Origin of the sequence: Bradyrhizobium sp. NP1, from assembly GCF_030378205.1 — a bacterium.
In the GTDB taxonomy this organism is placed as follows: Bacteria; Pseudomonadota; Alphaproteobacteria; order Rhizobiales; family Xanthobacteraceae; genus Bradyrhizobium.
In genome coordinates, this window is record NZ_CP127385.1 from 1,336,258 (window position 1) to 1,391,189 (window position 54,932).

General features: G+C 65.9%; 56 protein-coding genes (2 of these 56 only partly in view). 33 read left to right on the forward strand and 23 right to left on the reverse strand.

What is annotated here, in order from left to right; all coding sequences use genetic code 11:
* From QOU61_RS06335 to QOU61_RS06345, 3 genes are all read left to right on the forward strand, one after another.
* On the forward strand, positions 1-813 hold the 3' portion of the coding sequence (locus QOU61_RS06335; RefSeq protein WP_289657260.1) for a class I adenylate-forming enzyme family protein. It extends 573 nt beyond the left edge of the window; only the last 813 of its 1,386 coding nucleotides appear in the window; the start codon falls outside the window, past its left edge; it ends in the stop codon at positions 811-813.
* Positions 806-1,540, forward strand: a complete 735-nt coding sequence (locus tag QOU61_RS06340) for an SDR family NAD(P)-dependent oxidoreductase (RefSeq protein WP_289657261.1) — start codon at positions 806-808, stop codon at positions 1,538-1,540. The genes QOU61_RS06335 and QOU61_RS06340 overlap by 8 nt, the downstream gene beginning before the upstream one ends.
* Positions 1,541-1,774: 234 nt before the next feature.
* On the forward strand, positions 1,775-2,491 hold the full coding sequence (locus QOU61_RS06345) for an MgtC/SapB family protein (RefSeq protein ID WP_289657262.1): 717 nt from the start codon (positions 1,775-1,777) through the stop codon (positions 2,489-2,491).
* 15 nt (positions 2,492-2,506) lie between these two features.
* On the opposite strand, the gene QOU61_RS06350 is transcribed toward QOU61_RS06345, so the two are convergent.
* From QOU61_RS06350 to QOU61_RS06365, 4 genes are all read right to left on the reverse strand, one after another.
* The gene (locus QOU61_RS06350; protein WP_502876891.1) at positions 2,507-3,313 is read right to left on the reverse strand and encodes an RMD1 family protein; all 807 of its coding nucleotides are present in this window, start codon (positions 3,311-3,313) and stop codon (positions 2,507-2,509) included.
* Between the two features lie 264 nt (positions 3,314-3,577).
* Positions 3,578-3,883, reverse strand: coding sequence for an alpha/beta fold hydrolase (locus QOU61_RS06355; RefSeq protein ID WP_289657264.1), 306 nt, complete (start codon positions 3,881-3,883; stop codon positions 3,578-3,580).
* Positions 3,880-4,305, reverse strand: coding sequence for an alpha/beta fold hydrolase (locus QOU61_RS06360; protein WP_289657265.1), 426 nt, complete (start codon positions 4,303-4,305; stop codon positions 3,880-3,882). The genes QOU61_RS06355 and QOU61_RS06360 overlap by 4 nt, the downstream gene beginning before the upstream one ends.
* A 93-nt stretch (positions 4,306-4,398) precedes the next feature.
* On the reverse strand, positions 4,399-4,785 hold the full coding sequence (locus QOU61_RS06365; RefSeq protein ID WP_289657266.1) for a carboxymuconolactone decarboxylase family protein: 387 nt from the start codon (positions 4,783-4,785) through the stop codon (positions 4,399-4,401).
* Between the two features lie 152 nt (positions 4,786-4,937).
* Between QOU61_RS06365 and QOU61_RS06370 the strand changes: the two genes are divergently transcribed.
* Together QOU61_RS06370 and QOU61_RS06375 are read left to right on the forward strand one after the other, a co-directional pair.
* A complete protein-coding gene (locus tag QOU61_RS06370; RefSeq protein WP_289657267.1) occupies positions 4,938-5,891 on the forward strand; it encodes a tripartite tricarboxylate transporter substrate binding protein in 954 nt (317 codons plus the stop codon).
* Positions 5,892-5,963: 72 nt separating this feature from the next.
* Positions 5,964-7,118, forward strand: coding sequence for a DUF3095 domain-containing protein (locus QOU61_RS06375; RefSeq protein WP_289657268.1), 1,155 nt, complete (start codon positions 5,964-5,966; stop codon positions 7,116-7,118).
* A 193-nt stretch (positions 7,119-7,311) separates the two neighbouring features.
* On the opposite strand, the gene QOU61_RS06380 is transcribed toward QOU61_RS06375, so the two are convergent.
* Both QOU61_RS06380 and QOU61_RS06385 read right to left on the reverse strand, forming a co-directional pair.
* Entirely contained in the window at positions 7,312-7,749 is a 438-nt protein-coding gene (locus QOU61_RS06380; protein ID WP_289657269.1) for a DUF2147 domain-containing protein, read from the reverse strand.
* Between the two features lie 90 nt (positions 7,750-7,839).
* Positions 7,840-8,367, reverse strand: coding sequence for a GNAT family N-acetyltransferase (locus QOU61_RS06385; RefSeq protein ID WP_289657270.1), 528 nt, complete (start codon positions 8,365-8,367; stop codon positions 7,840-7,842).
* Positions 8,368-8,527: 160 nt separating this feature from the next.
* Between QOU61_RS06385 and QOU61_RS06390 the strand changes: the two genes are divergently transcribed.
* From QOU61_RS06390 to QOU61_RS06440, 11 genes are all read left to right on the forward strand, one after another.
* A complete protein-coding gene (locus QOU61_RS06390) occupies positions 8,528-9,124 on the forward strand; it encodes a superoxide dismutase (protein ID WP_289657271.1) in 597 nt (198 codons plus the stop codon).
* Positions 9,125-9,362: 238 nt separating this feature from the next.
* Positions 9,363-9,953, forward strand: coding sequence for a permease (locus QOU61_RS06395; protein WP_289657272.1), 591 nt, complete (start codon positions 9,363-9,365; stop codon positions 9,951-9,953).
* On the forward strand, positions 9,950-10,450 hold the full coding sequence (locus QOU61_RS06400; protein ID WP_289657273.1) for a hypothetical protein: 501 nt from the start codon (positions 9,950-9,952) through the stop codon (positions 10,448-10,450). Before QOU61_RS06395 ends, QOU61_RS06400 begins: the two co-directional genes overlap by 4 nt.
* 48 nt (positions 10,451-10,498) lie before the next feature.
* Positions 10,499-10,741 carry a hypothetical protein gene (locus QOU61_RS06405; protein WP_289657274.1) on the forward strand — a complete coding sequence of 81 codons (243 nt, stop codon included), beginning with the start codon at positions 10,499-10,501 and terminating at the stop codon, positions 10,739-10,741.
* A gap of 4 nt (positions 10,742-10,745) precedes the next feature.
* Positions 10,746-11,504, forward strand: coding sequence for a metal ABC transporter ATP-binding protein (locus QOU61_RS06410; RefSeq protein ID WP_289657275.1), 759 nt, complete (start codon positions 10,746-10,748; stop codon positions 11,502-11,504).
* Positions 11,505-11,511: 7 nt separating this feature from the next.
* A complete protein-coding gene (locus tag QOU61_RS06415) occupies positions 11,512-12,381 on the forward strand; it encodes a metal ABC transporter permease (protein WP_289657276.1) in 870 nt (289 codons plus the stop codon).
* A gap of 137 nt (positions 12,382-12,518) precedes the next feature.
* Positions 12,519-13,391, forward strand: coding sequence for a metal ABC transporter substrate-binding protein (locus QOU61_RS06420; RefSeq protein WP_289657277.1), 873 nt, complete (start codon positions 12,519-12,521; stop codon positions 13,389-13,391).
* A 297-nt stretch (positions 13,392-13,688) separates the two neighbouring features.
* The gene (locus QOU61_RS06425) at positions 13,689-14,744 is read left to right on the forward strand and encodes a CobW family GTP-binding protein (protein ID WP_289657278.1); all 1,056 of its coding nucleotides are present in this window, start codon (positions 13,689-13,691) and stop codon (positions 14,742-14,744) included.
* On the forward strand, positions 14,744-15,763 hold the full coding sequence (locus QOU61_RS06430) for a WD40 repeat domain-containing protein (protein WP_289657279.1): 1,020 nt from the start codon (positions 14,744-14,746) through the stop codon (positions 15,761-15,763). Before QOU61_RS06425 ends, QOU61_RS06430 begins: the two co-directional genes overlap by 1 nt.
* Positions 15,764-15,837: 74 nt before the next feature.
* Positions 15,838-16,176 (forward strand): hypothetical protein, encoded by a 339-nt coding sequence (locus QOU61_RS06435; RefSeq protein WP_289661324.1) that lies wholly within the window; start codon positions 15,838-15,840, stop codon positions 16,174-16,176.
* A 155-nt stretch (positions 16,177-16,331) separates the two neighbouring features.
* Positions 16,332-17,072, forward strand: coding sequence for an acetoacetate decarboxylase (locus QOU61_RS06440; RefSeq protein ID WP_289657280.1), 741 nt, complete (start codon positions 16,332-16,334; stop codon positions 17,070-17,072).
* Positions 17,073-17,206: 134 nt separating this feature from the next.
* Here the strand turns inward: QOU61_RS06440 and QOU61_RS06445 are convergent, their stop codons facing one another.
* The 6 genes from QOU61_RS06445 to QOU61_RS06470 form a co-directional block, all read right to left on the reverse strand.
* Complete coding sequence (locus QOU61_RS06445) at positions 17,207-18,637, reverse strand: homospermidine synthase (RefSeq protein ID WP_289657281.1); 1,431 nt, start codon at positions 18,635-18,637, stop codon at positions 17,207-17,209.
* Between the two features lie 41 nt (positions 18,638-18,678).
* Entirely contained in the window at positions 18,679-19,068 is a 390-nt protein-coding gene (locus tag QOU61_RS06450; protein ID WP_289657282.1) for a RidA family protein, read from the reverse strand.
* A gap of 231 nt (positions 19,069-19,299) precedes the next feature.
* Entirely contained in the window at positions 19,300-19,467 is a 168-nt protein-coding gene (locus tag QOU61_RS06455) for a hypothetical protein (protein WP_289657283.1), read from the reverse strand.
* An 11-nt stretch (positions 19,468-19,478) separates the two neighbouring features.
* Positions 19,479-20,081: a GNAT family N-acetyltransferase gene (locus QOU61_RS06460; RefSeq protein WP_289657284.1), complete on the reverse strand. Its 603-nt coding sequence runs from the start codon at positions 20,079-20,081 to the stop codon at positions 19,479-19,481.
* A 131-nt stretch (positions 20,082-20,212) separates the two neighbouring features.
* Positions 20,213-21,355, reverse strand: a complete 1,143-nt coding sequence (locus QOU61_RS06465; RefSeq protein ID WP_289657285.1) for a type III PLP-dependent enzyme — start codon at positions 21,353-21,355, stop codon at positions 20,213-20,215.
* A gap of 662 nt (positions 21,356-22,017) precedes the next feature.
* Positions 22,018-22,278 carry a hypothetical protein gene (locus QOU61_RS06470; protein ID WP_289657286.1) on the reverse strand — a complete coding sequence of 87 codons (261 nt, stop codon included), beginning with the start codon at positions 22,276-22,278 and terminating at the stop codon, positions 22,018-22,020.
* Positions 22,279-22,410: 132 nt separating this feature from the next.
* On the opposite strand from QOU61_RS06470, the gene QOU61_RS06475 reads away from it, so the two are divergent.
* The 3 genes from QOU61_RS06475 to QOU61_RS06485 are packed head-to-tail and all read left to right on the forward strand — an operon-like array spanning position 22,411 to position 26,298.
* Entirely contained in the window at positions 22,411-24,501 is a 2,091-nt protein-coding gene (locus tag QOU61_RS06475) for a M3 family metallopeptidase (protein ID WP_289657287.1), read from the forward strand.
* Between the two features lies 1 nt (position 24,502).
* On the forward strand, positions 24,503-25,144 hold the full coding sequence (locus QOU61_RS06480) for a DUF1007 family protein (protein WP_289657288.1): 642 nt from the start codon (positions 24,503-24,505) through the stop codon (positions 25,142-25,144).
* Complete coding sequence (locus tag QOU61_RS06485) at positions 25,141-26,298, forward strand: nickel/cobalt transporter (RefSeq protein WP_502876892.1); 1,158 nt, start codon at positions 25,141-25,143, stop codon at positions 26,296-26,298. Before QOU61_RS06480 ends, QOU61_RS06485 begins: the two co-directional genes overlap by 4 nt.
* 181 nt (positions 26,299-26,479) lie before the next feature.
* Here the strand turns inward: QOU61_RS06485 and QOU61_RS06490 are convergent, their stop codons facing one another.
* Entirely contained in the window at positions 26,480-26,878 is a 399-nt protein-coding gene (locus QOU61_RS06490; RefSeq protein WP_289657289.1) for an MAPEG family protein, read from the reverse strand.
* Positions 26,879-26,963: 85 nt separating this feature from the next.
* Between QOU61_RS06490 and hemH the strand changes: the two genes are divergently transcribed.
* The 4 genes from hemH to QOU61_RS06510 all read left to right on the forward strand — a co-directional run bounded on the left by hemH (position 26,964) and on the right by QOU61_RS06510 (position 30,658).
* Positions 26,964-28,001: a ferrochelatase gene (hemH, locus tag QOU61_RS06495; RefSeq protein ID WP_289657290.1), complete on the forward strand. Its 1,038-nt coding sequence runs from the start codon at positions 26,964-26,966 to the stop codon at positions 27,999-28,001.
* An 11-nt stretch (positions 28,002-28,012) separates the two neighbouring features.
* Complete coding sequence (locus QOU61_RS06500; protein ID WP_289657291.1) at positions 28,013-29,005, forward strand: ABC transporter substrate-binding protein; 993 nt, start codon at positions 28,013-28,015, stop codon at positions 29,003-29,005.
* Positions 29,006-29,199: 194 nt separating this feature from the next.
* Positions 29,200-30,192, forward strand: coding sequence for an SPFH domain-containing protein (locus QOU61_RS06505; RefSeq protein ID WP_289657292.1), 993 nt, complete (start codon positions 29,200-29,202; stop codon positions 30,190-30,192).
* A gap of 19 nt (positions 30,193-30,211) precedes the next feature.
* Positions 30,212-30,658: an NfeD family protein gene (locus QOU61_RS06510; RefSeq protein ID WP_289657293.1), complete on the forward strand. Its 447-nt coding sequence runs from the start codon at positions 30,212-30,214 to the stop codon at positions 30,656-30,658.
* 77 nt (positions 30,659-30,735) lie between these two features.
* On the opposite strand, the gene QOU61_RS06515 is transcribed toward QOU61_RS06510, so the two are convergent.
* Complete coding sequence (locus QOU61_RS06515; RefSeq protein ID WP_289657294.1) at positions 30,736-31,071, reverse strand: winged helix-turn-helix transcriptional regulator; 336 nt, start codon at positions 31,069-31,071, stop codon at positions 30,736-30,738.
* 72 nt (positions 31,072-31,143) lie between these two features.
* Between QOU61_RS06515 and QOU61_RS06520 the strand changes: the two genes are divergently transcribed.
* Positions 31,144-31,683, forward strand: a complete 540-nt coding sequence (locus QOU61_RS06520; protein WP_289657295.1) for a carboxymuconolactone decarboxylase family protein — start codon at positions 31,144-31,146, stop codon at positions 31,681-31,683.
* A 136-nt stretch (positions 31,684-31,819) separates the two neighbouring features.
* On the opposite strand, the gene QOU61_RS06525 is transcribed toward QOU61_RS06520, so the two are convergent.
* A complete protein-coding gene (locus tag QOU61_RS06525) occupies positions 31,820-32,830 on the reverse strand; it encodes a KpsF/GutQ family sugar-phosphate isomerase (RefSeq protein WP_289657296.1) in 1,011 nt (336 codons plus the stop codon).
* A 194-nt stretch (positions 32,831-33,024) separates the two neighbouring features.
* On the opposite strand from QOU61_RS06525, the gene QOU61_RS06530 reads away from it, so the two are divergent.
* Positions 33,025-34,764, forward strand: coding sequence for an outer membrane beta-barrel protein (locus tag QOU61_RS06530; protein ID WP_289657297.1), 1,740 nt, complete (start codon positions 33,025-33,027; stop codon positions 34,762-34,764).
* A gap of 140 nt (positions 34,765-34,904) precedes the next feature.
* Here the strand turns inward: QOU61_RS06530 and QOU61_RS06535 are convergent, their stop codons facing one another.
* On the reverse strand, positions 34,905-36,353 hold the full coding sequence (locus QOU61_RS06535) for a glutamate synthase subunit beta (protein WP_289657298.1): 1,449 nt from the start codon (positions 36,351-36,353) through the stop codon (positions 34,905-34,907).
* A gap of 144 nt (positions 36,354-36,497) precedes the next feature.
* Positions 36,498-41,231 (reverse strand): glutamate synthase large subunit, encoded by a 4,734-nt coding sequence (gene gltB / locus QOU61_RS06540; RefSeq protein ID WP_289657299.1) that lies wholly within the window; start codon positions 41,229-41,231, stop codon positions 36,498-36,500.
* Positions 41,232-41,711: 480 nt separating this feature from the next.
* Between gltB and QOU61_RS06545 the strand changes: the two genes are divergently transcribed.
* Positions 41,712-42,485 carry a hypothetical protein gene (locus QOU61_RS06545; protein ID WP_289657300.1) on the forward strand — a complete coding sequence of 258 codons (774 nt, stop codon included), beginning with the start codon at positions 41,712-41,714 and terminating at the stop codon, positions 42,483-42,485.
* 169 nt (positions 42,486-42,654) lie between these two features.
* Here QOU61_RS06545 and QOU61_RS06550 read toward each other — a convergent pair whose 3' ends face one another.
* Complete coding sequence (locus tag QOU61_RS06550; RefSeq protein ID WP_289657301.1) at positions 42,655-43,131, reverse strand: Hsp20 family protein; 477 nt, start codon at positions 43,129-43,131, stop codon at positions 42,655-42,657.
* 218 nt (positions 43,132-43,349) lie between these two features.
* On the opposite strand from QOU61_RS06550, the gene QOU61_RS06555 reads away from it, so the two are divergent.
* Positions 43,350-44,297, forward strand: a complete 948-nt coding sequence (locus tag QOU61_RS06555) for an alpha/beta fold hydrolase (protein WP_289657302.1) — start codon at positions 43,350-43,352, stop codon at positions 44,295-44,297.
* Between the two features lie 4 nt (positions 44,298-44,301).
* Entirely contained in the window at positions 44,302-44,946 is a 645-nt protein-coding gene (locus QOU61_RS06560) for a LysE family translocator (RefSeq protein WP_289657303.1), read from the forward strand.
* A 35-nt stretch (positions 44,947-44,981) separates the two neighbouring features.
* Here the strand turns inward: QOU61_RS06560 and QOU61_RS06565 are convergent, their stop codons facing one another.
* On the reverse strand, positions 44,982-46,769 hold the full coding sequence (locus QOU61_RS06565) for an adenylate/guanylate cyclase domain-containing protein (RefSeq protein WP_289657304.1): 1,788 nt from the start codon (positions 46,767-46,769) through the stop codon (positions 44,982-44,984).
* 167 nt (positions 46,770-46,936) lie between these two features.
* The gene (locus QOU61_RS06570) at positions 46,937-47,692 is read right to left on the reverse strand and encodes a sulfite exporter TauE/SafE family protein (protein ID WP_289657305.1); all 756 of its coding nucleotides are present in this window, start codon (positions 47,690-47,692) and stop codon (positions 46,937-46,939) included.
* 96 nt (positions 47,693-47,788) lie between these two features.
* Here QOU61_RS06570 and QOU61_RS06575 point away from each other — a divergent pair, with 96 nt between their 5' ends.
* The 4 genes from QOU61_RS06575 (at position 47,789) to QOU61_RS06590 (ending at position 50,684) form a co-directional block, all read left to right on the forward strand.
* Positions 47,789-48,682 carry a LysR family transcriptional regulator gene (locus tag QOU61_RS06575; protein ID WP_289657306.1) on the forward strand — a complete coding sequence of 298 codons (894 nt, stop codon included), beginning with the start codon at positions 47,789-47,791 and terminating at the stop codon, positions 48,680-48,682.
* An 11-nt stretch (positions 48,683-48,693) separates the two neighbouring features.
* Entirely contained in the window at positions 48,694-49,341 is a 648-nt protein-coding gene (locus QOU61_RS06580) for a glutathione S-transferase family protein (protein WP_289657307.1), read from the forward strand.
* 231 nt (positions 49,342-49,572) lie between these two features.
* A complete protein-coding gene (locus QOU61_RS06585; protein ID WP_289657308.1) occupies positions 49,573-50,187 on the forward strand; it encodes a DedA family protein in 615 nt (204 codons plus the stop codon).
* Between the two features lie 107 nt (positions 50,188-50,294).
* Entirely contained in the window at positions 50,295-50,684 is a 390-nt protein-coding gene (locus QOU61_RS06590) for a tautomerase family protein (RefSeq protein WP_289657309.1), read from the forward strand.
* Positions 50,685-50,826: 142 nt separating this feature from the next.
* Here the strand turns inward: QOU61_RS06590 and QOU61_RS06595 are convergent, their stop codons facing one another.
* The 3 genes from QOU61_RS06595 to QOU61_RS06605 all read right to left on the reverse strand — a co-directional run bounded on the left by QOU61_RS06595 (position 50,827) and on the right by QOU61_RS06605 (position 54,281).
* Positions 50,827-51,795 carry a Bug family tripartite tricarboxylate transporter substrate binding protein gene (locus QOU61_RS06595; RefSeq protein ID WP_289657310.1) on the reverse strand — a complete coding sequence of 323 codons (969 nt, stop codon included), beginning with the start codon at positions 51,793-51,795 and terminating at the stop codon, positions 50,827-50,829.
* 136 nt (positions 51,796-51,931) lie between these two features.
* Positions 51,932-52,714: a histidinol-phosphatase gene (gene hisN, locus QOU61_RS06600; protein WP_289657311.1), complete on the reverse strand. Its 783-nt coding sequence runs from the start codon at positions 52,712-52,714 to the stop codon at positions 51,932-51,934.
* A gap of 673 nt (positions 52,715-53,387) precedes the next feature.
* Positions 53,388-54,281: an N-formylglutamate amidohydrolase gene (locus QOU61_RS06605; protein WP_289657312.1), complete on the reverse strand. Its 894-nt coding sequence runs from the start codon at positions 54,279-54,281 to the stop codon at positions 53,388-53,390.
* 402 nt (positions 54,282-54,683) lie between these two features.
* On the opposite strand from QOU61_RS06605, the gene cpdR reads away from it, so the two are divergent.
* Positions 54,684-54,932 carry the 5' portion of a cell cycle two-component system response regulator CpdR gene (cpdR, locus tag QOU61_RS06610; protein WP_289657313.1) on the forward strand. 111 nt of this gene lie beyond the right edge of the window, so the window shows 249 of its 360 coding nt (coding positions 1-249); the start codon lies at positions 54,684-54,686; its stop codon lies beyond the right edge, outside the window.

A 54,932-nucleotide genomic window follows, 5' to 3' on the forward strand; every position in this document is an offset into this window, starting at 1 on the left:
CGCGCGATCCTCAGTGGCGGCTCGATGGTGCTGTCGCAGCCGGGCGAGGCGCTCGCCGATCACGTCGCGCGCCTGAACGCGCGCGGTGTCACCCACATTTCCGGCACGCCGTCGCATTGGCGCAAGCTCCTGATGAGCGGCTCTGCGTCCGGCTTCTCGCCGCGCTATGTCCGCCTGTCCGGCGAGATCGCCGACCAGGCGGTGCTTGACGGCCTGCGACAGGCGTTTCCGGCAAGCTCGATCGGCCACGCCTATGCCTCGACCGAGGCCGGCGTCGGCTTTGCGGTCGATGACGGCCGCGAAGGTTTTCCCGCCGACATGATCGGCGAGAGCCGCGGTGGAGTCGCGATGAAGGTCGTGGACGGCTCGCTGCGCATCCGCTCCAGGCGGACCGCACATGCCTATATCGGCCGCAACGCCGCCGCGCTCACCGACGCCGACGGTTTCGTCGACACCGGCGACATGGTCGAGCAGCGCGGCGATCGTTACTATTTCGTCGGCCGCCGCGGCGGCATCATCAATATCGGCGGGCTGAAGGTCCATCCCGAGGAGATCGAGGCGGTCATCAACCGCCACCCCGACGTGCGGATGTCGCGCGCGCGCTCGCGCAAGAGCCCGATCACCGGTGCCGTCGTGGTCGCCGACGTCATCCTCGCGCAAGCAAGCGACGCCGCCCGCGCCAGGCAGATCAGCGACGACATCCTCGCCTCCTGCCGCGCTGCGCTCGCGCCGCACAAGGTGCCGGCCGTGATCCGATTCGTCGAATCGCTCGACGTGACGCCGGCCGGAAAACTGGCGCGATCCAATGCGTAACGTCGTCGTCACCGGCGGCAGCCGCGGCATCGGGCTTGCGATCGCGCAACGCCTCGCGCGTGCCGGCTACAACGTGATCGCGGTCGCGCGGCGCGAGAGCGAGGAGCTGCGCCAGGCGATTGCCGCGACAAAGGCGGAAGGGGCGGGCGGGCTGCATTTCCGCGCCTGCGATCTCGCCGACATCGACGGCATCCCGGCCTTCGCGAAAAGCCTGCGCGATGCCTTCGGGTCGATCTACGGTCTCGTCAACAATGCCGGCACCGGGCCCGAGGGCCTGCTCGCCACCATGCACAATTCCGAGATCGAGGCGGTGATCCGCCTCAACGTGCTGTCGCCGGTAGTGCTGACCAAATATGTCGTGCGCCACATGATGGCGGACGGCGAGGGGCGCATCATCAACATCTCCTCGATCATCGGCTCGACCGGCTATAACGGGCTTTCGGTTTATGGCGCGACCAAGGCCGCGGCCAACGGCTTCACCCGCTCGCTGGCGCGCGAGGTCGGCAAGCTCGGCATCACCGTGAACGCCATTGCGCCCGGCTTCATCGACACGGAACTGACACAAAGCCTGTCGGACGAGCAGAGGAAGCGCATCGCCGGCCGTAGCGCGCTGCGCCGCCTGCCGGAGGCAGATGACGTCGCCCGCATGGTCGAATTCCTGTTCGGCGAGGGCGGCCGCAACGTCACCGGCAGCGTGCTCACGGTGGACGCCGGCAACACGGCGTAATTCCGGCATCGATCGGTTGAGTCCGGCCGCGAAGTGTGAAATGCAGGGCGCGGCAGTGGAGTGGATTTGATATTCGCGACCCGGACAACCGCGGACTCGCAACGCGAATATCAAATCAAGACTCCACTCGAAGCTTATAATTCGTCAGTGCTCCCTTGATTCCAGCATTCGCAAACATACCCGCCGGGACGGGATGCGAATACTGGAATCGGACCACTGGTTCAGGGGCGTCCGATGCGCTTTCTACAGACCTTCCAGCTCCAGGACTTCCTCGACACGTTTCTCAGCCTGTTCACGGCGTTCGTGCTCGGCACCCTGATCGGTGTCGAGCGGCAGTACCGCCAGCGCAGCGCCGGCCTGCGGACCAACGTGCTGGTGGCGGTCGGCGCCGCCGCCTTCGTCGACCTCGCCTACCACCTGGCGAGCGCCGACGGCGCCGTGCGTGTCATCGCCTATGTCGTGTCCGGCATCGGCTTTCTCGGCGCCGGCGCGATCATGAAGGAGGGCACCAACGTCCGCGGCCTCAATACCGCGGCGACGCTGTGGGCGTCGGCGGCCGTCGGTGCCTGCGCGGGCGCCGACATGGTGGCGCAGTCGGCGCTGCTCACGCTGTTCGTGCTCGCCGGCAACACGCTGTTGCGGCCGCTGGTCAATGCCATCGACCGCATCCCGCTGAACGCGCATGTGTCCGAGGCGCATTACGAGGTGTCGGTGACGACCGATCCGGACCGGGCGGCCGACGTCCGCGACGTGCTGACCGAGCGGCTCGAGGCGGCGAGCTACCCGGTCCGTGAGACCAAGGTCGTCCACCGCTCCGACGACCATGTCGAGATCACAGCGACGCTGGTCAGCCAGGCCGCCGATCCGGCCGAACTCGACACCGTGATCGCGGAGCTCACCAAAGATCCCGGCGTCAGCCACGCCACCTGGAATGTCAGCGCGCTGGAGTGACGCTGGACGAGCGCGTCAATGCCCGCCGGACGCATAGATCTGGTAGGAAGTGACGATGATCTCGAAAGCGATCAGGATCACGACGATGATTTCGAGCCGCAGCGAGCGCTTGGTGTCGATGATGTCGGAGAGCGTGGTCGCGGTTTCCGCGACCACCTGCAGCTTGCGGGTCAGCGTCTCGAACCGTTCGCTGAGCTCGTATTCGTCCTCCAGCCGCGCATAGAGCCGCTCCAGATCGGGCCGGTCCCACAGCACGTCCGGCTTCTCGCTGACGGCAACGCGTCCGGAGACCCGGTGCTGCACCAACAGGGCATTGCCCATCAGCTTGAGCAGGCTGGAACGGTTGCGCGAGGTCTTGCCGAAATTCGCAAGCTCCCGCGCGAACGGCTCGATGGTGTCGAACACGTTGGCGACCTCGCGCTCGTCGCGGCCGAGCACGACGCTCTTGGCGAGCGCGTCGGCCACGATCAGCATCCGCTCCAGCGAGAATTCGCGCACCTGGATCGGCCCGCCGACCGGTATCGGCTCGTCGCCCTCCTTGGCGATCTGGATCTTGGCCCATTCCTCCTCGTAGGGTGAAATCTTGCCGTAGGTGCGAAGCTGCAGCTTTTCCAGAAACGCGGCCTCTTCCGCAGCCGACAGCCCGATCAGGACCGCGACGCCGTAGCGAAACACCACCGCCATTCCGTTCGATCCGACCTTCACCGCAAGCGGAGCATTCGACAGCACCTGGCCCTCGAAGCCGGCCGTGTTGATACGATCGCCGATCAGGAGCGCGTGGGCGGTCGTTTGCTGGGCGGCGGTTGGATTCGAGTTCACCATTCCTGCCTTTTGATCTGGTGGCGCGCAGTCGTTCCCAGTTCGTGCATTCGCGGCGACTAGTGCGGTGAATTTGAAGTTCCTGTCAGTTTCGCAGTTGGGCCGGGCACAGCAACTTCAAATTCAAAACCGCGCTAGAATCATAAGTTTGCTAGTGCTCCTCTGATTCCGAAGTTCGCAATCGAGTATGCCGCAGAATGATGCGAACTTCGGAATCGGAACACCGGGTCTCAACCCGGTTGAGCCGTGCGCTGTCCGGCTTCCCGTTCAGCCTTTGCTTTGCGCCGAACGGGAAATGAAGTCCTCCAGCCGGGTTGCAAAATAGACCGGCGTCTCCTGCATCGGATAGTGTCCGCAATTGCCGATCTTCTCGATTTCAGCATGGGGATAGAGCGGCGGGTAGACGTTGCGCACCAGATCCTCGCTGACGCCGTTGTCGAATTCACCATATAGCACGAGCATCGGCGCCTTGACCCTGGCGGCGTCGGCCGCAAAGTCGTCCTTGATGAAAGAGCGCATATAGCTCTTGAACGCGTCGCGGTCTGCCGTGTCGCGCGCCCGCCGCAGCATCATTCCAGCCACCTCCTGGAAACACGATTGCCGAGCGAGTCCCCCATCAGTGTCAATGCAACCTCGTCCTGCTCGCAGGCAGCGGCAAAGAATCCGAACACGGCATCGTCGAACGGCAGGGCGGACGCCGGAACCGGAGTGACCGCTACGACGGACCGCACACGCTGCGGCGCGTCCATCGCCACCTTCTGCGCCGCCTTGCCTCCCATCGAATGGCCGACAACGTGAAACTCCCGCCATCCGAGCCGGTCGGCCAGCGCAATGGCGTCCGCCGCTACTTCCGCGATGTCGTGCCGGCCGGCAATATCGCGCGAGTTGCCGTAGCCTCGGATATCAGGGAAGGCGTAGGTGTAGTTGACGGCATCGATACAATCGAAGATCGGTGTGAACACGCGATGGTCCCAGAACCATCCGTGGATGACCATGACTTTTGTCGGGCCATCGCCAATTGCTCGGTGCCAGATCATTTTTCCCCCTGATGTCTATCGCCGGCTCGGCAGCATCTTGATCGAGGCCGGCTATTTTTTGTCGAAGGCCGTGAACACCTCCCTGCAGGCCGCCACCCCGTTGATGGCCGCGGCGACGCCGACATAAGGCACGAGCTGCATCATGATTCCGACGAGCTCCTCCCGCGTGACGCCGCAGCGCAGCGCTCCGCCGATATGGGTCCGCAACTGTGGCGCAGCCGTTCCGAGCGTCGCCAGGGCGGCAACGGTGACGATCTGCCGCGTCCGCGAATCCAGCACCGGGTCCTGGTAGATTTCTCCGTAGATCGTTTCGAGCACATAGGTCGCGAGTTGCGGGGCCACGTCGCCGAGCGACCGTTCGACCTGGTCCGGCGTCTGCCCGAGGATTTCACCAATTTTCTGCGCGCCGCGGGCGCGCCGCTCCGGGTCTGATTGCATTGTGGCTTCCTTTCACCGGTCGCGTTAGAGTGAACGTGCAGCCGGCCTGCCTCCGCTGGGACTTTCCAAGCTGTAGGGCCGACGTCCGAGGGCGTCAACAAGCCCGGGATGAACCGCAGGCGAGGAGAAGCATGTTCGGTCGTTGCCTTCGAATGTCCACGCTTTGCATCGGCATCGTCATGGTTGCGGCGGCGGGCACGGCCTCCGCACAGATCTATCCCGCGCAGCCGGTCAAGATCGTGATCGGGTTCGGGCCCGGTTCGGCCGCCGATATCCTGGCCCGGCTTGTCGGCAAGCAGATGGAGGTCGGTCTTGGTCAGCCGGTCATTGTCGAAAACCGCCCGGGCAACAGCAGCATGATTGCGGCGGAAGCGGTGGCGCGGGCGCCCGCCGATGGCTACACGCTTTTCATGGCGACGATCGCCAACACGCTCAATCCCGCAGAGACGAAATCGAACTTCAACCTTGGGCGCGACCTGGCGCCGATCGCCCTGCTCGGCACCGTTCCGAATGTGCTGGTGGCGCATCCCTCGGTCCCGGCCAATAATTTGCGGGAGCTGATCGCGCTGGCGAAAAGCAAGCCCGATTCCCTGACCTTCGGCTCTTCCGGATATGCGACGGCAAGCTACATGGCGGCCGAGCTGTTCAACGCCAAGGCGGGCACCAAGATCGTGTCGGTCCCGTATCAGGGCGGAAGCAATCAGGCGCTGTCGGACCTGCTCTCGGGCCGCATCACGCTGATGTTCAATGTGGCCGCGACCCTGGCCCCGCATGTCGAGGCGGGCAAGCTGAAGGCGTTCGCTGTCGCGCAGTCAAAGCGCGCGCTGAGCATGCCGGACGTTCCGACGCTCGCCGAAGCGGGAATGGAAGGATTTGATGCGGGCATCTGGATCGGACTTCTCGCTCCATCCGGGACGCCGCCGGCGATCATCGAGAAGCTCTCGACGGCCGCGAACGATGCGTTGAACGCCGAAGGGGTGCGTGCGGCGCTGCGGCAACAGGGAACGGACCCGGTTGGCGGCACGCCGAAGGAATTCGCCGATTTCATCCGCGCCGATATCGAAAAATGGGTGGCGGTTCTCGCATTGCCGGCGGCCGGAAAATGACAGCCGGCGCGAACCTGAGTTGAAGCCGGCCATATCTCCTCGACCGTGCCCGATCCGGACCATTCCGAAACCATGATCCCATCCGACCGCTCTGAACCATTCTACGGCCGCATCCCGGTGTTCCGCGGCTTTGCCAGCCTGATGGACCCGGCGCTGTATTCGGCCCTTCCGGACGACTGGACCGTCGGCGTCGCCGATATCGTGGACTCGACCGGGGCGATCGCGGCGAAGCGCTACAAGGCGGTCAACATGGCCGGCGCGGCGGTGATCGCGTCCGTCACCAATGCGCTTGGGGGCCGCGAATTTCCCTTCGTGTTCGGCGGCGACGGCGCGAGCTTCGCGGTGGCGCCCTCAGATCTTTCCGCGGCGCGCGAGGCGCTGGCGGCAACCGCGCGCTGGGTCGCCGATGATCTCGATCTCGTCATGCGTGTGGCGCTGGTGCCGATCGCCGCGATCCGCGCGCAGCGGCTTGACGTGCGCGTCGCGCGCTTCGGCCCGTCCGCCAATTTGTCCTACGCGATGTTCTCCGGCGGCGGGCTGGGCTGGGCGGAGGCCGCGATGAAGCGCGGTGAATTCGCGGTCGAGCCGGCCGCCCCGGGCACGCAGCCGGATCTTTCCGGGCTGTCCTGCAGGTTCGAGGAAATGCCGGCGACGCGCGGCCTCATTCTCTCGGTTCTGGTGGTGCCGGCGCGCGGCGCCGATCCGGCCGACTTCCGCAAGGCGATCGAGGACGTCGTCACGCTCGTCGAGCGCAGCCCGGATGCGGGACGGCCGGTGCCTGCGGGCGGCCCGCCGCTGAAATGGCCGCCGCAGGGTATCGACTACGAGGCACGCGCGGCGCGCGGTGGATCGCTCTTCAGGCGTCGCGCCGTCGTGCTCGCCGTCACGCTGTGGGCCTATTTTGTGATGCGCTTCGGCATCACGGTCGGCCAGTTTGTGCCGAGGAATTACCTGCGGCAGCTGGTCGAGAATTCCGACTTTCGCAAATATGACGATGGCTTGCGCATGGTGCTGGACTGCACGGCAGAGCTCGAGCGCGCGCTGACGCAACGGCTCGAGGCCGCCGCATCGCGCGGCATCATCCGCTACGGCGTGCACCGACAGGACGCCGCGATGATGACCTGCTTCACGCCGTCGGTGATGCGCAGCGATCACGTGCATTTCATTGATGGCGCCCGCGGCGGCTATGCGTCCGCCGCGACCGCGCTGAAGGCGATGACGGCGTGATGCGGCCTGAAGCGCGATGGCTTTTCCGGGCGCTAGTGTGGCGGTTCAGAAGTCCGCACCATTGTCGCCGCGAGTTCGTCATGCGGACTTCTGAACCAAAGCCACACTAGATCAATAAGTTGCTAGTGTCCCTTCGATTCCGAAGTTCGCAAACGAGGGGCCGCGGAATGATGCGAACTTCGGAATCGGGACACTAGCGCTGGGCGCGGGTCCAGGTCTCGCCGCCGCAGAGTGCACCGACGCAGCCCTCGACCCGCAGCGTGTCAGGCCCGGTCACCGCAACATTGCTGGCATAGGTGTTGCCGTCATCGGCGTTATAGATCTGGCCTGACCAGCGGGCTGGACCGTTCGGTCGCATTTCGGAGAACAGCGGCAGCCCGATCATCGGCCGCCGGGCCAGAGCGGGATTCGGATTCTTGTCGTCAAGGGCGGGCTTTCCGGTGTTGGGATCGATCGGCTGCCGCAGCCACACCACGACGCCGCACAGGCCGCCGCCGCATTTGCTGACCTTCACCCGGGCGTCGCCCGCTTGCGTCAGCCAAATACCGTTCGCCTCGCCCGCTTCCTGCGCCTTCAGGGGCGCGACGAAAAGTGCCGCCGCGACGAGCGCAAAACCGAATCGAGAAATCATGAATCACCCCCAAAAGACGGCCGCTCTTAGCAAGAAATCAGCTTTGTGCAATGCCCACCTTGCAATGCCCACCTTGCGCAAGCCTGTCCCCTACCATGGCAAGCCATTGAGATCGATGACGCCCTTGAGCGGCAGGCGCCGCAATTCGTGGACATAGGGCGCAATGGCAACAAAACGCACGCGTCCCCCGGGTTGCTCGACATAAATTTCTCCGTCGAACGGTTTGAAGCCGCGCGCGACATAGAACGGCGCGTTGTGCGGCTCGCAGAACAGCAGCGCGAAATCGAGCGAGCGCTCGTCCTTGAGCGTCTGGATCGCCGCGCTCAGCGCCAGCGTCGCATAGCCGCGCCGCCGCGCATCCGCGCGCGTGGCGACGCCGCCAATGCCGCCGGCATGCATCTTGCGGCCATTCCAGGTGATGACACGCCGAAAAAGCCCGACATGGCAGACCACGCTGCCCTCCGCGTCGCGCACCAGCACGCGCAGGTCGGCATCGGCGAAGGTCACATCGCCCCAGGGAAGCTTCTTGAGGACATGCAGCGGCCACACCGCGTCGAACAGCGCCTCCGCCTCGGCCCAGCCTGCGTCCCCGTTGAGGACGTCGATTTCGATACTCATATGCTCTTCCGCTTAAGGATCGACACGCAATCGCCAAACCGTGATCGTCGCCGAAGCATCCCTTTCCCGGGGGCCAATAATGGGGTGTCTAAGGCCGATGGAACCTTCTATAAGGGGTCCCGTTAAGTCACGTCTTCCCACAAGTTGCGGACAAAATCCCATGACCTTTACGCTTCCCCCCCTGCCTTACGCCTATGACGCGCTTGCGCCCCATATGTCGAAGGAAACGCTGGAATACCATCACGACAAGCACCATCAGGCCTATGTGACCAATGGCAACAACGCGATCAAGGGGACCGAATTCGAAGGCAAGTCCCTCGAAGAGATCGTGAAGGGCTCGTTCAACAAGAACGCCGCCGTGTTCAACAATGCCGGCCAGCACTACAACCATCTCCATTTCTGGAAATGGATGAAGCCCAATGGCGGCGGCAGCAAGCTGCCCGGCCGGCTGGAGAAGAAGATCAACGAGGACCTCGGCGGCTTCGAGAAGTTCAAGACCGACTTCGCCGCCGCGGGCGTCGGCCAGTTCGGCTCCGGCTGGTGCTGGCTGTCGGTCAAGAACGGCAAGCTCGAAATCTCCAAGACGCCGAACGGCGAGAATCCGCTGGTGCACGGCGGCACCCCGATCCTCGGCTGCGACGTCTGGGAGCACTCCTACTACATCGACTATCGCAATCGCCGTCCGGACTACCTGAAGGCGTTCGTCGATAGTCTCGTGAACTGGGAATATGTCGACGAGCTGTTCGGCAAGGCCTGAGTTCGGCGCTTTCGTCATCGCGAGGCGCGCGAGCCTTCCGCCGCGATGACCACGGTCGTTCGAGAATGATGGGGCGGCAGCGATCGACGCTGCCGCCCTTTTCGCGCCGACGGGGCTGACCGGGCGGTCCGTGCATGGGCCTCCATGGCCATCGCATAGGGTTGGCCGCGCTTGTGTTTGCATCGCCCTTCTGCCGCGACTAAGCAGGTTGCGTGCCCCGCCACATCCGACCTGACCCTTGTCCGAACCATCGTTGACAGACCGCCCGGCCGCCGAAGAGGAGCCGCGTCCTGGCCACGCGCGCAAGCCCGTCGGCTGGTCGATGATCACCATCCTGGTGCTGGTCGTCGTCAGCGCGGCGCTGGTCTGGCGCCGCGACGGCATGGCGGGCGTGCTCGACATCCTCACCCATGATCTTGCGTTGTTCGGCGGCATCCTGCCGCGCGTGCTCGCCGGCTGCCTGCTCGGGGCCTTCATCGCGGAAATCCTGCCGCATGAGAAGGTGTCGCGGTCGCTCGGGCCGAGCTCCGGGCTGAAAGGGCTTCTGATCGGTACCGCGTTCGGGGCGATCCTGCCGGGCGGGCCGTTCACCGCCTATCCGGTGGCGAGCGCGCTGCTCGCGGTCGGCGCCGATTTCGGCGCCACCATCGCCATGGTCGTGAGCTGGACCCTGATCGGCTATGGCCGCGCGGTTGCCTGGGAATTGCCGATCATGGGCACCGACTTCACGCTGTGGCGGATCGTGATCTCGCTGCCGCTGCCGGTGCTCGCCGGCGCGCTGGGACGCTTCGTCTATGTCCGCCTCTATCCGAAGGGGGGCAGCGAATGAGCGCGGCGCTCCTGATCGACATCCTTTTGTGGGGTTCGGCCCTGGCGGTGGGCTTCATCGCCTACCGGCAGGGGCCTTCGGTGCTGAAGGCCTCGACGCGCGAAGGCGCGATGGATTTCATCAACATCGTGCCGCGGATCGCGCTCGGCGTGATCGGCTCCGGCTATATCGCGGCCGTGATCCCGCAGGAGATCATCACCGGCTGGCTCGGCCCGGACAGCGGCTGGCTTGGCGTGCTGACGGCGGTGCTGGCCGGCGCGGCCACGCCCGGCGGGCCGGTGGTCGGCTTTTCCATCGGCGCGGTGGCGCTGAAGGCCGGCGGCGGCCCGCCGCAGGTAATCGCCTATGTGGTGGCGTGGGCGCTGTTCGCCTTCCAGCGCGTGCTGCTCTGGGAAATCCCCTTCATGCCGGCGAAATTCGTCTGGTTTCGCGCCGCGGTCTCGCTGCCGTTTCCGTTTGTCGCGGCGGCGATCGCCATGGCGATCGGGAAGCCCTGATCAGCCCCTGAGGTAGACTTGGGTAATGTTATATTATAACGTTTCCTCATGGTTCCACCCGACGTCCAAGCCCATCCCGCCGAGCACCGGCATGGCCAGTCTCACGGGCATTCGCACGCCCATGGCCACCCCCATGCGCATGCCCATGGGCATTCGCATGGCCCGTCCTCGCCGCATCCCGCGCAGGCCGCGCCGTGGTCGATCCTGCGCATGGCCGCCGTCTCGCGGCTGGCCGCGGCCGGCGTCGTCGCCGCGGCGCTATGGGCCATCGTCTGGCTCGCGATGAGGTAACGCCGTGACCGCACAGCTTGCCTTCCGCGACGTCACGCTCGGCTATGACCGCCATCCGGCGGTGCATCACTTGAGCGGCGAGGTCGCAACCGGCGCACTGCTCGCGGTGGTCGGGCCCAACGGCGCCGGCAAATCGACGCTGTTTCGCGGCATCGTCGGCATCCTCAAGCCGCTCGCGGGCGCGATCGGGCTGGGCGGGCTCGACGCGCGCGACATCGCCTATCTGCCGCAGATCGCCGACATCGACCGCAGCTTCCCGATCTCGGTGTTCGATTTCGTCGGCACCGGCCTGTGGCGCGCCTGCGGCATTTTCGGCGGCATCGGCAAGGCGCAGCGCGCGAGGATCGCCGATGCGCTCGCCGCAGTCGGCCTCACCGGTTTCGAGAACCGCGCCATCGGCACGCTGTCGGGCGGGCAGATGCAGCGCATGCTGTTCGCGCGCGTGCTGTTGCAGGATGCGCGGCTGATCGTGCTGGACGAGCCTTTCAATGCCATCGACGCCAAAACCTCGGCCGACCTGCTGGCGCTGACCAGGCGCTGGCATGCGGAGGGCCGCACCGTGCTTGCGGCCTTGCATGATATGGACCTGGTGCGCGGCAATTTTCCGCAGACGCTGCTGCTGGCGCGCGAGCCGGTGGCCTGGGGCGCCACGCCAGAGGTTCTGACCGCGGAGAACCTCGCCGAGGCGCGTCGGATGTGCGAGGCGTTCGACGACGCTGCCGCTGCCTGTGTCGACGACCCTGCGCGCTCGCGCGCCGCCTGATGGTGCCATGATCTACGACACGCTGCTCGCGCCCTTCCTCGACTTCGAATTCATGCGCCGCGCGCTTGCCGCCGTGATCGCGCTGTCGCTCGGCGGCGCGCCGATCGGCGTGTTCCTGATGCTGCGGCGGATGAGCCTCGTCGGCGACGCCATGGCGCACGCGATCCTGCCGGGTGCCGCGATCGGCTTCCTGCTTTCCGGCCTCAATTTGTTCGCGATGACGACCGGCGGCCTGATCGCGGGCTTTGCGGTCGCGATCCTCTCGGGCCTCGTCTCGCGCAGTACGGGGCTGAAGGAGGATGCGTCGCTCGCGACCTTCTATCTCGCCTCGCTCGCGCTCGGCGTCACCATCGTTTCCGTGCGCGGCACCAATATCGACCTTCTGCACGTGCTGTTCGGCAATATCCTCGCGATGGACGACCAGACCCTGCTGGTGGTCGCCTTCAACGCCACGGTCACCGTGCTGGTGCTGGCCGTGATCTACCGGCCGCTGGTGGTCGAGAGCGTCGATCCCGTCTTCCTGCGCACGGTGAGCCGTGCCGGCGGACTTGCGCATCTGGTGTTCCTCGCGCTCGTCGTCATCAACCTCGTCAACGGCTTCCAGGCGCTCGGCACGCTGCTCGCGGTCGGACTGATGATCCTGCCGGCGGGGATTGCGCGGTTCTGGTCGCGCGACATCACGCCCATGATCTGCATCGCGGTCGCAAGCGCCATCGTTTCCGGCTATGCGGGACTCGTGCTGTCGTTCCAGACGCGGATTCCCTCCGGGCCGGCCGTGATCCTGGTCGCCGCTGCGCTCTACCTCGCCTCGGTGCTGTTCGGCAGCGCCGGAGGCCTGGTGCGGCAGGCATTTCCCGGCCGCCATCTCGAGGCGTGAGCATGATCCGGAAAAGTGTGCAGCGGCTTTCCCTCGCGACAAGCGCGGAACGGATTTGCGCGGAGATCATGCTCGATCAAAAATCCAGAGCGCGATGGCGATTCAACCTGATGCTACCGCGCTTCGGGAGCGCGGCGATGCGGCGGGTGCTTCGAGCCCTGGGCGTTGCGCTTCTGCTGGCGGCTTCCTCGGCGCAAGCCGGCGACCGTCTGCGCGTGGTCGCCAGTTTCTCGATTCTTGCCGACTTCGTGCGCGAGATCGGCGGCGACCGCGCCGAGGTGACGGCGCTGGTCGGCGCCAATGGCGACGTGCATGTCTATTCGCCGACGCCGGCGGATGCGAGGCAGGTCGCGGAAGCGAGGCTCGTCGTCGTCAACGGGCTCGGGCTCGAAGGCTGGCTGCCGCGGCTGGTGCAGTCCTCGGGTGGCAAGGCCGTCATCGTCACCGCAACGAACAGCATCGCCCCGCTCAGGCTCGGCTCCGCCGCCGATCCGCATGCCTGGCAGTCGGTCGCCAACGCCAGGATCTATGTGCGCAACATCCGCGATGCGCTCGTCGCCGCCGATCCCGCCAATGCCGACATGTTCCGGGCCAATGCCGAGCGTTATGGCGCAGCCCTCGATGCGCTGGAGACCGAAGTGCGCGCCGCGATCGCCGAGATCCCCGAGGGGAGGCGCAAGGTGATCTCGACCCACAACGCCTTCGGCTATTTCGCCGCCGCCTACGGCATCGCCTTCATTGCGCCTTCGGGCGTCTCCACCGAGAGCGAGCCCGGCGCGCGCGACGTCGCCGCCATCGTCAGCCAGATCAGGGCAGCCCGGATACCCGCGGTTTTTATCGAAAATGTCAGCGACCCCCGGCTGATCGAGCGGATCGCGGCCGAGACCGGGGCCAAGGTGGGCGGAACGCTGTTTTCAGACGCCCTGACCGGCGAAAACGGCCCATGCCCCACTTACATTGAGCTGGTCAGGCACAATATAAGGACCCTGACGCGCGCGCTGAAAGGCTAGCACCCGCTTTCCGAAGTTCGTAATACGAAGCCCCGCACTCTCGAACGAACTTCGGAAAGCAAAGGGTGCCAGCGAATCTATAATTCTAGTGCCGGCTTTCGATTTGAAGTTCCTGGTCGAAGTTGCCGCGATCGGTGCAGGAACTTCAAATCGGCGGCACTAGGGCGGGGGCCACCCCGCCCCTGGCGCGCCGGTGGCATGACCCTGCAAGCTGGACTGCTTCTTCGGCGGGGTCGTGCGTAGCTGGAAAATTTGGGGCGTCATGGCGGCCGCCGGACGCTCCGCTTCGGAGTTGTCATGACTGATTCCTCGCTCTCGCCATCCTCATCCAAAGTCCCCGTCACAGTGCTGACCGGCTATCTCGGCGCCGGAAAGACCACCCTTCTCAACCGCATCCTCTCGGAAAATCACGGCAAGAAATACGCCGTCATCGTCAACGAATTCGGCGAGATCGGCATCGACAACGACCTGATCATCGGCGCCGACGAGGAAGTGTTCGAGATGAACAACGGCTGCATCTGCTGCACCGTGCGCGGCGACCTCGTGCGTATCATGGAAGGGCTGATGAGGCGCCGCGGCAAGTTCGACGCCATCATCGTCGAGACCACCGGGCTCGCCGATCCGGCGCCGGTGGCGCAGACCTTCTTTGTCGACGAGGACGTGCAGAAGAACGCGCGGCTCGACGCCGTGGTGACGGTGGCGGACGCCAAATGGCTGTCCGACCGGCTCAAGGACGCGCCGGAAGCCAAGAACCAGATCGCGTTTGCCGACGTCATCGTGCTCAACAAGACCGACCTCGTCAGCAAGGCCGAGCTTTCCGAAGTCGAGGCGCGGATCCGCGGCATCAACCCCTATGCCAAGCTGCATCGCACCGAGCGCTGCAAGGTGGCGCTGGCAGACGTGCTCGAGCGCGGTGCCTTCGATCTCGACCGCATCCTGGAGATCGAGCCGGATTTCCTCGAGGCCGGCGAGGAGCATGATCACGACCATCACCATCACGATCACGACCATCACCATCACGATCATGGCCACGGGTTGAAGCACTACCACGACGAGGAGATGCAGTCGCTCTCGCTCAAGACCGACAAGCCGCTCGACCCCACGCGGTTCATGCCGTGGCTGCAGAACCTGGTCGCGAGCGAAGGCCAGAAGATTCTGCGCTCCAAGGGCATCCTCGCCTTCCACGACGATGACGACCGCTACGTCTTCCAGGGCGTGCACATGATGCTGGAAGGCGACCATCAGCGGAAATGGAAGGACGGCGAGAAGCGCGAAAGCCGGCTCGTCTTCATCGGCCGCGAATTGCCGGAGGAGGCGATCCGCGCCGGCTTCGAAAGCTGCATCGTCTCGTGATGAGCTCGTTCGATCCGGGCGCAGGCCAGGCGTCCATCGCATCGGTCACCGACCGCGTACAGCCGGTCGTGATCGGCGCACCGGTCACCGCGATCCACTATCTCGGCGAGCGCGCCGCCTTTGTCGGCGCCGAGGAGAGCGTGGCGCTGGTCGACCCCAAAGGCGAGATCAGCCGCGTCGCGGTCCATGGCGGCGGCATCCTGTGCGTGGCTGGTGACGGCGATCGCATCGTTTCCGGCGGCGATGACGGCAAGGTTGCCTCGCTCGATGCCAAGGGCGAGGTGACGGTGCTCGCGACCGATCCCAAGCGGCGCTGGATCGACAATGTCGCCGTCCATCCGGACGGCGCGGTCGCCTGGTCGGCGGGGAAAACCGCATTTGTGAAAAGAGCAAAGGGCGAGGAGAAATCGCTCGAGGTCCGCTCCACCGTCGGCGGGCTCGCCTTTGCGCCCAAGGGCCTGCGGCTCGCGGTCGCGCATTACAGCGGCGTGACGCTGTGGTTTCCGAACATGGCGGCGAAGCCGGAATTCCTTGAATGGGCCGGCTCGCACCTCGGCGTGGTGTTCAGCCCCGACAACCGTTTCCTGGTCACCACGATGCACGAGCCCTCGCTGCATGGCTGGCGGCTCGCCGACAACCGGCACATGCGCATGTCCGGCTATCCAGGCCGGGTGAGGTCGATGTCGTGGAGCGCGGGCGGCAAGTCGCTCGCGACCTCGGGTGCCGACACCGTGATCCTGTGGCCGTTCGCGAGCAAGGACGGGCCGATGGGCAAGGAGCCCGCGATGCTTGCGCCGCTGCAGGCGCGCGTGTCGGTGGTTGCCTGCCATCCGAAGCAGGAGGTGCTTGCGGCGGGCTACAGCGACGGCGCCATCCTGATGGTGCGGCTGGAGGACGGCGCCGAAATCCTGGTGCGCCGTAACGGCACCTCGCCGGTCGCGGCGCTGGCCTGGAACGCAAAGGGCACCATGCTCGCCTTTGCCGGCGAGGATGGCGAAGCAGGCCTGCTCGCGCTCTAGTGTCGTTGGTTCCGGCGGGAACCCGCAGACCCGCCGCTCGTTGACAGGGCGTGAGGAAAGCGGGGTTGAGCGCCATGGTTATCGACGACAGGGGACGGGCCTATCGCAGGGACATGCTGCTCGCCGCCGTGCTGGTGACGGCCGGGCTGGTGATAGCCGGGGTTTCGCTGCTCGAATTGAGCCTGGGCCCGCCGCGGCAGATGGCGCAGGCGACACAGCCGCTGCAACCCACGTCGCCTTCGCCGTCGCCGAGCGCCGCGCCCGCGGAATCGAAGCCGGGCGGTGAGCGCCCGACCACGCCGGCGCCGGAGCCCGCGCGTCCGAGCCCCGATGCGCAGAAGGCAGGAGCCCAGCCGGCGCTGCCGCCCGCGCCAGCGGAAAAGGTCGCCCCGCCGATCAACGACAAGAAGTGAGCCGCCGTGACTTCGCCACCGCGCGCCTTCGCGGCGGGAATGTGACAGGCCCCGCGCGCTGACGTCGTTTTGACCGTCGTGCCGGTTTTACGGCCTCGCCTGGGCGCGTCGTGAGTCCCATAATCGGCCCCAACCAATCAGCCACGGGGCATGCCATGAAGATCGACGACGTCAGGCGAACCGCCTATTCGATGCCGCTGACCAACCCCGCCTTTCCGATGGGGCCCTACCGCTTCTTCAACCGCGAATATTTCACCATCACCTACCGTACCGATCCGGAGGCCCTCGCGGCCGTGGTGCCGGAGCCGCTCGAGCTCGCCGGCTCGACGGTCAGCTATGAATTCATCCGCATGCCGGATTCCACCGGCTTCGGCGACTACACCGAGACCGGGCAGGTGATCCCGGTACGCTTCAAGGGTGAGGACGGCGTCTACGTGCATTCGATGTATCTCGACGACGAGGCGCCGATTGCCGGCGGCCGCGAGCTCTGGGGCTTTCCCAAGAAGCTGGCGCGGCCGAAGATGGAAGTCGAAAGCGACGTGCTGGTCGGCACGCTGCACTACGGCTCGCTGCTCTGCGCCTCCGGCACGATGGGCTACAAGCACCGCAAGGTCGATCACGACACGGTGCTGAAGGCGATGAAGGTGCCGAACTTCATCCTCAAGATCATTCCCCATGTCGACGGCAGCGCGCGGGTCTGCGAACTCGTGCGCTATCATCTCGAGGACATCACCCTGAAGGAAGCCTGGACCGGGCCCGCCGCGCTCGGGTTGTTTCCGCATGCGCTCGCCGACGTGGCGCGGCTGCCGGTGCGCGAGGTGGTCTCCGCGCTGCACTTCAAGGCCGACCTGACGCTCGGCCTCGGCAGCGTGGCCTTCGATTACCTGGCGAAGTAACGCGCGGCGGCCACTGGTCCATCAACGTCATGCCCCGCGAAAGCGGGGCATCCAGTACGCCGAGACAATCGTAAGACACTCGACGCCCGTGTTGACTGGATCGCCCGGTCGAGCCGGGCGATGACAGGTGGGCGTCACCGCACCAGCACGTTCCTGAACTGCCAGGGATCGGAGGTGTCGATGTCCTCCGGGAACAGGCCGGGCCGGTCGGTCAGCGGCGTCCAGTCGGTGTAGAAGCCCTTCACCGGGCCGAGATACGGCATCTGGATTTCGAGGCAGCGGCGGAAATCCAGCTCATCCGCCTCGACGATTCCCGCGCTCGGGTTCTCCAGCGCCCACACCATGCCGGCGAGCACGGCGGACGACACCTGCAGGCCGGTCGCGTTCTGGTAGGGCGCGATCTGCCGCGTCTCCTCGATCGATAGCTGCGAGCCGTACCAATAGGCGTTCCTGGCGTGGCCGTAGACGAGGACGCCGAGCTCGTCGATGCCGTCCTCGATCTCGTTCTCGTCCAGGATGTGCCAGGACGGCTGCATCTTGCCGGTGGCGCCGAACATCTCGTGCAGCGACAGCACCGCGTCGTTGGCCGGGTGATAGGCGTAGTGGCAGGTCGGCCGGTACACGACGTTGCCGCCGTCGCGCACGGTGAAATAGTCCGCGATCGAGATCGACTCGTTGTGGGTGACGAGGAAGCCGTATTGCGCGCCCGGCGTCGGGCACCAGGAGCGCACGCGGGTGTTGGCGCCCGGCTGCAGCAGATAGATCGCAGCGCCACAGCCCTCGGAATGGGTGCGGCCGTTGTCCGGCATCCATTTCTCGTGCGTGCCCCAGCCGAGCTCGGCCGGCTGCAGGCCTTCCGACACGAAGCCTTCCACCGACCAGGTGTTGACGAACTTGTTCATCGGCCTCGGCTTCTTGGAGCGCTGGGTGTCGCGCTCGGCGATGTGGATTCCCTTGACTCCGAGCTTCTGGGCAAGGCGCGCCCAGCCGTCGCGGCTCTTCGGCTCGTTGAACTTGAGATTGGTGTCGCGCGCGATGTCGAGCAGCGCCTGCTTGACGAACCAGGACACCATGCCGGGATTGGCGCCGCAGGTGGAGACCGCGGTCACCCCGCCCGGGCTCTTGTGCTTGGCCGCCAGCAGCGTCTCGCGCAGCGCGTAGTTGGAGCGCTTCTCGGGGCCGGCGCTCTTGTCGAAATAGAAGCCGAGCCAGGGCTCGACCACGGTGTCGATATAGAGCGCGCCGACCTCGCGGCACAGCGTCATGATGTCGACCGAGGAGGTGTCGACCGAGAGGTTGACGCAAAAGCCCTGGCCGTCGCCGGCGGTGAGCAGCGGCACCAGCAGTTCGCGGTAATTGTCGCGGGTGACGCCCTGCTTGATGAAGCGCACGCCATGCTTCTTCGCAAGCTCGCCGTCCTCATGCGGATCGATGATCACGAAGCGCGACTTGTCATAGTCGAAGTGCCGCTCGATCAGCGGCAGCGTGCCCTTGCCGATCGAGCCGAAGCCGATCATGACGATGGGGCCGGAAATCTTGGCGTGGACCTGCGAAGGCGGGGTCATGGCATACTCCGAAAGCGGTTGGGAAAACGAAACGCGGTGGATTAGTCGGTGCGACGCTTGGCGGTCACCTCGATCTCGACCTTCATCTCGGGCTTCAAAAGCGCCGAGACGACGAGCAGCGTCGCTGCCGGGCGAATGTCGCCGAGCACGTCGCCGCAGACGGCAAAGTGCGCGTCGGCGTCGGTGACGTCGGTGAGGTAGTAGGTCGCGCGCACGATGTCGGCCATCGCGAAGCCGGCCTCATCGAGGGCGGCCTCGATGGTCTTGAAGCAGTTCCGTGACTGGCTCGTGACATCTGAAGGCATGGTCATGGTCGCATAATCGTAGCCGGTGGTGCCGGCAACGAAGGCGAAATCGCCGTCGACGACGGCGCGACTGTAGCCGGCGGTCTTCTCGAAGGGAGAGCCGGTGGAGATGAGACGGCGGGACATCCAGCACCTCAGTCTAGTGGTCCGATTCTAACATTCGCTCCCACTTTGGGAGGCACGTTTGCGAATGTTAGAATCAAAGGACCACTAGCAAATTGTTGATGCCAGTGGAGCTTTGGATTTGACGTTCGCATAAGGGAATCTCGGCAAGCGTGTAGCGAACGTCAAATCCGCTCCACTGGTTTTATGCGGTTTACGGACATTTTCGCGGGACGCGCAACCCCCAAGCTCATGTCAGGGCAAGTGATGCGTCACGTCGCTGGCGGCGCGGCCGGGCGAACTCCAGCGCCGTGCGAAGATGTCGCGGATGATCATCACGGTCAGCATGACCATCAGGATCGTCGTGACGATGCTGCGAAAGCGCGGGGCCGCGGCACCGCGCGTGGGCGGTTTCTGCGTCATGATTGCGCCTCTTAAGCCGCGCGTCGAACGGCGCGGGGCGCCTTGCCGGCCCGGGCTGCCTCGATTTTGAGCAGGCTCGCGCCGGTCGGCACGATCAGGCCCGCGGCGCCGTCGAGCGCGCCCGCGGCGAGTTCAAGGCCGAGCAGCCGCGCCGACTCGAACGGCCCCGGCAGGGTGAGCGCGGCGGTCTTCTCCGCCGAGAAGCCGAAGCGGGCATAGTAGGGCGCATCGCCCAGAAGGATCACCGCGCGATGGCCATGCGCACAAGCCGCCGCGAGCGCATGGTCCATCAGCGCGGTCCCGGCCCCGAGCTTGCGGCAGCTATCGTCTACCGCAAGCGGGCCGAGCATGAGCGCCGGGATGCCCCCGGCGCTGACGTGCCACAACCGCACAGTGCCTGCCAGCCGACCGTGGCGCACGGCCGAGAAGGCGAGGCCTTCGGCGGGCGCGCGTCCGTCGCGCAGGCGCTGGCAGGTGCGCTGATGGCGGTTCTCGCCAAAGCAGGCATCCAGCAGCGCTTCGCGCGCGGCGACGTCGAAAGCCCGCTCCGCACGGATCGCGAACGGAGCGGCTTTCGGGTGGAGGGCAACGGGGCTTTTCCGAACAAGGGTCATGGCACGTCAGTCCCCGCTTGCCGCGGCGATCCGGCCGCGGAAGCGTTGTCGAATAGAAACAGAAATGTCAGGGGAGGGAGCCGGCGCGCCGGCTCCCGGTTACTTGCGCCTGATCACGCCGCTTGGCGAGATCAGATGTGGTAGGTCTTCAGCGGCGGGATGCCGTTGAAGGCCACCGACGAGTAGGTCGACGTATAGGCGCCGGTGCCCTCGATCAGCAGCTTGTCGCCGATCTCGAGCGTCACCGGCAGCGGGTACGGCACCTTCTCGTACAGCACGTCGGCGGAGTCGCAGGTCGGGCCCGCGAGCACGCACGGCGTCATCTCCGCCCCGTCATGCGGGGTGCGGATGGCGTAGCGGATCGACTCGTCCATGGTCTCGGCGAGACCGCCGAACTTGCCGATGTCGAGATACACCCAGCGCACCTCGTCCTCGTCGCTCTTCTTGGAGATCAGGACCACTTCGGTCTCGATGACTCCGGCATTGCCGACCATGCCGCGGCCCGGTTCGATGATGGTCTCCGGGATCTGGTTGCCGAAATGCTTGCGAAGCGCGCGGAAGATCGACCGGCCGTACTGCACGACCGGCGGAACGTCCTTGAGGTACTTGGTCGGGAATCCACCGCCCATGTTGACCATGGAGAGGTTGATCCCGCGCTCGGCGCAGTCGCGGAACACGGTCGAGGCCATCGCCAGCGCCCGATCCCACGCCTTCACCTTGCGCTGCTGCGAGCCGACATGGAACGAGATGCCGCAGGGTTCGAGCCCGACGCGCTTGGCGAGGTCGAGCACCTCGACCGCCATCTCCGGGTCGCAGCCGAACTTCCGCGACAGCGGCCATTCCGCGCCGGCGCAGTCGTACAGGATGCGGCAGAACACCCGCGCACCGGGGGCGGCGCGCGCGATCTTCTCGACCTCGGCGGCGCAGTCGACCGCGAACAGGCGAATGCCGAGCGCGAAGGCGCGCGCGATGTCACGCTCCTTCTTGATCGTGTTGCCATAGGAGATGCGGTCCGGCGTCGCGCCGGCGGCGAGCGCCATCTCGATCTCGGCGACCGTCGCGGTGTCGAAGCAGGAGCCGAGCGAGGCGAGCAGCGACAGCACTTCGGGCGCAGGATTGGCCTTCACCGCGTAGAACACGCGGCTGTCGGGCAAAGCCTTCGCGAAGGACTGATAATTCTCGCGCACGACGTCGAGATCGACGACGAGGCACGGCTCGGTGTCGCGGCCCTCCTGGCGGCGGGTGCGCAGGAATTCCTGGATGCGTTCGGTCATGGCACTCTCCCAAACGGCCCCAGCGACGGGGTCCCGTTAGCAAGTGATGCCGGTCATGAGTGCTTTGGCGTTGCCGCACGATGGAGACGCGACAAAGCCTCGAACTCAAACCGACTGTGCTGCCGTGGATTGGTTGGGAGTGTTTCCCGCCCGCTCACCTGGCAATGAAGGACAAGCCTTTTCAGTAGCCCGCGCCGGCGGTGGAATGCCGGTAGAGACCAAAAAAGCCCGATCCGTCGTTGCTTTAAGTCGCGTCCCCCGTGGAGAGCGGGGTGCGCCGGTTCGCCTCCGGCTGCCAGTCACGGTTGCAAGGAGCGGAGAGACCTTCAGCGGCATCTCTTGAGAGAGATGCTGGCCTCTTAAGTCGTCGACCTCGTGAGGTCTCGGTCCTAAGCGACCCTCGGTTCTTCATCCCCTTGGCGGCTGTCCGGCCTCTTGTCCGGATACCTACCGACTGACACACGACCACAGGCACGTGCGAAATTGGGCAAGAGTGCAAATAAGCTTTTTGACTCTGCTTCGCAACAATTTTTTTAGGCTGAGGACGAAATTGCCTAACGCGAGCTTGCGAAAGGCGCGCGAGCGGTTCTCGAAGATGAACAGGCGTTAAGAAAGCGTAAGCAAGTTATGCCTGCGGCACAGCGGCTTCTTGCACAGCGCCACTAGCTGCGTTTGGTGAACGGCTCGATGCGCTGCGCGGCGCGGATGAAGGTCACCATCACGAACACGCCGATCGCAAACAGCACCGCCTGCAGGATGTGGGCGCCGGTGTCGTCGAGCCCGAACAGAATCGCGAGCGCCCAGCCGCCGGCAAACGCCGCGCCGAACACCTCGGCGCCGATCAGGATGGCGGCGCTGATCACCGTGACGACGCTCGGCCAGACGATCTCGCGCGAGGTGGTGGGGGAGCTCTGTGCGTTCATGGCAAGGGGTCCTGTTTGAGGGCCGCAATCTCTCCGAAAAGGCCCGCGTCAGCAAGCGCAAAAGGCGCAAAAAAGCCCTATCGCGTGCTATGATTTAGCGCATCAAATTGGGACGAAATCGGGATTTTTGCGATGTCTGAAAACCTCGACGCCACGGCTCCGCCGGAGCCGCAGGCCAACCCGCTCCTGCTCGCGTGGGAGACGCCGCATCAGGCGCCGCCCTTCGCCGATATCAGGCCGGAGCACTTCATCCCGGCCTTCGAGCAGGCCTTCGCCGACCACGCCGCCGAGATCGCCGCGATCACCCATGACCCGTCGGCGCCGGACTTCGCCAACACCATCACGGCGCTGGAGCGCTCGGGCAAGCTGCTGAACAAGGTCTCGGCCGTGTTCTACGACCTGGTCTCCGCCCACTCCAACCCCGAGATCCTCGCCATCGACAAGGAGATCTCGTTGCGGATGGCGCGGCACTGGAACCCCATCCTGATGAACGCCGTGCTGTTTGGCCGCATCGCCATGCTCCATGACAACCGCGCCAGCCTGACGCTGACGGGCGAGCAGATGCGCCTGCTCCAGCGCACCTATACGCGCTTCCACCGCGCCGGCGCCGGCCTCTCGGACGAGGCCAAGAAGCGGATGGCCGAGATCAACGAGCGGCTGGCCCAGCTCGGCACCACCTTCAGCCACCATCTGCTCGGCGACGAGCAGGAATGGTATCTCGAGCTTGGCGAGGACGATCGCGCCGGGCTGTCCGACAGCTTCGTCGCCGCCGCCAGGGCTGCGGCAGAAGAGCGCGGCATGGCCGGCAAGGCGATCGTCACGCTGTCCCGCTCCTCGGTCGAGCCGTTCCTGCAGAGCTCGGCCCGGCGCGACCTGCGGGAGAAGGTGTTCAAGGCCTTCATCGCCCGCGGCAATAACGCCAACGCCAACGACAACAACGCCGTGATCGTCGAGATCCTGCAGCTCCGCGAGGAGAGCGCGAGGCTGCTGGGCTATCCGACCTATGCCGCCTACCGCCTGGAAGATTCCATGGCCAAGACGCCGGAGGCGGTGCGCGGCCTCCTGGAGCGGGTCTGGAAGCCGGCGCGGAAGCGCGCGCTCGCCGACCGCGACGCCCTGCAGGCGCTGATCGCGGAGGAGGGCGGCAATTTTGCGCTCAGCCCCTGGGACTGGCGCTACTACGCCGAGAAGCTGCGGCAGGCCAAGGCCAATTTCGACGATGCCGCCATCAAGCCCTACCTCTCGCTCGACCAGATGATCGCGGCCGCCTTCGACTGCGCCACCCGCCTGTTCGGCATCACCTTCGCCGAGCGCAAGGACATTCCGGTCTGGCATCCGGACGTCCGGGTCTGGGAGGTCAGGGACGCGGCCGGGCGCCACAAGGCGCTGTTCTATGGCGACTACTTCGCCAGGCCCTCGAAGCGCTCCGGCGCCTGGATGACCTCGCTGCGCGACCAGCAGACGCTCGACGGCGAGATCACGCCGCTCATCATCAATGTCTGCAATTTCGCGAAAGGCGCCGAGGGCCAGCCGTCGCTGCTGTCGCCGGACGAAGCCCGCACCCTGTTCCACGAGTTCGGCCACGGCCTGCACGGCATGCTGTCGAACGTCACCTATCCCTCGCTGTCGGGCACCAGCGTGTTCACCGATTTCGTCGAGCTGCCCTCGCAGCTCTATGAGCACTGGCAGGAGCGCCCCGAGGTGCTGCAGCGTTTCGCCCGGCACTACCAGACCGGGGAGCCGCTGCCGGAGGACTTGCTGCAGCGGTTCCTGGCCGCGCGAAAATTCAACCAGGGCTTTGCCACGGTGGAGTTCGTCGCCTCCGCGCTGGTCGACCTCGAATTCCACACCCAGCCGGCGGCCGCCAGCCACGACGTCGGCGCCTTCGAGAAGGCGGAGCTCGAGAAGATCGGCATGCCCGCCGAGATCGTGCTGCGGCACCGGCCGACCCAGTTCGGCCACATCTTCTCCGGCGACCACTACGCGGCGGGCTATTACAGCTACATGTGGTCGGAGGTGATGGACGCCGACGCCTTCGGCGCGTTCGAGGAGGCCGGCGACATCTTCGATCCCGCCACCGCCAAACGGCTGCACGACGACATCTATTCCACCGGCGGCTCGGTCGATCCGGAGGAGGCCTATGTCGCCTTCCGTGGCCGGGAGCCGGAGGCCGACGCGCTGCTGCGCCGCCGCGGCCTCGTCGACATGCCGGAGGCGGCTTAAGGTGCGCGCCGCGCTCTGCCGGCTGGTCGGCCTCGCGCTGCTTCTGTTGCTTGGCGCCGGCGCGGCGCAGGCGCATCCGCATGTCTGGATCACGGCGACCAGCGAGGTGCTCTACGCGCCCGACGGCTCGATCACGGGCGTGCGTCACGCCTGGACCTTCGACGACATGTTCGCGACCTATGCGCTGCAGGGCATCGAGGCCAAGACGAAGGGCGCCTATAGCCGCGAGGAGCTCAGCTCGCTCGCGCAGACCAATGTCGAGTCGCTGAAGGAATTCGCCTACTTCACCTTCTTCAAGGCGGACGGCAAGAAGCAGAAATTCCAGGAGCCGGTCGACTATTTCCTCGACTACGACAAGGGCCAGCTCACGCTGCACTTCACCCTGCCGCTGAAGGCGCCGGTGAAGCCGAAGCAGCTCGTGCTGGAAGTGTTCGATCCCTCCTTCTTCATCGACTTCAAGATGGCGGACAAGGACCCGGTCCGGCTCGCCGGCGCGCCGTCGGCCTGCCAGATGCAGCTGCAGCGTCCGAATGACGGCACCGCCAGCGCCCAGGCGATGAACGAGCAGACTTTCCTCGATGGCGGCGCCAACGCCAATTTCGGCGCCATGTTCGCCAACAAGATCACGGTGGATTGCCCATGATGTCACGCGCCATGCTTTCCACCCGCGCGCTGGCGGCGGTGCTTGCGCTGCTGGCCGTCATCGTGGCCTGCGACGCAGCGACGCATCTGCTGATGGCGCAGGCGCCGTTCGGCGCGCCGAAGGCGGCGCCGGAGCCCGCGGTCGGCGGCATCGTCGGCTGGCTGCTCGCCAAGCAGTCGGCGTTCTACCGGGAGATGTCCGCAACCATACGCGCCGCGAAGTCCGACGGCTCGGCGGTATGGACGCTGCTTCTGATCTCCTTTGCCTATGGCATCTTCCATGCCGCCGGACCCGGCCACGGCAAGGCGGTGATCTCCTCCTATCTGATTGCGAACCAGGAGAGCGCGCGGCGCGGGATGGTGCTGTCGCTAGCCTCCGCGCTGCTGCAGTCGCTGGTCGCGGTCGTCATCGTCGCTGTCGGCGCCTGGCTCCTGAACGTCACCGCGAAAACGATGTGCTCGGCTGAGAAGGCGATCGAGATCGCAAGCTATGCCCTGATCGCGGCGTTCGGCGCGCGGCTGGTGTGGAGCAAGGGCAGCGGCCTGATCCGCGCGCTGCGGGTCAAGCCGGTATTGCCGGCCCCGGCGATGCCGGCGCTCGCGGTCGCCGGGCATCATCACGACCACGAGCAGCATCATTTCGATCACGGCCATGATCACCACCACGATCATGACCACGGCCACGGCCACGGCCATCATCACCATGGCCATGATCATCACCACGATCACCATGGCCACGACCATGGCGGCGCCCATGTTCATGACGCCCATTGCGGCCATTCCCATGGGCCGATGCCGAGCGAGCTCGAGGGCCCCGGCGGCTGGCAGCGGGGACTGGGTGCGATCGTCGCAGGGGGGCTGCGGCCGTGCTCGGGCGCGATCCTGGTGCTGGTGTTTTCGCTGGCGCAGGGCCTGTTCTGGGCCGGCATCGCCGCGACCTTCCTGATGGGGCTGGGGACCGCGATCACGGTGGCGACCATCGCGGTGATGGCGGTGACCGCGAAGGATATCGCGCGGCGGCTGAGCGCGGCCGGCGAGGGCAATGGCGCGCTGTTCATGCGCGGCATCGAATTCGCCGCCGCCGGCCTCGTGCTGCTGTTCGGCGTCGGGCTCCTGCTCGGCTACATCGCGGCCGAGCGGACGACCTGTTTCTAGCTTGCCGGAACGCCTTCTAGTGGTCCGACGCCAACATTCGTATCCCCTTTGCAGCAGGCACGTTTGCGAATGTTGGCGTCAAAGGACCACTAGCAAATATAGGATTCTAGTGGAGTTTTGGATTTGACATTCGCTTGCGGGATTCGCGGCTGGATGGGTAGCGAATGTCAAATCCACTCCACTAGCTCGGCAGAAAGCGCTGCAGCGCCGGCATGAAGAAGATCGCGACGTTGATGGCGAAGCCGAGGCTCCACAGGATCGACCGCAGCGTCGGGCGATTGCCGATATAGGTGAAGACGTAGGCCACCCGCACGATCAGGAACAGGATCGAGAGCTCGTCGACCAGCCGCTGCGGGCAAAGGCGGAATTCGGCCAGCAGCACGGCGGCGGCGAAGAACGGAAAGGCCTCGATGCCGTTCTGGTGCGCGCCCAGCGCCCGCGAGGCGATCGGGCCCTCATAGAAGGCGGGATCGCGCGGCCGCGCGTTGTCGAAGCGGCGAAACCCGATCCATTTGATCGGGGCGATCGTCAACAGGCTGAGCAAGAGCGCCCCGAAGACGCACCATTCGGCGACCGTCATGTTCCTCCTCACCGTCCCGGTCAGACAGTAGCGAAGGCGGCCTTGCCTTGACAAGGATGGCGCAACGCGCGAATCCAGCCTCGCCATGTCCGTCGCCGTCCCGATCGACAACACCAGTGCGCTGCCGCGAGCGAACCTCGAGCGCGTCGGCGTGCTGCTGGTCAATCTCGGCACGCCCGACACCGCCGATGCGAACGGCGTGCGGGTCTACCTGAGGGAGTTCCTCTCCGATCCGCGCGTGATCGAGAAGCAGGGCCTCGTCTGGAAGCTCGTGCTCAACGGCATCATCCTGCGCAGGCGCCCGCCCATCAAGGCGCGGGATTACCTGAAAATATGGAACACCGAAAAGAACGAGTCGCCGCTGAAGACGATCACGCGCGCGCAGGCGCAAAAGCTTGCAGCGGCGCTGTCGTCATATCCGCACGTCGTGGTCGACTGGGCGATGCGCTACGGCAACCCCTCGATCCGCGAACGCATCGCGGCGCTGGCGGACCAGGGCTGCACGGGGCTTTTGGCGGTGCCGCTCTATCCGCAATATTCGGCGTCGACGTCGGCAACGGTCTGCGACGAGGTGTTTCGCGTGCTCGCGGCCCTGCGTGCGCAGCCCACCTTGCGGGTAACCCCGCCTTACTACGACGATCCCGCCTATATCGAGGCGCTCGCCGCCTCGATCAATTCGTATCTCGCCACGCTTCCTTTCAAGCCCGAGAAGATCGTGGCCTCGTTCCACGGCATGCCGCAGGACTATGTCGACAAGGGCGATCCCTATTACGCGCAATGCGTTGCGACCTCAGACAGCCTGCGGCGGCAGCTCGGCCTCGATGCCGGGCAGCTGCTTCTGACGTTCCAGTCCCGCTTCGGCACCGACGAGTGGCTCAAGCCCTATACGGACGCGACCATTGCCGGGCTCGCCAGGGATGGCGTGCGTCGCATCGCGGTCATCACGCCCGGCTTCGCCGCCGACTGCCTGGAGACGCTGGAGGAGATCGCGCAGGAGAACGCCGAGATCTTCAAGCATAATGGCGGCGAGCAGTTCGCCGCGATCCCCTGCCTCAACGACAGCGACGGCGGCATGGAGGTGATCCGCCGCCTCGTGCTGCGCGAGCTGCAGGGCTGGATCTGACGGGAATCCTCATGCAGCGACGGGAGCTTCTGGCTCTTCTGGGTGGTGCGGCTGTCTTCCCCCTTGCCGCGCGGGCGCAAGGCCTGCGTGAAGGCCCGCGCCGCCTCGGCGTGCTCTCGATCTCGGCGGCCGGCGAGCCGGTCGTGGAGGCGCGCCCCGCTGCCTTGAGCGAGGCGCTGGCGGCGCTCGGCTGGGAGGAGGGCGGCAACCTGCGGACCGAGTGGCGCAACGGCGGCAGCGATACGACGCTGATCGCACGCTTCGCCGACGAACTGGTCGCGCTCGCGCCCGACGTGCTGCTCGCGATCGGCACGCCCTGCGTGGCGGAGCTTAAGCAGCGAACCGCGACCATCCCGATCGTCTTTACCGTTGTCACGGATCCGGTCGGCCAGGGCCTTGTCCATGGCCTGTCGCGTCCCGGCGGCAACGTCACGGGCTTCACCGACTATGATGGCCCGATGGCCGGCAAATGGCTGGGCATGCTGACGCAGGTCACGCCGCCCGCGTCCCGCGTGACCGCGATCTACAATCCCGCCACCGCGCCGTTTGCCGATCTCATGCTGCGGGCGCTCGAAGCTTCCGCCGCCTCGCTTGCGGTGACGCTGCGCCAGGCGCCGGTCGCCGATGGGCCCGCGATCGCGGCGACGGTCGCCTCGCTGGCGATGGAAAGGAATGCCGCGCTGCTCGTGCTGCCGGATTTCTTCACCTTCTCGAACCGCGCCTCGATCCTGGCCGCCGCCGCGAAGGCCGGCGTGCCTGCCGTCTACTGGAGTCGCGCCTTCGTCGACGACGGCGGGTTGATGTCCTACGGCACCGACAGCAACGATCTGCTCCGCCGCGCCGCGGGCTATATCGATCGCATCCTCAAGGGTGCGAAGGCAGGCGAGCTTCCGGTGCAGAACCCGACCAAGTTCGAGCTTGCCATCAACCTCAAGACCGCCCGCGCGCTCGGCGTCACGATCGGGCCATCGCTGCTCGCAACCGCAGACGAGGTCATTGAATAATATTCACCCTGGTTAACGCGGCGATTTTCCCCAAACGGACAAGCCACTTGGCTCGTTCACACGGCCGCCATCTGGAACGCGCTAAAGCCGTACATACGTATTTGGTTGCTGCAATGACCGGGTGAACCGGCGCAACGGTCTTGTCGACCCATTGATGGCACGCGGCAGCGGCTTTTGCTGGCACTGGAGGATTTATGACTGGTTTCGATCTTTTCGCGATCGCATTCGTTCTGCTCGTCATTGTCACGCTGTTCGCCGGCATCAAGACCGTGCCGCAAGGCTATGATTGGACCATCGAGCGTTTCGGCAAATATACCCGCACGCTGTCGCCGGGGCTCAGCCTGATCGTGCCCTATTTCGATCGCGTCGGGCGCAAGATGAACATGATGGAGCAGGTGATCGCCATTCCCGAGCAGGAGGTGATCACCAAGGACAACGCCAGCGTCACGGTGGACGGCGTCGCCTTCTTCCAGGTGTTCGAGGCGGCGAAGGCGAGCTACGAGGTCACCAATCTCGAGAACGCGATCACGGTGCTGACCATGACCAATATCCGCTCGGTGATGGGCTCGATGGACCTCGACCAGGTGCTGTCGCACCGCGACGAGATCAACGAGCGCCTGCTGCGCGTGGTCGACGCCGCGGTGTCGCCCTGGGGCGTCAAGGTCAACCGCATCGAGATCAAGGATATCGTGCCGCCGGCCGATCTCGTCGAGGCGATGGGCCGCCAGATGAAGGCCGAGCGCGTCAAGCGCGCCGACATCCTGCAGGCGGAAGGCCAGCGGCAGTCTGATATCCTGCGCGCGGAAGGCGCCAAGCAGAGCCAGATCCTGCAGGCCGAGGGCCGCCGCGAGGCCGCGTTCCGCGATGCGGAAGCGCGCGAGCGCTCGGCGGAGGCCGAGGCCAAGGCGACGCAGATGGTGTCGGAAGCGATCGCCAAGGGCGACGTCGCGGCGCTCAACTACTTCATCGCCGACAAGTACATCAAGGCGTTCGGCCAGCTTGCCGACGCGCCGAACCAGAAGGTGATCATGCTGCCGATCGAAGCCATGAGCCTGCTGTCGTCGCTCGCCGGCATCGGCGAGATCGCCAAAGCCACCTTCGGCGAGAGTGCGGCCTCCGCGCTGGCCGCCGCGCGCCGCCCCACCTCGGTGCCGCCGGCCGGCAGCCCGCCGCCGGTCACGCCGTAATGATTTCGAGGATCGTGTCATGACCGACATGTTCGTCACCCTGGGCACCTGGAACTGGCTGATCTTCGGCCTGGTGCTGATGGCGCTGGAGCTGGTCGCGCCCGGCGTCTTCCTGTTCTGGCTCGGGCTCGCCGCCGTGCTCGTGGGGCTGGTGTCGTTCGCGATCAGCCCGTCGTGGCAGGTGCAGCTCTTGATGTTCGCGGTGTTTGCCGCTGCGGCCGTGCCGGTGTGGCGGCGTCTCGCCCGCACCGATCGGACCGCGCAGGCCAACAGCCCGTTCCTCAATCGCCGTGCCGAGGCGCTTGTCGGCCGCGTCTTCACGCTGGAAAAGCCGATCATCGATGGATCGGGTACGGTCCGGATCGATGACACGGTCTGGCGCGTCGCCGGGCCCGATGCGCCGGCCGGCAGCCGTGTGAAGATCGTCCGCGCCGACGGCGCCAGCCTGACGGTCGCGGCGGCCTAGGTTGATCGGGATTCGCGAAGCTCGCTATCAACTCCGGCGGGCTCCCTCTCCCACAAGGGGAGAGGTGAAGCGCGGCTTCAATTCTCGTGTCGCCGCCAGCGCTCGGCAAAACGATGCAGCGGCAGGAAGGTCGCGAGCAGCTCGCGCCCGAGCGGCGTCAGCGCATAGCCGTCCTCGCCAAGTCCGACAAAACCCGCCTCGCGCAGATCGTCGAGCCGGGCCTGCAGGCTGGTCGGCGAGGCGTCATCGCAGGCCTCCCGCAGGGCGCGCGAGGTGAGTGGCGCCTCGCGCAGCTCCCAGAGAATGCGCAGGCTCCAGCGCCGTCCCAGAATATCGAGCAGCGCCATGATCGGCCGCCCGCTGCGCGAGCCGTGGACACGGCGCCGGGTTGGGGCGGGGGAGGAATTCGGCATCGGAGGGCCCTTGCGCTTTGCTACAGAAGTTGTAGCGTAGTGCTACAATATCTGTAGCATAAGGAGTTCACGATGTCACGGATCGCGCCGCTCGAACCGCCTTACCCCGCCGACGTCCAGGCCCAGTTCGACCGCATCATGCGCGGCGCACCGCCCCTGATGCTGTTTCGCGTCATGGCGGGCCACGCGCGGGCCTGGGAGAAATTCCGTGCCGGCAGCCTGCTAGACCGCGGTCCGCTTCCCTTGCGCGAACGCGAGATTGTGATCGACCGCACCTGCGCGTTGAACAAATGCGAATATGAATGGGGCGTGCATGTCGCGTTCTTCGCTGATGCCGCGGAGCTCACCGAGGCGCAGGTGCGCGCCACGGTGCTCGGGCCGGCGGACGCGCCCTGCTGGTCGGCGGCCGAGCAGGCGCTGCTGGCCGCGGTCGATGCGCTGCATCACCGCGCGACCCTCGGTGATGCCGAGTTCGCGGCGCTGTCGGCGTATTATGACGCCGACCAGATTTTGGAGATCATGGTGCTGTGCGGCTTTTACCGCACCGTGTCGTATCTGGCGAATGGGCTGGCGCTGTCATTGGAGGAGAAGGCGGCGCGGTTTCCGTCCTGACCGTCATTCCCGGCTGCAGAATCGTAGGGTGGGCAAAGCGTCAGCGTGCCCACCTTCACGAGTTCGCTTGTGAGGGTGAGCACGGCGCTGGCGCGCCTTTGCCCACCCTGCAGGCTCGCAATGACGGCGGGAGCCGCTATGCCACGCCGGCGCGCAGCAGGTCGTGCAGATGCAGGATGCCGACCGGCTTGCCGGCATCGGTGACGATCAGCGTGCTGATCTTCGACGACATCAGCTTCAGCGCTTCGCTCGCGAGCGAATTGCTGGAGATGGTCTTCGGCGTCCTGGTCATGATCTCGTCGACCAGCGCGTCCATCAGATCGGGGCGCATGTGCCGCCGTAGATCGCCATCGGTGATGATGCCCGCGACATGGCCGCGCGCGTCGACGATCGCGACGCAGCCGAAACCCTTGGCCGACATTTCGAGTACCGCTTCGGACATCCTGGTACCCAAGGGCTTCAGCGGCACGGCGCCGCCCGTATGCATGAAGTCGCGGGTGTGCTTGAGCATCGCGCCGAGCTTGCCGCCGGGGTGGAAGTTCGCGAACTCGAGCGCGGTGAAGCCGCGGCCTTCCAAAAGAGCAATCGCCAGCGCGTCGCCGATTGCGGCCTGCATCAGCGTGGACGTGGTCGGCGCCAGATTGTGCGGGCAGGCCTCGCGCACTTTCGGCAACTCCAGCACGATCCGCGCGGCCGTTCCCAGCGAGGATTCCGCGTTCGAGGTGACCGCAATCATGGGGATCGCAAAGCGCGCCGAATAATTGACGAGGTTTTTCATCTCCGGCTGCTCGCCGGACCATGACAGCGCCACGATCACGTCATCGGCCGTGATCATGCCAAGGTCGCCATGGCTTGCTTCTGCGGCGTGCACGAAGAATGCGGGTGTACCGGTCGAGGCGAGCGTTGCCGCGACCTTGCGGCCGATATGGCCGGACTTGCCGAGCCCCGTGACGATGACACGGCCCTTGGCCTGCCGGATCAGTTCGACCGCCTCGGCAAACGGTGCGCCCAGCGGGCCCCGCAGCGCGGCGGAGAGCGCCGCCATGCCGATACTGCCGGCATCGAGCGTGCGCAGCGCCGATTGCACGGCGGAGTCAGCGGGTGAAAGGCTGGATGATTGGGTCATCAGCGGTTTCGGGCTTGTCATGTCTGGTTCCAGGGGGCGGGCGCGTGTCAGGCGACCCGGGCCGGCTCAATAGCACGGCGGGGCTGACGAGGCGATGCGGGGAAGCGGCCCTCAACGGCTCATTAACCATAATTGTTTTAACTCCATTAACGACGTTTTTCGCCACGGCGGGAACCGTTCGAACAAGAAATTGAATTTGTTGGAGTTTTTCTGTCTTGACGTCGGGGCCAGCCGAGGGCCGTCAAGAGCGGGCGCATATTGCCCGCGCTGCCTTCGCTTGCCTTGCGCTGACCGCGTTCGCCGCGACCTCTGCCCGCGCCCAGACCGTGACGTCGGACCTGTTCAACCCGGTGCGCGGCAGCTTCGTGTCGCCGCGCGACCTGCCGCTGCGCAAGACCGCTGACGGCACGACGACCGGCACCGCGACCGACCCGGCGGCCGATGCGGATGCCGACACCCAGCGCCGCAAGGATCAGCCCGCGCCCTCGCGCATCGGCCAGGTGCCGACCTATGGGCTGCCGGCCGCGAGCGGCGCCAAGGACTCGGGCTACGACTCGCTCAACCGCAGGCGCAAGCAGCCGAAATATTATCCCGCCCAGGCGAAGCCGAAGCCACCGCCGGGCCCCGGCACGCCGCCGCCGCCCGCGCCGCCGCGCAATGCCGTGGGCGAGTTGCGGCTGTCGATCCCGCCCTCGGAGAGCGCGAGCAAGACGCCGCTGCCGGCGGCGATGGCCGGCACCGTGGTCGGCCAGCCGCCGCGCAAGCGGCTCAAGCTCGACGACGATCCGTTCGGCGCGGTCGGCGACTATGTCGGACCTTTCCTGGTCAAGTCCGCGGTCGAACTGTCCGGCGGCTACGACACCAATCCCGGCCGCCTGCCCGAGCAGCGCGGCCTGCCGCTCTATGTGGTGGCGCCGGAATTCCTCGCGGTGTCCGATTGGGAGCGCCACGCTGTCGTTGCCGACCTGCGCGGCTCCTTCACCGGCTATGGCGGCACGCTGCCGTCGTCGATCGACGGCGGGGCGTCGCCGTCGCCGACCAATCTCGACCGGCCTGACTTCACCGGCCATGTCGACGGCCGGCTCGACGTCACGCGCGATACCCGGCTCCTGGCGCAGCTTCGCCTGCGTGTGTCGACCGACAATCCCGGCAGCCCCAACGTGCAGGCGGGCCTGGCGAGATATCCGATCTACACCACGGTCGGCGCCACCGCCGGCTTCGACCAGACGTTCAATCGCCTGCAGGTTTCCGCCGGCGCCACCGTCGACCGCACCGATTACACCTTCTCGAAACTCACCGACGGCACCACGTCGTCCAACGACGACCGCAACTTCACCCAATATGGCGGGGTGGGGCGGGTGTCCTACGAGGTCATGCCGGGCTTGAAGCCGTTCGCGGAAGTCGAGGGCGACAACCGCGTGCATGACCAACAGTTCGACCGCAACGGCTTTCAGCGCGATTCGACCGGCGGCTATGCCAAGGCGGGTTCATCGTTCGAGTTCACGCGGCTGCTGATCGGCGAAGTGTCGATCGGCTACGCCGCGCGCAACTATGTCGACCCCAGGCTGAACCGGCTTGAGGGCCTCTTGACCTCAGCGTCGCTGATCTGGAGCGCGACGCCGCTGACGACCGCAAAGTTCTATTCGGATACGCAGATCGCGGAGACCACGCTGCCGCTGACCGCGGGCGTGCTGGTGCACACCTACACCTTCGAGGTTGACCACGACTTCCGCCGCTGGCTCACCGGCATCGGCAAGTTCACCTACGGCACCTACGACTACCAGGGCGACATCCGCAGGGACAAGACCTACTCGGTCGAGGGCGACCTGATCTACAAGCTGAACCGCAACCTCTGGATCAAGGGCACGCTGCGCCGCGACATCCTCGATTCCAACGTCCCGCTGTCGAGCTCGACGTCGACGGTCGTGATGCTGGGCGTGCGGGTGCAGAATTAGGGCGGCGCTGCCGCGCACGCCAATGTCATACCCCGCGCATGCGGGGTATCCAGTACGCCGCGGCGCTTGCGGTTCAATCAAGTCTCTCTGGAATATTGGATCGCCCGCTTTCGCGGGCGATGACAGCTAACAGGAATGCCCTACCGCGGCAGATCCGTATTCCCCATCAGGAAGGTGTCGATCGAGCGGGCGCAGAGCCGGCCCTCGCGGATCGCCCAGACCACCAGCGATTGACCGCGCCGCATGTCGCCGGCCGAGAACACGTTCGGCCGCGAGGTCTGGTAGTCGAGCGTGTTGGCCTTGACGTTGCCGCGCTGGTCGAGGTCGATGGCGAGCGTCTTCAAGAGGCCCTCATGCACCGGATGCACGAAACCCATCGCGAGCAGCACGAGCTCGGCGTCGAGCGCGAATTCGGTGCCGGCAAGCGGCTTGAACTTGTCGTCGACCCGCACGCAATGCAGCTTTGCGACCTTGCCGTCCGCACCTGAAAACTTCTGCGTCAGCACCGCGAAGTCGCGCTTGGCGCCTTCGGCCTGGCTCGACGAGGTCCGCATCTTCAAGGGCCAGTTCGGCCAGGTCAGCCCCTTGTCCTCGTGCTCGGGCGGCGCCGGCATGATCTCGAGCTGGGTCACGGACTTCGCGCCCTGCCGAAACGAAGTGCCGATGCAGTCGCTTCCGGTGTCGCCGCCGCCGATCACCACCACATGCCTGCCGGTGGCGAGGATTTCGGGATCGGTGAACGGCTCGTCGCCGACCCGGCGGTTCTGCTGCGGCAGGAAATCCATCGCGAAATCGATGCCGGAAAGCTCCCGGCCGGGAATCACGAGATCGCGCGGCGCCTCGGCGCCGCCGGTCAGCGCCAGCGCGTCATACTCGTTGAGCAGCGCGCGCGGATCGACAGAGCCTGCGGCGCCGACATGGGCGCCGTAGTGGAACACCACGCCCTCGGCCTCCATCTGCGCGATGCGGCGATCGATATAGTGCTTCTCCATCTTGAAGTCGGGGATGCCGTAGCGCAAAAGCCCGCCGGCCTTGGCGAACTTCTCGAACACATGCACCTCGTGGCCGGCGCGTGCGAGCTGCTGCGCGCAGGCGAGCCCCGCGGGCCCCGAGCCGATCACCGCGACCTTCTTGCCGGTCTTCTCCGCCGGCGGCTCCGGCCGGACCCAGCCGTTCTCCCAGGCGCGATCGATGATCGCGCATTCGATGGTCTTGATGGTGACCGGGTTGTCGTCGATGTTGAGCGTGCAGGACGCCTCGCACGGCGCGGGGCAGATGCGCCCGGTGAATTCGGGGAAATTGTTGGTCGAGTGCAGGTTGCGCGCGGCCTCTTCCCAGTTGCCCTGATAGACGAGGTCGTTGAAGTCGGGGATCTGGTTGTTGACCGGGCAGCCCGGCGTGCCCGGCGCGACCGAGCCGGTGCCGTGGCAATAGGGGATGCCGCAGTTCATGCAGCGCGCGGCCTGGTCGCGCGTTTCCTTCTCCGAAAGCGGAATGACGAATTCGTGGAAGTGCTTCAGGCGATCGGCGACCGGCATGTACTTGCGGTCGTGCCGTTCGATTTCGAGAAAACCCGTGACCTTGCCCATTAAGCTCGATGCCCCTGCATCTCTGTTCGTCTCTGTTCACCCGTCATTGCGAGGAGCGTGAGCGACGAAGCAATCCATCTGTCCCTGAGAATTTTCCAGATTGCTTCGCTGCGCTCGCAACGACGGCACGGTTGCCGTCCGCGGCTACGCTCCGATCGCGATTTTCGGCTCGGCGTCGGCGTTCGCCTTCATTTCCTTCAGCGCGCGGCGGTATTCGACCGGCATCACCTTGCGGAACTTCAGCAGCCACGTCTTCCAGTCGCCGAGGATCTCGGCGGCGCGTTTCGAGCCGGTCAGCTTGGCGTGGCGCGTGATCAGCACGTGCAGCCGCTCGACGTCGGCGTCGAGCAGGTTGTTGAACACGTCGACCCGGCCATGCGCCTCGAGGTCGCCGGCATGGTGGTAGGTGCCGGCGTTGATCATCTCTTCCGACAGCACCGGCTCGAGCTCGACCATCGAAAGGTTGCACAGCTTCTCGAAGTCGCCGGCCTCGTCCAGCACATAGGCGATGCCGCCGGACATCCCGGCCGCGAAGTTGCGTCCGGTCTTGCCGAGCACGACCACGATGCCGCCGGTCATGTATTCGCAGCAATGGTCGCCGGCGCCCTCGACCACCGCGATGGCGCCCGAGTTGCGCACCGCGAAGCGCTCGCCGGCGATGCCGCGGAAGTAGCATTCGCCCTCGATCGCGCCGTACATCACGGTGTTGCCGACCACGATGCTTTCCTCCGGCACGATGCCGGAATTGCGCGGCGGCTTGACGATGATGCGGCCGCCGGACAGGCCCTTGCCGACATAGTCGTTGGCCTCGCCTTCGAGGTCGAAGGTGACGCCGTGGGCGAGCCACGCGCCGAACGCCTGGCCCGCGGTGCCCTCCAGGCTGACATGGATGGTGTCCTGCGGCAGCCCGGCATGGCCGTAGATCTTGGCGACCGCGCCCGAGAGCATCGCGCCGGCCGAGCGGTCGGTGTTGTTGATCTCGGTCTCGATCCTGACCGGCGCGCCGCGGTCGAGTGCGGGCTGCGCCTTCTCGATCAGCCTGCGGTCGAGCACGGCCTCGAGGTGATGGTTCTGCTCCTCGGCGTGGTAGATCTTCTGGCCCTTCTCCTCCTTCTGCCGCACGAACAGCTTCGAGAAGTCGAGCCCCTTGGCCTTCCAGTGCGCCACCAGACTGGACTGGTCGAGCATCTGGGTCTGGCCGACCATCTCGTCGAAACTGCGATAGCCGAGACCAGCCATGATCTCGCGCACCTCTTCGGCGACGAAGAAGAAGTAGTTGATGACGTGCTCGGGCTGGCCGGTGAAGCGCTTGCGCAGCACCGGGTCCTGGGTCGCAACGCCAACCGGGCAGGTGTTGAGGTGGCACTTGCGCATCATGATGCAGCCGGCCGCGATCAGCGGCGCGGTGGCGAAGCCGAACTCGTCGGCGCCGAGCAGCGCGCCGATCACGACGTCGCGCCCGGTGCGGAATCCGCCGTCGACCTGCACCGCGATGCGGCTGCGCAGCCGCTCGCGCACCAGTGTCTGGTGGGTTTCGGCAAGCCCGATCTCCCACGGCGAGCCGGCATGCTTGATCGAGGTCAGGGGCGAAGCGCCGGTGCCGCCCTCGAAGCCCGCGATGGTGACATGGTCGGCGCGCGCCTTCGCAACGCCGGCGGCGACCGTGCCCACCCCGATCTCCGAGACGAGCTTCACCGAGACGTCGCCCGTCGGGTTGACGTTCTTGAGGTCGTAGATGAGCTGGGCGAGGTCCTCGATCGAATAGATGTCGTGGTGCGGCGGCGGCGAGATCAGGCCGACGCCCGGGGTCGAGTGCCGCACGCGGGCGATGGTGGCGTCGACCTTGTGGCCGGGCAGCTGGCCGCCTTCGCCGGGCTTGGCGCCTTGCGCCATCTTGATCTGCATCACGTCGGAATTGACCAGATATTCGGTGGTCACGCCGAAGCGGCCCGAGGCGACCTGCTTGATCGCCGAGCGCATGGAATCGCCGTTCGCCATCGGCTTGAAGCGGTCTGATTCCTCGCCGCCCTCGCCGGTGTTCGACTTGCCGCCGATCCGGTTCATGGCGATCGCCAGCGTGGTGTGCGCCTCGCGCGAGATCGAGCCGAAGCTCATCGCGCCGGTGGCGAAGCGCTTGACGATCTCCTTGGCGGGCTCGACCTGCGACAGTGGAACGGGCTTGCGCTTGTCCTCTTCCGCGGTCTTGATCCGGAACAGGCCGCGCAGCGTGAGCAGCCGCTCCGACTGCTCGTTGAGGATTTTCGCAAACGCGCGGTAGCGCTCCTGCGAATTGCCGCGCACCGCATGCTGCAGGTTGGCGACCGATTCCGCGGTCCAGGCATGGTCCTCGCCGCGGGTGCGGTAGGCATATTCGCCGCCGACGTCGAGCGCGCTCTTGTAGACCTGCGCCTCGCCGAACGCGTCGGTATGGCGCCGCGTGGTCTCTTCCGCGATCTCGGCCAGGCCGACGCCCTCGATGCGGGTGTGGGTGCCGGCGAAATACTTCGCGACGAAGTCGGCCTTGAGCCCGACCGCGTCGAAGATCTGCGCGCCGCAATAGGACTGGTAGGTGGAGATGCCCATCTTCGACATCACCTTGAGCAGGCCCTTGCCGATCGACTTGATGTAGCGCTTGACGGTCTCATAGTCGTCGAGCGAGCCGGGCAGGCGGTCCTTCAGCGCGATGATGGTCTCGAAGGCGAGATAGGGGTTGATCGCCTCCGCGCCGTAGCCGGCGAGGCAGGCGAAGTGATGCACCTCGCGCGGCTCGCCGGATTCGACGACGAGGCCGACCGAGGTGCGCAGGCCGGTGCGGATCAGATGATGATGCACGGCGGCGCAGGCGAGCAGCGAGGGGATCGGGATGCGGTCGGAGCCGACCATGCGGTCGGACAGGATGATGATGTTGACGCCCTCGCGCACCGCGCCTTCGGCGCGCGCACAGAGCTCGTCGAGCACCTGGTCCATGCCGGCGGCGCCGAGCCCCGCATGGAAGGTGGTGTCGAGCGTGCGCGACCTGAAATGGCTGTCGGCAATGTCGCCGATCGAGCGGATCTTCTCGAGGTCCGCGTCGGTCAGGATCGGCTGGCGCACTTCGAGCCGCTTGGTCGAAGCAAGGCCCTGCAGGTCGAACAGGTTCGGCCGCGGCCCGATGATCGAGACCAGGCTCATCACGAGCTCCTCGCGGATCGGGTCGATCGGCGGGTTGGTGACCTGCGCGAAATTCTGCTTGAAATAGGTGAACAGCAGCTTCGCGCGGTCCGACAGCGCCGAGACCGGCGTGTCGTTGCCCATCGAGCCGGTCGCCTCCTCGCCGGTGGAGGCCATCGGCGTCATCAGGATGTTGATGTCCTCCTGGGTGTAGCCGAAGGCCTGCTGGCGATCGAGCAGCGGCAGGTTGGAGCGCATGCCCTTGACCGGGGCCTCCCGCAATTCCTCCAGCACGATCTGGGTGCGGCCCAGCCACTCGCGGTAAGGGTGGCTCTTGGCGAGCTGTGCCTTGATCTCGTCGTCGGGAATGAGGCGGCCCTGCTCGAGGTCGACCAGCAGCATCTTGCCGGGCTGCAGCCGCCACTTGGTGACGATCTGGTCCTCCGGGATCTTGAGCACGCCCATCTCGGACGCCATCACGATGCGGTCGTCGTTGGTGACGAGATAGCGCGCGGGCCGCAGGCCGTTGCGGTCCAGCGTGGCGCCGATCTGGCGGCCGTCGGTGAAGGCGATCGCAGCCGGGCCGTCCCACGGCTCCATCAGCGCCGCGTGATATTCGTAGAAGGCGCGGCGCTCCTCGTCCATCAAGGGATTGCCGGCCCACGCCTCCGGAATCATCATCATGACGGCATGCGGCAGCGAATAACCGCCCTGCACCAGGAATTCGAGCGCGTTGTCGAAGCAGGCGGTGTCGCTCTGGCCCTCGTAGGAGATCGGCCACAGGCGGCTGATGTCCTTGCCGTAGAGCTCCGAGCTCACGGAAGCCTGCCGCGCGGCCATCCAGTTGACGTTGCCGCGCAGCGTGTTGATCTCGCCGTTGTGCGCGATCATCCGGTAGGGATGCGCCAGCGACCAGGTCGGGAAGGTGTTGGTGGAGAAGCGCTGGTGCACCAGCGCCAGCGCGCTCTCGAAATCCTTCTCGTGCAGGTCGGGATAGTACTTGCCGAGCTGGTCGGCGAGGAACATGCCCTTGTAGATCACCGTGCGGCACGACAGCGAGACCGGGTAATAGCCGGCCATGCCGCGGTCGCGGCGCTGGTAGATCGCCTGCGAGATCGACTTGCGCAGGATGTAGAGCTTGCGCTCGAACGCATCCTCGGTCTTCGCGGCGCCGTTGCGGCCGATGAACACCTGCATGTGGTTCGGCTCGGTCGGCTTCACGGTGACGCCGAGCGAGGAGTTGTCGGTCGGCACGTCGCGCCAGCCGAGCAGCATCAGGCCCTCGGCCTTGATCTGGTCGGCGATGATGCTCTTGATGACGTTGCGCCAGGCGGTGTCGCGCGGCATGAACAGCGCGCCGATCGCGTATTCGCCGGGCTTGGGCAGCTTGAAGCCGATCTCGGCGGCCTTGCGCGCGAAGAACGTGTGCGGGATCTGCACCAAAATGCCGGCGCCGTCGCCGGCGCGCGGGTCGGCGCCGACAGCGCCGCGATGCTCGAGGTTGCAGAGGATGCCGAGCGCATCGGACACGATCTGGTGCGACTTCCTGCCCTTGATGTTGGCGATGAAGCCGACGCCGCAGGAATCCTTTTCGTGGGCGAGGTCGTAGAGGCCTTCGGCCGGCGGACGCCAGTCGTGCTCGCGCGCGGTATCGGCCGGTTTCGAGGCGCCCGTCGCCGACAGCGAATCTGCCACGATGTTTTCGCGCTCGAATTCCGACCCGCTCATTTTACGTCCTCTCAGATCAGGGTCTCGCCATTACCCGGCGCACCTTCGGCGTTCCGCGGCACCCCCCGGGGCCACGGCTCGTCCGCAAAGCGAGCCGCATTTTCAGAATTCAGGCTAGCGTCCCAGAAGACAGCTCTGCCTGCAGCTTTTGGGCGTTGAAAGCGCCATCTTCTGCGCAATTTCCGGTGCAATCCCCGTGCCGGGATCACCCCAAAAATGAGACAGTTATACTGTCCTAACTCCGACCATGCCAAATTTTTCTTTACCACACAAGCAAATCAGAGTCCCCGGCGGATTGCGTTAGCCCCGTTGTTCACGCCGCGCGCGCCTTACCGATTTGCGGCAGACGCGCCGCGATCCGGCCCAAGGACTGCCGAAATCCGCGACGAAGCTCGCAACAGATTTAGGTTCCGAAACCGGCGTGCACCAGACCAAGAAAAAGCACGCCGCAAGCGGCAGGGTCAGACAGGAGCGATGGCGATGAAGCTGTTCACAGGATGGGCCGTGTTGGCCGGGCTGGTTTTGGCCGGCTCGGCCGCCCAGGCGCAGGGGAACGCGCCAAACGATCCTGCCCGGCCGCGCTACCAGGCGACCTCCGACGTCGCCGGCCCCTACGGCGCGATGCCGATGGAGGCGCCGCCGCCGCGCTACGGTTACGGTCCGGCCTACGGCTATGGCCCGCCGCCCGCCTATGATTACGGCCCGACCCTGATGCCGCCGGTCGAGGTCTATACGGTGTTGCGCGAGAACGGCTTTTCGCCGCTCGGGATTCCGCATCAGCGCGGCCGTGTCTACGTGATCTCGGTGCTCGACCGCAGCGGCGAGGATGGCCGGCTCTTCATCGACGCGCGTGATGGCCGCATCATCCGCTTCGTGCCGGCATTCCGCAGCGGCGGCTATTACGATGGCGGCTATCCGCCCTATGGCGGGCCGCCGGTGCCGCCGGCTGATATTCGCGGCGGGCTGCCCCCCGGCGCCTCAGGCCCGCGGATGGCAAGCCGCAGCGTTCCACTGCCCTCGCCGAAGCCGAAATCTGCCGAGCTTGCCAGCACGCCGCAGGCCGGGCCGGCCAGGCCCGCCGCCCCGGTCGCCGAGCTGAAGCAGCAATCGGCCGCGGTGATGGAAAAGGACAAGCCGGCCGCGCCGCCGGCAGCAGCACAGGCCGCCCCGGCACCGTCGCCGCCGGTTGAAGCCAAGCCGGCGCCGGTGATCCAGCCGACCCAGGAAATGCCCAAGGTGCAGGGTTTGGAATAGGGATTGGAGTGAGCGGTGGGGCGGCGGCCTCGTGCGCTCCTCGACGGGGGGAGAAAACGCCTCGGCCTGGCCGGGGCGTTTTCGCTTCTTGCGCGCCGCGCACAAAAAAGCGCCCCGGTTTCCCGGGGCGCTTCGCACCGTTTTACAACGCTACGCTACTGAACGTGAATCAGGCGGCGGCCTTGTCGGACGCGCCATCGACCACCTGCGGCGCGGCCGCATTGGTCGAAATCGGAATGCTGCGCGGCTTCTTGGCTTCGGGGATCTCGCGGACGAGATCGACATGAAGCAGGCCGTGCTCGAGCGAGGCGTTCTTCACCTGCACGAAATCGGCGAGCTGGAATACCCGCTCGAAGGCGCGCGCCGCGATGCCGCGATACAGCACCTCGGATTTGTCCCTGCCGTTTTCGTTGGCGGTTTTCTCGCCCTTGATCGTCAGCGTGTTTTCCTTCGCGACGATCGAGAGCTCGCCCTGCGAGAAGCCGGAGACCGCAACGCTGATGCGGTAGCTGTTCTCGCCGGTACGCTCGATGTTGTAGGGGGGATAGCCGGGGCTGCCGTCAGAAGTGGCCTGGTCGAGCAGGCTGAAAAGGCGGTCGAAGCCGACGGTGGAACGATAAAAGGGAGTAAGGTCGTAGGTACGCATAGAGTCCTCCATTGAGCGACTGTTCAGTTCACCCGCCCGCCATCGGGCCGGGCTTTAGCTGTGCAGCCCCAGGGTTTCAGGGTCCGAAACACTGGTGGTGGCCTGCACGAAAATGATATGGGAACAGGCGAGACGGCGTTCAAGAGGGCAAAAGACCCGCCCCTGGGCGTTCCCTTCGCATCCTTCAGCCTTTTCCACAGGGCCCCTTCCGTAAGTTCATGACGCTTGTCTCGATCCCCTCGAACCCGGTTCCCGACGACGTCGTCACCGGCACGATCAAGACGCCCGACGGCGCCGAGCTGCGTTTTGCGCGCTGGGCCCCGCCGGCAGGCCGCAAGGGCACGGTCTGCGTCTTCACCGGCCGCGCCGAGCAGATCGAGAAATATTTCGAGACGGTGCGCGACCTGCGCGATCGCGGCTTCGCGGTCGCGATGATCGACTGGCGCGGCCAGGGCCATTCCTCGCGCCGCCTGCGCGATCCCCGCAAGGGCTATGTGCGCGATTTCTCCGACTACGAGACCGACGTCGAGACGTTCGTGCAGCAGGTGGTGCTGCCCGACTGCCCGCCGCCTTTTTTTGCACTCGCCCATTCCATGGGCGGCGCGGTGATGCTGCGCGTGGCACATGCGGGCAAGCGCTGGTTCGACCGTATGGTGCTGTCGGCGCCGATGATCGACCTGCCGGGCCGCCGCACCTCGTTTCCGGTGCGCACTCTTCTGCGGGTGATGCGGCTGGTGGGGCAGGGCGGCCGCTACGTGCCCGGCGGCAACGACCAGATCGTCGGCGTGGAGTCCTTCGTCAACAATCCCTTGACCAGCGACCCCGTGCGCTATGCGCGGAACGCCGCGATCCTGGAGGAGGACCCGACGCTTGGCATCGCCGCGCCGACGGTGGCCTGGGCCGACACCGCGTTCCGCGCCATGCACGGCTTCCGCGCGATGGACTATCCTTCGCAGATCCGCCAGCCGATCCTGATGCTGGCGGCAAGCAACGACAGCATCGTGTCCACCGCGGCGATCGAGGAGTTCGCCTATCATCTGCGCGCCGGCTCGCACCTCGTGATCGCCGGCTCCAAGCACGAGATCCTGCAGGAGCAGGACCGCTATCGCGCGCAGTTCTGGGCCGCCTTCGACGCCTTCGTGCCGGGCACGCCGCTGTTCGGCTGAGGCGATGGATACACTCGGCATCCACGATCTCTGGCTTTTCCTGCTCTCCGGCGTGCTGCTCAACATCACGCCGGGGCCCGACACCGCCTATGTTCTTGGACGCAGCGCGCAGTTCGGCTGGCGCGGCGGCGCGGCCGCGGCGCTCGGCATCTCGGCCGGCTGTCTTGTCCATGTGCTGGCGGCCTCGATCGGGCTATCGGCGCTGCTGATGGCCTCGTCGACCGCCTTCGGCCTGATCAAATGGGCGGGGGCGGCCTATCTCTGCTATGTCGGCATCACCATGCTGCTGTCGCGCCGGCGCGAGCAGGACTGCGCGGAGGCCGGCCTCGCGCCCGCGATGTCGCCGGGCACCGTGTTCTGGCAGGGCGCGCTGACCAACATCCTCAATCCGAAAGTGGCGCTGTTCTTCCTCGCCTTCCTGCCGCAATTCGTGTCGTCTGACGCGCCACACCAGGCGGCGGCTTTCGCGCTGCTCGGGCTGATCTTCATCACCACCGGCACGGCCTGGTGCCTCATGCTTGCCGCGTTCGCGGCGAGAGCGATCGGCCGCATCCGCCGCGCTGACCGCGCGACGCTGTGGGTCAACCGCGCGCTCGGCAGTCTCTTCATCTATCTCGGCGCCCGCATCGCGCTGCTTCAGGCGAAGTAGAAGGGCAGAGCACGATCGCGCCGCCCGGCACGGCTTCAGGAATCCGGCGTGCGGCGCTGGGCGGATTCCGCGAACGCCTTGTTGAACGACAGGCCGGCTTTCAGGAGCCCGTCGCGATAATGGGTAAGCTCGGCCGGGTCCTTCCAGTGGAAGTGCCGAAGGTGCCGCTCGACGGTGAACTCGGGATAATTGCTCAGCAACACCTCGCACGCCTGCGCCGCTTCCTCGATGCGTTCGATCTGCGCCAGCGTGGCCGCTCGCAGCGCCAGCACCTGAAGATGGTTGGGATTGAGGTAGAGCGCCTCGCGCGCCCACGACAGGCAGGCGTCGTATTGTCCGACGAGATAGTGGCCGAACGCGGCCGACGCCGCCCATTGATAGCGCGGGTCGCTGTTGCCGCGTTGGGCGGCCATCGACAGCAGCTCGATCGCCACGCGCGGCTCGCCGGCCACGAGGTGACAGATGCCCTGCACGCCGCGCGCGCCCATGTCGTAGGGATTCAGCTCGACGGCTTTCCTGATCGCCTCGTGCGCCGCTTCGTGGCGGCCCTGCATGGCGTGCAGATAGGCCAGGATCGAGTAGGCAAAGGACGAGCGCGGATCGAGCCGGACGCTGCTCTCGGCGAGCGCCATCGCCGAGCTCCACAATTCGCGCGAGCTCTTGATCCAGCCATATTGCACGCCCTGGATCATGATGGTGGCGAGATAGGCGCGCGCGATCGAGAGGGAGGGATCGAGCGCAATCGCCTGCTGGAACAGGTCGATCGAGGCCTCGAAATCCGCTTTGGTCTCGCGGTTGTAGTGCGACAGGCCCTTGAGGAAGCGATCCCATGCGGTCAGGTCGGAGGAGCGCGCCGGCGTGGAGGCTTCGGCGCGATAGATCGCCGGCGCGATCGCAGCCGACAGGCTGGTCGTGATCTCGTCCTGCAGCGCGAACAGGTCGCCCATGTCGCGGTCGTAGCGCCCGGTCCATAGCTGCGCGCCGTTCTCCGGCGCGATCAGTTCGGCGGTGACGCGGATCTTCGGCCCGGCACGCCGCACCGAACCCTGGATCAGGTAGGTCGCGTCGATCTCCCGGGCGATCAGGCGTCCGCTCACGGCCCTGCCCTTGAACGGGAAGGTCGCGCTCCGGCTCAGCACCCGATAGAAGGATTGCAGCGACAGCGCGTGAATCAGGTCCTCGGTCAGGCCGTCGGCGAAATATTCGTCGGCGCTGTCGCTGAGATTGACGAAGGGCAGCACGCCGACGATCGCGGTCCGGTATTGCGCCGGCACATCCGAGATGTCGCGCTCCTCGCCGCGCGCTTCCGATCCGCTGGGCTCCCAGGTCCAGACATGGACCGGGTCCTTGATGTTCTTGAAACGGTGGTTTCCGGCGTCGATCAGGGGCACGCTGAGATGCTTGCCGGCTTCGCTATAGGCCTTCTCCGATACCGCGACCCCGCCAGGAGCTGCGACCGATTCGAGGCGGACGGCGATGTTGACGTCGTCGCCGAACAGCTCGTCCTCGTCGGCCATCACGTCGCCCATATGGATGCCGAGCCGGAAGTGCATGGCGCGATCGGCGGGGAGATGGTTGTTGCGTTCGGCCATCAGCGCCTGCATCGCGAACGCGGCCTCCGCGGCGCTGACGATGCTCGGGAACTCGAGCAGGAAGCCGTCGCCGGTATTTTTCACGACGCGGCCGCCATGGTTGAGGATGATCGGGTGGATCGCGCTGCGATGGGCCTTGAACGTGGCATGGGTGCCTGCCTCGTCGGTGCCCATCATGCGCGAATAGCCCGCGACGTCAGCGCAAACGATGGCGGCGAGGCGTCTTTCCATGCCGTTTCCGGTGCTCCAGGAACCTGCTTCGGGTCCGATTTTCAGCCCGACCGCGCGCGGCGGTGCTGGCCGATTCCCTCCTTATAATGCAGATGGTCGCCGGAGAAAGCCCAACCAATGATTACGGCCGTGTAACGCAGGGCGAGCGCGGGGGGCAGCGGGCCGAATCAGCCGGAATGAAGCTGATAAAGGGCGCTGAGCGCGAGATAGAGGCCGAGGAAGATCATTGCGATCAGAAACCAGCGCCGGAAGGCTTCCGCCGGCATCCGCGTGCGCACGGCCTGGCCGATCAACATCCCGGCGAATGATCCGCCCATCGCGACCGCGCCCGGCAGTGCGGTCGCGGCGTTGAGCAGGCCGGAGGCGGTGAGATTGACGGTCAGCCCGAGCGTTGCCACCGTGAAGTAGACGCCGAGCGCCTGCACCAGCTCGTCCTTCTCCATGCCGATCGCCTGCATGAACGGCATTGACGGCACCACCTGCACCCCGGTGGCGGCGCAGATCACACCCGTGATCACACCGACGATGCCGCCGATCCAGCCTTCGTTGCGGCGCGCGACGCTGAAGGTGAAGCGGGACAGGCCGAGCACGGCATAGACCACGAGCAGCAGCCCGAGCACGACGGTGCCGTAGCGCGCGTACGGCCCGGTCAGCGAGCCCGCGTTCAGCCAGATGCCGAGTATCGTACCCGCCATCAGCGGCCACAGCCGCCTGACGATGTCGAGCAGATACGGACCGACGAAGGTCTGCCAGATATTGGTGACAACCGCCGGCACGATCACGATGGCGAGCGCCTGCGCCGGCGGCATGGTGACCGCGAGCACGCCCATCGACACCGTCGGCAGGCCGAGCCCGATCACGCCCTTGATGAAGCCTGCGAGCATGAAGGCGGCGGCGATCAGATAGAGCAGCGAGTCCGGCATGCCGGGTACATTGACCGATCCGCGCAATCGTTACAATCTGCAGACTCTCCGGCCAGCCTTCGGTCATGACAGAGGCACGGAGCTTGCGCGTCAGCCATGCGTTTCGATCTGGTCGACCTTCAGCTTTTCATCGCGGTGGCGGATGCGCGCAGCATCACGCGCGGCGCCGACCGGGCGCATCTGGCGCTTGCGTCCGCGAGCGCCCGGATCAAGGGTCTGGAAGACGCGCTCGGCGTCACCCTGCTCAAGCGCGGCCGCCGCGGCGTCGAGCTGACGCCGGCGGGAGAAAGCCTGCTCGACCACGCCCGCGTGATCATCCACGGTGTGGAGGCGATGCGCGGCGATCTCGCGAAATTCGCCAGCGGCATGCGCGCGAGCGTGCAGCTCCTCGCCAACACCGCGGGGCTGTCCGAGCATCTGCCGAGGGCGCTTGCGACATTCCTGCGCCAGCATCCGGACATCAATGTCGAGGTCGAGGAGCGGGAGAGCACCGACATCGCGGCGGCGATCGCAAGTGGCGCCGCCGAGCTCGGTTTTGCCGCCGAGCACGCGCTGCCCGGCAACATCGAGCGCTTCGCCTTCGGCGAGGACCGGCTGATGCTGGTGACGGCAAGGCGGGGGCCGTTTGCCGAGCGCCGCCAGATCGATTTCGCGGAAGTCGCCACCTGCGATTTCGTCGGGCTCACCAATGCGGCCGCGCTGCAGATGCACATCGCCAGGCATGCCGCGCGGCTCGGCATGCGGCTGCATGTTCGTGCCCGCCTGCGCGATTTCGATGCGATCTGCCAGATGGTGGCGGCAGACGTCGGCGTTGCGCTGGTGCCGGAGGCGGCGGCGCGCCGCTGCGCGCAGACCATGCCGATCGCAATCATTCGCTTGCGCGATTCCTGGGCCAACCGCAGGCTTGCGATCTGCGCCCGCAGCTTCAAGGCGCTGCCGCGTCCGGCGAAGCTCCTGGTCGAGCATCTGCGCCAGGCGGCGCTGCGCTGAGGAGATGGGCGATGCTGAAGGTCTGGGGGCGTCGCAGTTCGTTCAACGTGCAGAAGGTGATGTGGCTGATCGGCGAGCTCGGCCTCGCCCACGAGCATGTCGACGCCGGCGGCCGCTTCGGCGGCCTCGACGATCCGGCCTTTCTGGCGATGAACCCGCACGGCCGCGTGCCGGTGATCCAGGATGAGCGCGCGACCGTCTGGGAGTCGCATGCCATCCTGCGCTATCTTGCCGCGCGACATGGCGACGGCCGGTTCTGGTCGAGCGATCCAGCCGCGCGGGCGCGTGTCGATGGCTGGATGGATTGGTCGCAGACCTCGCTGCAGCCGGATTTCCTCGGCGGCGTGTTCTGGGGCTTCTACCGGACGCCCGAGGACCGGCGCGACTGGCGCGCGATCTCCGCCGCGTTGACGCGCTGCGCGGCGCATTTTGCCAGGCTCGACCGGCAGCTCATGGGCCGCTCCTATCTGTTGGGGGAGACGTTGAGCCTGGCGGACATCACCGCCGGCACCTCGCTCTACCGGTATTTCGAGCTGGAGATCGAGCGGCCGCCTTTGCCGGAGGTGGCGCGCTGGTATCGCGCCCTGCAGGCGCGCGAGGCGTTCCGCACGCATGTGATGATTCCGTTCGACGAGCTGCGGGGCAGGCTCGACTATTGATGCCGATGCGGCGCGGCGCTGCTGCCCTCGGCGCGGCCAAAGCGCGATTGCGGCAACCTTGCGGCGCTTCCGGTCAATGCCCCGCCGCTGATTTTTTTCATGAGCGCACCTCGCGACAGCGTCGCGCAAGCTTCGCATGGGACAGACGTCTGGTCAGGCCCGGGCCGGTTCATCCTGCAACCATAAGGATACCGTTCAGCCGGTGCCGCTTCCGCATCTGATCGAGGCAGCATGGAAACGTCGAGCGCGATTGCAACATTCTTGAGCTTCGGCCTGCCGGGAATCGGCTGCCTGGCGGTCGTCGAGAAGTTCGTTCCCCTGTTTCCTTCCTACGTCCTGCTGATGCTGCTCGGCCTCACCGTCGCCGACGGGCCGGCGCTCGCCACGACGATCATGGCAACGACTGCTGGATCGGTCATCGGCGCCATCGGCTGGTACGGGCTTGGCCGGGCGCTCGGTTCGCAACGTATCGAGGCTCTGGTGGCGCGCTACGGCAGGTACGTGTTTCTTCGACCCTCGCTCTATGGGCAGCTCACCAACGCCTATCGCGGCAACCATTTCTGGGTGACGCTGGTCGGCCAGACGCTGCCCACCGTGCGGATCTATCTGGCCCTGCCGGCTGGCGTGCTCGGGCTGAAGCCTGTCGCGTTCGTCGCCGCCACGTCGATCGGCACCGTGATCTGGAACATGCCGTTCCTCAGCCTCGGCTACGCGCTGCGAGGCACCAGCCACGATCCGGTCAGCGTCGGTTTTTGGGTGGTGGTCGCCCTTGTCACGATGGAGGCCGCGATCATCCTGGGCTTTCGTTTCTATCGCAGGTCGATCAGGCCGCCCTGTGGCACATGATGCCTTCGGTGTTGCCGAAGCCAGCCTCCGCGATTTCCAGATTGTCCCGGCCGGGGCACCCCGGAACAATGCGGTGGGCTTCAACGAACAAATCCGGGGAGATCGAGATGCCTGACGTATTGGCCGAGGTGAGACGGGGCTGGCTCGGCGGCAACGGGACACGTTTCCTGGAGGCAATCCACGCCGGGATCGTCGAGGCGCTGCATACGCCCGAGGACGACAAGGTGCTGCGGCTCGTCGAGCATGAGCCCGCGCATTTCGCAATTCCGGGCTCGGTCGGCGAGCGCTACACCCACATCGAGATCACGATGTTCGCCGGACGGACGCTCGCCGCCAAGCGCGCGCTGTACCGCGCGATCACGCGCAACCTCGAGCGCTTCGGCGTGCCGCCGGGCGACATCAAGATCATCCTGATCGAGGTGTCGCCGGAGAGCGTCGGGATGCGCGGCGGCAAGGCGGCCAGCGACATCGAGATCGGCTACGCGATCAACGTCTAGCTCCCAGTGGTCATTGCGAGGAGCTCGCGACAAAATTGCGAAGCAATTTTGTGCTGAAGCGACGAAGCAATCCAGACGCGTTGCGGATTTTTCTGGATCGCTTCGCTTACGCTCGCGATGACGAAGAGAATGTAGCGCGCGGTTATTTCGTCGTCTCGACGCCGGCGTCCTTGATCACCTTGGCCCATTTCTGCGTCTCGGACGCGATGTAGGCGCGGAATTCGTCCGGCGTGTCGGGGGCGAGCGAAAGTCCCTGTTCGGCGAGCTTGGCCTTCACATTGGGATCGGCCATCGCCTCCCCCGCGACGCGGTTCAGCTTGTCGAGCGCCGCGCGCGGCATCGCCGCCGGTCCGATCATGCCGTACCAGTTCTCGATCAACAGGCCGGGCATGCCGACTTCGGCCGTGATCGGCACGTCGGGCGCAGTCGCGGCGCGCTCGCGTGCGCCGAGCGCGATGGGGCGCAACAGGCCCGCCTTGATGTGCGGCAGCAGCACCGGCAAATCGAGGAATGTCATCTGCACCTGCTGGCCGAGCAGGTCGTTCACCGCCGGCGCGGCGCCCCGATAGGGCACATGGACGACGTCGATCTTCGCGGTCAGCTTGAACAATTCGCCGGCGAGATGCGGCAGGCTGCCCGGGCCAGAGGAGGCGAAGTTCAGTTTTCCCGGCTCTGCCTTCGCAAGCCGGACCAGCTCGTCCATGGTCGTCACGGGCACGCTGGTGGCGACGACCAGCATCTCAGGCACGGTCGCGACCAGCGTGATCGGCGCGAGATCTTTCGCGGCATCATAGGCGACCTTCTCCATGGTCGGGCTGATGACGAGCGCGCTCGCGCTGACGATGCCGATGGTGTAGCCGTCCGGATTGGCTTTCGCGATCGCGTCGGTACCGAGCACGCCCGCTTGCCCGCCGCGATTGTCGATCACGATCGGCTGCTTGACGATCTCCGACATGCGCTGGCCGATCACACGCGCGATGATGTCGTTCGGGCCGCCCGGCGGAAACGGCACGATCAGCCGGATCGGTTTTGTGGGAAAATCCTGCGCTGCGGCGAACGCGGGCGGCAGCAGCATCGACAGCATCGTCAGCGCTTTGCCCAGACTCCGCATGCCGGCCTCCTTACCTGAGCCGTTTTTGCCTCATGGCGAGGAGGTGCTTGCGCCGTCTCGAATCATGATGGCTTGCCGAGGGCCTCACCCTTCGAGACGCGGCGCAGGCGCCGCCCCTCAGGATGAGGACAATAGCCTAGCTCGTCAGCAGCTTCATCGCCGCTTCATGCACCCGTGGGTCGCCCGCCGCGATGATCCGGCCGCCGCCCTGGGCGGGATTGCCTTCCCAGGTGGTGACGATGCCGCCGGCGCCGGTGACGATCGGGATCAGGGCCGCGATGTCGTAGGATTTCAGCTCGGTCTCGATCACGAGATCGAGGTGGCCGGCGGCCAGCATGCAGTAGGAATAGCAGTCGCCGCCATAGCGCGTCAGCCGCACCTGGCTTTCGACCCGGCCGAAGGCGGCGCGGTCGGCGGCGTTCATCAGCAGGGGACTCGTGGTGTAGGAAGTCGCCTCGGCAAGCGAGGCGCAGCGCCGCACGGTGAGCCGCCGTTCCCCCGAGGGTCCCCGGTAGTTGGCGACGCCATTGTCGCCGGAAAAGCGCTCACCGATATAGGGCTGGTGCATCATGCCGAACACCGGCATGCCCTTGTGCAACAGTCCGATCAGCGTGCCCCAGGTCGGAAAGCCGGCGATGAAGGATTTGGTGCCGTCGATCGGATCCAGCACCCAGACGTAGTCGGCGTCCTCGCGCTCATTGCCGAATTCCTCGCCGACGATGCCGTGTTGCGGGAACTGGGCCTTGATCAGCCGGCGCATCACGGCTTCGGCCGCGCGGTCGGCCTCGGTCACCGGATCGAAATCGTGGGTGGTCGCCTTGTTGTCGATCGAGAGCGAGGTGCGGAAGAAGGGCAGGATGGTCTCCCCCGAGGCGGTCGCCAGGCGGCCAATGAAGGCGGAGAAATCGATGACCGTCACGGTGATTCCCTGAACGGAGGAGGGGGCCTTCTTGCCTAACCCAAACCCGCGCGCCGCGCACCTTCCGAAAAGGCAGCTGCCCGATGGGCCGGCCGCCGTGAATCAGGCCGCTTGATCCGGCATGATCCCGCAGCCGCCTCTTGCTCGGCGTCGCGACAGGCGATAGCGCGGCGGACGTTAGAAGGCGAATCACGTGCCGGCGCGCTGGTATATTTTCCGACCACAGCCGCCATCACGAAATCGCGAGCTATTTCAGAGGCTTCGGAGCGGATGGGCTCGATTCGCCCTTATCGTTCTATAAAGCATTGATTTTGCTAAATAAAATATCAAGTCACCGAGGTGTTGCACGAACGCAAGCATCGCCAACTTAACGTGGGAAATGTTTGAAAAACTCTTGCACTTTGTGCAGCGCGGTCGCATATTGTTGCGGTGCGGTAGCGCCTCGCGCTATCGCTGCCCTCCTTGGGCGTTTCCTCCCTAGACTTGGGCCGCTTGTTCATTCAAGCGGCCCTTTTTTCTTGGGAGAGGCCAAATTTCTTGGAGAGGCTAGCTTCTTGAGAAGCCCGGGCACTGTCATTCCGGGCAAAGCGCAAGCCCGGAATGACAGGATCCCAGGTGGGGTGGCCCTGGCGGACCGGCCTGGAATGAATAAGAGAATGTCGGGATCGCGACTTTATTCCGCGGCCGCCTGGAAAGGTCCGAGATCGCCGAGCGGGACGGTGGCCAGCGCATCGGCCAGCGTCGCGAAATCGGCCGCCACCTGGGCGAAGCGCGGGCTCTTCTCGCGGCGCCGTTCGTCCATGTAGATCGCCCGGTTGAGCTCGAGCTGGATGGCATGCAGGCCGGAGGCCGGATTGCCGTAATGCTCGGTGATGAAGCCCCCGGCATAGGGCTTGTTGCGGCCGACCGAATAGCCGAGCTGGCTCATGGTTTCCTCGACCCGCTCGGGCAGCAGCGGCGCGCAACTCGTGCCGTAACGGTCGCCGATCACGATGTCGGGCCGCCGCGGCTCGTCGCGCGAGACCCCGACCGAGGGCATCGAATGGCAGTCCACCATGACCACGGTGCCGAACGCTTGGTGCACCTTGTTGATCAGCCGCCGCAGCGCCCGGTGGTAGGGCTTGTAGAGCGCTTCGATCCGCCGCAGCGCGTCTTCGACCGACAGGCGCTCGCGATAGATCTCCTGGCCGTCGCCGACCACACGCGGGATGGTGCCGAGCCCGCCGGCCACCCGCATCGATCGCGTGTTGGCAAAGCTCGGCAGGCGGCCGGCGAACATGCGCGGGTCGAGCTCATAGGGCTCGCGATTGACGTCGACATAGGAGCGCGGGAAATGAACCCGCACGACCGGAAAGCCGCGCGCGCTCAAACCTGCAATCAGCTCGTCCATGAAGGAATCTTCGGAGCGGCGCAGCGTCGCAAGATCGATCCGCGAGGCGGACAGGAAATCCTGCGGATAGACCGAGCCGGAGTGTGGCGAATTGAAGATGATCGGCGCCCGCCACGCAGCCGGCTCCACGATCTCGAATGGAGGCGATAGTTCGCCGTCGGGTCTCAAATCCGCCACGCTAGCGCCGTCCCACAATTCCGCTCTTTTCAGGCCCTGAAAGCGATTCGGCCGCAAAGACGGAGTTTTATCGACACGCATTGTCGGTAATCGCAGCCGTTCTGCCAAGCGAAAAAGTCTTACGGCCGATTGGAACGCTGCTTAACAATCGGCAAAGACTTAGCCCTGAAAGACTTAACCCTGAAAGACTTGGCCCTGAAAGACCTGGCCCCGAAAGACCTGGCCCTGAAACTCTTGGCCCCGAAAGACTTGGCCTTGATTGATGCAAGGGGCTGGTCCACAAATGGGCTTGAGACCGCCTGTCCGCGATGCCGGCCGCGCGCCTTTCACCCGAAATTTACCCTCTGTCGGGCTTAGTGTACGGACCGCTCCTCCTTCAGCCGGATTCGACGAACCGCCGCCATGCACAAGATTCTCCTCGCCGAAGACGACAACGACATGCGCCGCTTCCTGGTCAAGGCGCTGGAAAACGCCGGCTATCAGGTCTCGCCGCACGACAATGGCATGTCGGCCTATCAGAGGCTGCGCGAGGAGCCGTTCGAGATGCTGTTGACCGACATCGTGATGCCGGAAATGGACGGCATCGAGCTCGCGCGCCGCGCCTCGGAACTCGACCCCGACATCAAGATCATGTTCATCACCGGCTTTGCC

Coding starts and splice junctions, on each gene's coding strand:
- QOU61_RS06340 (WP_289657261.1), top strand. CDS start 806: ATGCGTAACGTCGTCGTCACCGGCGGCAGCCGCGGCATCGGGCTTGCG.
- QOU61_RS06345 (WP_289657262.1), top strand. CDS start 1,775: ATGCGCTTTCTACAGACCTTCCAGCTCCAGGACTTCCTCGACACGTTT.
- QOU61_RS06350 (WP_502876891.1), bottom strand. CDS start 3,313: ATGGTGAACTCGAATCCAACCGCCGCCCAGCAAACGACCGCCCACGCG.
- QOU61_RS06355 (WP_289657264.1), bottom strand. CDS start 3,883: ATGATGCTGCGGCGGGCGCGCGACACGGCAGACCGCGACGCGTTCAAG.
- QOU61_RS06360 (WP_289657265.1), bottom strand. CDS start 4,305: ATGGTCATCCACGGATGGTTCTGGGACCATCGCGTGTTCACACCGATC.
- QOU61_RS06365 (WP_289657266.1), bottom strand. CDS start 4,785: ATGCAATCAGACCCGGAGCGGCGCGCCCGCGGCGCGCAGAAAATTGGT.
- QOU61_RS06370 (WP_289657267.1), top strand. CDS start 4,938: ATGTCCACGCTTTGCATCGGCATCGTCATGGTTGCGGCGGCGGGCACG.
- QOU61_RS06375 (WP_289657268.1), top strand. CDS start 5,964: ATGATCCCATCCGACCGCTCTGAACCATTCTACGGCCGCATCCCGGTG.
- QOU61_RS06380 (WP_289657269.1), bottom strand. CDS start 7,749: ATGATTTCTCGATTCGGTTTTGCGCTCGTCGCGGCGGCACTTTTCGTC.
- QOU61_RS06385 (WP_289657270.1), bottom strand. CDS start 8,367: ATGAGTATCGAAATCGACGTCCTCAACGGGGACGCAGGCTGGGCCGAG.
- QOU61_RS06390 (WP_289657271.1), top strand. CDS start 8,528: ATGACCTTTACGCTTCCCCCCCTGCCTTACGCCTATGACGCGCTTGCG.
- QOU61_RS06400 (WP_289657273.1), top strand. CDS start 9,950: ATGAGCGCGGCGCTCCTGATCGACATCCTTTTGTGGGGTTCGGCCCTG.
- QOU61_RS06405 (WP_289657274.1), top strand. CDS start 10,499: ATGGTTCCACCCGACGTCCAAGCCCATCCCGCCGAGCACCGGCATGGC.
- QOU61_RS06415 (WP_289657276.1), top strand. CDS start 11,512: ATGATCTACGACACGCTGCTCGCGCCCTTCCTCGACTTCGAATTCATG.
- QOU61_RS06420 (WP_289657277.1), top strand. CDS start 12,519: ATGCGGCGGGTGCTTCGAGCCCTGGGCGTTGCGCTTCTGCTGGCGGCT.
- QOU61_RS06425 (WP_289657278.1), top strand. CDS start 13,689: ATGACTGATTCCTCGCTCTCGCCATCCTCATCCAAAGTCCCCGTCACA.
- QOU61_RS06430 (WP_289657279.1), top strand. CDS start 14,744: ATGAGCTCGTTCGATCCGGGCGCAGGCCAGGCGTCCATCGCATCGGTC.
- QOU61_RS06435 (WP_289661324.1), top strand. CDS start 15,838: ATGGTTATCGACGACAGGGGACGGGCCTATCGCAGGGACATGCTGCTC.
- QOU61_RS06440 (WP_289657280.1), top strand. CDS start 16,332: ATGAAGATCGACGACGTCAGGCGAACCGCCTATTCGATGCCGCTGACC.
- QOU61_RS06445 (WP_289657281.1), bottom strand. CDS start 18,637: ATGACCCCGCCTTCGCAGGTCCACGCCAAGATTTCCGGCCCCATCGTC.
- QOU61_RS06450 (WP_289657282.1), bottom strand. CDS start 19,068: ATGTCCCGCCGTCTCATCTCCACCGGCTCTCCCTTCGAGAAGACCGCC.
- QOU61_RS06455 (WP_289657283.1), bottom strand. CDS start 19,467: ATGACGCAGAAACCGCCCACGCGCGGTGCCGCGGCCCCGCGCTTTCGC.
- QOU61_RS06460 (WP_289657284.1), bottom strand. CDS start 20,081: ATGACCCTTGTTCGGAAAAGCCCCGTTGCCCTCCACCCGAAAGCCGCT.
- QOU61_RS06465 (WP_289657285.1), bottom strand. CDS start 21,355: ATGACCGAACGCATCCAGGAATTCCTGCGCACCCGCCGCCAGGAGGGC.
- QOU61_RS06470 (WP_289657286.1), bottom strand. CDS start 22,278: ATGAACGCACAGAGCTCCCCCACCACCTCGCGCGAGATCGTCTGGCCG.
- QOU61_RS06475 (WP_289657287.1), top strand. CDS start 22,411: ATGTCTGAAAACCTCGACGCCACGGCTCCGCCGGAGCCGCAGGCCAAC.
- QOU61_RS06485 (WP_502876892.1), top strand. CDS start 25,141: ATGATGTCACGCGCCATGCTTTCCACCCGCGCGCTGGCGGCGGTGCTT.
- QOU61_RS06490 (WP_289657289.1), bottom strand. CDS start 26,878: ATGACGGTCGCCGAATGGTGCGTCTTCGGGGCGCTCTTGCTCAGCCTG.
- hemH (WP_289657290.1), top strand. CDS start 26,964: ATGTCCGTCGCCGTCCCGATCGACAACACCAGTGCGCTGCCGCGAGCG.
- QOU61_RS06500 (WP_289657291.1), top strand. CDS start 28,013: ATGCAGCGACGGGAGCTTCTGGCTCTTCTGGGTGGTGCGGCTGTCTTC.
- QOU61_RS06505 (WP_289657292.1), top strand. CDS start 29,200: ATGACTGGTTTCGATCTTTTCGCGATCGCATTCGTTCTGCTCGTCATT.
- QOU61_RS06510 (WP_289657293.1), top strand. CDS start 30,212: ATGACCGACATGTTCGTCACCCTGGGCACCTGGAACTGGCTGATCTTC.
- QOU61_RS06515 (WP_289657294.1), bottom strand. CDS start 31,071: ATGCCGAATTCCTCCCCCGCCCCAACCCGGCGCCGTGTCCACGGCTCG.
- QOU61_RS06520 (WP_289657295.1), top strand. CDS start 31,144: ATGTCACGGATCGCGCCGCTCGAACCGCCTTACCCCGCCGACGTCCAG.
- QOU61_RS06525 (WP_289657296.1), bottom strand. CDS start 32,830: ATGACAAGCCCGAAACCGCTGATGACCCAATCATCCAGCCTTTCACCC.
- QOU61_RS06535 (WP_289657298.1), bottom strand. CDS start 36,353: ATGGGCAAGGTCACGGGTTTTCTCGAAATCGAACGGCACGACCGCAAG.
- gltB (WP_289657299.1), bottom strand. CDS start 41,231: ATGAGCGGGTCGGAATTCGAGCGCGAAAACATCGTGGCAGATTCGCTG.
- QOU61_RS06545 (WP_289657300.1), top strand. CDS start 41,712: ATGAAGCTGTTCACAGGATGGGCCGTGTTGGCCGGGCTGGTTTTGGCC.
- QOU61_RS06550 (WP_289657301.1), bottom strand. CDS start 43,131: ATGCGTACCTACGACCTTACTCCCTTTTATCGTTCCACCGTCGGCTTC.
- QOU61_RS06555 (WP_289657302.1), top strand. CDS start 43,350: ATGACGCTTGTCTCGATCCCCTCGAACCCGGTTCCCGACGACGTCGTC.
- QOU61_RS06560 (WP_289657303.1), top strand. CDS start 44,302: ATGGATACACTCGGCATCCACGATCTCTGGCTTTTCCTGCTCTCCGGC.
- QOU61_RS06565 (WP_289657304.1), bottom strand. CDS start 46,769: ATGGAAAGACGCCTCGCCGCCATCGTTTGCGCTGACGTCGCGGGCTAT.
- QOU61_RS06570 (WP_289657305.1), bottom strand. CDS start 47,692: ATGCCGGACTCGCTGCTCTATCTGATCGCCGCCGCCTTCATGCTCGCA.
- QOU61_RS06575 (WP_289657306.1), top strand. CDS start 47,789: ATGCGTTTCGATCTGGTCGACCTTCAGCTTTTCATCGCGGTGGCGGAT.
- QOU61_RS06580 (WP_289657307.1), top strand. CDS start 48,694: ATGCTGAAGGTCTGGGGGCGTCGCAGTTCGTTCAACGTGCAGAAGGTG.
- QOU61_RS06585 (WP_289657308.1), top strand. CDS start 49,573: ATGGAAACGTCGAGCGCGATTGCAACATTCTTGAGCTTCGGCCTGCCG.
- QOU61_RS06590 (WP_289657309.1), top strand. CDS start 50,295: ATGCCTGACGTATTGGCCGAGGTGAGACGGGGCTGGCTCGGCGGCAAC.
- QOU61_RS06595 (WP_289657310.1), bottom strand. CDS start 51,795: ATGCGGAGTCTGGGCAAAGCGCTGACGATGCTGTCGATGCTGCTGCCG.